Source organism: Propionibacterium sp. oral taxon 192 str. F0372, from assembly GCF_000413315.1.
Taxonomy (GTDB): domain Bacteria; phylum Actinomycetota; class Actinomycetes; order Propionibacteriales; family Propionibacteriaceae; genus Brooklawnia.
Genome location: NZ_KE340297.1, coordinates 1,111,449 through 1,167,833, shown reverse-complemented (window position 1 = coordinate 1,167,833; position 56,385 = coordinate 1,111,449). Strand labels below are relative to the sequence as shown.

Sequence of the window (56,385 nt, the reverse complement as noted above, 5' to 3'; positions counted from 1 at the left end):
TAAGTCCGGCCGGGGCCCAGTGCCACCGGTGCCGTCGCCTCAGGCGCGGGCGGTTCCGATCCCGGCCCTGATCCCGGCGATGATCCGGTCGAGTCCGTAGTCGAGCTCGTAGCCCTGCTCGTCATCGAGCGCCCCGACCGTGAGCACCTGCGCCATGGAGGTCAGGCCGTCGGCCTTGAGGCGGGTCAGGAGCCAGCCCACGGAGGCCTCGCTGCGTCCCTCGTGCGTCGCGGCCGCCAGAGAGCGCTTGAGGGAGGCGACAGTGCGCACGTGCCCGTCGACGAGCAACGCGGCGTTGAGCTGCTCCTGGAGATCAAGCCCTGCACCCGCGAGCACGCGGAGAACCGCCTCCATCCACCGCAGGCGGTGGGGCCCGGTCGGCATGCCCTGGACCGGGACGTCCAGGAGCCAGGGATGCGCGTCGTAGCGGATGTGAATGGCCGTCGCCCAGCACCGCAACCCGCTCTCCCAGTCCTCGGCGGGGCCCGAGAGGGCCGGCGGCGGCCCGAAGGCGACATCGACCATGGCGGCGACCACCTCGTCGCGCGAGCTGATGTGGCGGTACGCCGCCATGGTGCTCACACCCAGGCACTGGGCAAGCTTGCGCACGGTCACGCCGTCCAGGCCCTCGGCGTCGGCGAGCGCGACGCCCGCGCGCACGATCTTGCCGACACCCAGGCCCGCGCCCTCGTCCTGCTCGGCCGCACCCTCGGTGGCATCGACTTCCCACAGCCACCGCACCCACTTGGGCGGGACTCCCGAATCGGCGTGCACCACGTTCTCTCCTCATCACTGCCTCGGGGACCGGATTGCTTCGACCACGATACCTGCGTACAGTGTACTCATCACTGACGTGTACGCTGTACACACTGAGTCATGAGAGGACCGGAGCATGAAAAACGAGGACAGATCCCAGGAACGAGGCGCCGCACGGTCGCGCACCGTCGCCACCGCCGTGCTCATGGTGGCGACGTTCATGGACCTCATGGACTCGACGATCACCAACGTCGCACTGCCCACCATCGGCGCGGACCTCGGTGCCACACCGGAGCAGCTGGAGTGGACCGTCGCCGGCTACGTCATCGCCTTCGCGACCCTGCTCATCACGGGCGGCCGCCTGGGTGACATCTTCGGACACCGGCGCATCTTCGTCATCGGGCTCGTGGGCTTCACCCTCGCCTCCCTAGGGGCGGCGCTGTCGCAGACAGGCGACCTGCTCGTCGCGGCCCGCGTGCTCCAGGGAGGCTTCGCCGGGATCATGATGCCCCAGGTTCTCTCCAGCGTTCAGGTGATGTACGCGCCAGAGGAGCGCGCCCCCATCCTGGGCCTCATCGGGGCACTGAGCTCACTGGGGGCCGTGGGCGGGCTGATCCTCGGCGGCTGGCTCGTCACCGCGGACCTTCTCGGCATGAGCTGGCGCAGCGTCTTCCTCGTCAACGTGCCCGTCGGCGTCGTGCTCGTCGCCGCGGCGCTCCTCTTCGTTCCCAGGAGCAGGTCGGAGCACCCGCTCAGGCCCGATCTTCTCGGGGTGCTGCTGGGAGGCCTCGGTGTCTTCCTCGTCGTCTTCCCGCTCACCGACGGCCGCGCCGCTGGGTGGGCGTGGTGGATCTGGGCGATGCTCCTGGCAGCCCCCCTCGTCATCGCCGCCTTCACCTGGCAGCAGCGGCACATGCTCAAGGTGCACGGGTCCCCACTGCTGCCGCTACCGCTGTTTCGTGACCGGGGCTTCGCGAGCGGACAGCTCGTACAGGTGCTCTCCTCGATCGGCAACGGCGGGTTCGTGCTCATCGTGCTGTTCTACGTCCAGAGCGCGCTGGGCTTCACGGCGCTGGCGGCAGGGCTCACGCTCCTGCCCTTCGCACTGGGCTCCATGGTGACCGCGCCCCTGGCGATCCTCGCCACGAAGCGCCTGGGCAGGTGGGCCGTGCTGCTGGGCGGCATGGTGCAGGCGGCCGCACTGGCCTGGGTCCTGTGGACGATCTGGAGCGCCGGAGCATCCCTCACCGGCTGGAACCTCACCGTCCCGCTGGCGCTGACAGGCGCCGGGATGATGACCCTCATCATGCCGCTGACGACGATCACGCTGGAGTCGGTGCCCACCCAGGACGCCGGAGCGGCCTCTGGCACCCTCACCACCTTCGGCCAGATCGGCATGGTGCTTGGCATCGCCCTTGCCGGGGCGCTGTTCTTCGGGATCCTCCAGGGCTCGGGTGACGCTCATGACGCCGTCACGACCGCCCTGTGGGTGCCCGTGGCGGCCTACGCGCTCGCAGGTCTCGCCTCGCTGACGATGCCTGGTGCCGCTCAGCCGATCATGGGGAACAGCCCCCAGTAGGCCAGGGCCGTCAGGACAGCACGGCGCCCCAGACCGCGGCCGCCAGGGCGAGCCCGGTGACGATGCTTGCGAGCATGAGGTCGCCGGAGGCGTACCAGCGGGCCCGGCCGTGTGCCCGCCGTCGGCCTCAGCGCGTGCGGCGCGGGACCGTCAAGGCCGCCACGGTGAGCGCGACGAGGCCGAAGGCGAGCAGGAAGCCCACCCGGTGCACGAAGCCTGCGGAGACGTCCGTCTCGGTTGCCACCTGCGTCACAGCGTCCACCGCCCAGCTCATGGGCAGGGCGTCGCCGACGACCTCCAGCGGGCGAGGCATGCTCTCGCGCGGCACCAGCAGGCCGCACAGGAACAGCTGCGGGGCGATGACCACGGGCATGAACTGCACGGCCTGGAACTCGCTGCGCGCGAAGGCGGACACGAGCAGCCCCAGGCACACCCCGACGAAGCCGGTAACGAGGGCGAGCAGCAGCACCCAGCCCCAGCCGGCGGTGACCGTGACCTCCAGGCCCCACACGGCGACGGAGCACAGGACGAGGCTCTGGACCAGGGCGGTGCAGACGAAGGCCGTGGCGTAGCCGAAGAGGACGTCGGCGCGGTGCGTGGGCGTGGTCCACAGGCGCTCCAGGGTGCCGCTCACGCGCTCGCGCAGCATCGCCACGGAGGTCACGAGGAACAGGGTGGTCATTGGCAGGATCGCAATCATCGACACGGCGATGCGGTCGAAGAGGGGGCCGGCACCCGGCAGGTCGGTGTAGATGAAGTACAGGAGGGTGAGCAGCACCGAGGGCACGGCGACGATGAGGGCGACGGTGCGCCGGTCGGCGCGCAGCTGGGCGAGGATGCGGGCGGTGGCAGCGAGGTAGGTGCGCGGGGTCATGATGCGGCCTTGGTGAGTGTGTCGGTGCCGGTGATGATGGCGAGGAAGGCGGCATCGACGGTGGGCTTCCCCGTCTGGGTGAGGAGCTCGGCGGCGGTCGTGGTGGCGAGGAACCGGCCCTCGCGCATGAGCAGGACCTGGTCGCAGCGGAAGGCCTCGTCCATGACGTGGCTGGAGACGAGGATCGTGGTGCCGCCCTCCGCCATGGCCCGGAAGGTGCGCCACAGCTCCTCGCGGGTGACGGGGTCCAGGCCGACGGTGGGCTCGTCCATGACGAGCAGCTCGGGGTTGGCGACGAGCGCGCAGGCCAAGTTCACCCGGCTGGCCTCGCCGCCGGAGTAGCTGGACACGGGCCGGTCGATGACGTCGCCGAGCCCGACGTCGGCCACGACCTCCTCGACGTTACGGGCGCGCTCTCCCGCGATGCGGGCGAAGTAGGAGATGTTCTGGCGGCCGGTGAGGTCGCGGTAGACGGCCAGGCCTTGGGCCATGTAGCTCACACGTGCGCGCACGGCCGGGCTGCCGGGCCTCGACCCCAGGACGCTCACGCTCCCGCGGTAGCGCTGGACGCCGACGAGGGTGCGCATGAGGGTGGTCTTGCCGCAGCCCGAGGGGCCGAGCAGGCCGGTGACGCTGCCGGGGGTGAGGCTGAGGTCCAGGCCGTGGAGGATCTCCTTGCCACCGCGGGTCACGCGCAGGTCACGGACCTCGACGACTGGCGAGGCAGTGGGTTCACCACCTGAGGAGTGCTGGCTGGCGGCGGTGTGTGGTGCGGGACGGCGGTGCCCGAGGTCGTGGGGCCCGGGGCTGTTGGCGCTCGCCTGACGGTTTTTCATCATGTGATGAATTGTAGGGCGGCGAGGTGCCCTCGACAATCCCCTGCGGAGGCGATTCAGGCCTCGGGCTCCGGCCCCAGATCGCCCGTGAGGTAGCGCTGAACGGTCGGTCCGACGGCGCGGACCAGCACCTCTCGATCGGCGACGTGCACGGCGGACAGGCGCGCGACCCACCGGGCCACCCCCAGGCCGATGAGCTGGCTCGCGATGAGCTGGGTGCGCAGCTCGGGCCTGTCGGGGGCGAGGGAGGCTACCATCGGGGCGACGATCGCGCCGATGAACACCTCGCGGATTCCGGCGATGACGGACTCGTGACCGAGGGCGGCCCGCACGACCGCGGTGAAGCGCTCCTGGCCCATACGGTCCCAGGTGGTGAGGAAGATGCGCACGATGCTCTCCCCCCGGCTCGTGGGCTCGGCCCGGCGGACCTGCTCGATGAGGGAGGGGTCGAAGGTTATGCCGTCGATGTCGCCGACGACCGCCTGGGAGAACAGGATGGAGCGGTCGGCGAAATAGTGGTGGACGAGCGCCGGGTCGACCCCGGCCTCGCGGGCGATCCCGCGCAGGGAGGTGTTGTAGCCGTCGCGGGCGAAGGCGGCCCGTGCGGCGGCGAGAATCGCCTCACGGGCGTCGGGGCTGCCGGTCGGACGGCGCCCGCGCGGGCTCATGCGACACCTCCGACGCAGGTGCGGGCGGGGCGGAACGTGCCAACGGCGCGGGTGACGTCGGCACCGTCCGCGCAGCGGACACCGCTGGCGGTCACGGTCATCAGAACCTCCTGACATGCAGCCTCAGCCGACCGACGACGGCGCGGGCGCACGAGATGGATCATATCGCCGGGACGGATACCTCCAGGAGGGTTTCGTATTTTTCGATTTGAAGCTACAGTGATGTCATGGCACACACGGCTGCACGTGCGTCCTCAACGATCCTGCCGCCTGAGGACCTCGAACCCCTGCTGGACCTGTCCCGCTTCCTCGAACACGTCTCCGCCCCGTCGGTCCTCATCGGCCCGGACGATCAGACCGTCGGGCTGCCTGAGGAGGTCTACGAGGTCCTCATCAAGGTTGTCGACGCCATGTCACACGGCAGGGCCATCACTGTCGCTGCTGTCGATCAGATGCTGACAACACAAGAGGCCGCTGACCACCTGGGGATCAGTCGCCCAACCCTCGTCAAGCTCCTGGAGACTGGACGTATCCCCTTCGAGCGCCCGGCAGCGGGACGCCACCGCCGGGTACGCCTCGAAGACCTCGTTGAATACCAGAAGACCTCCGCCCAGGAGCGCAGTGACACACTCGACGAGATGACTCGCGAGGCGGTCGAGGCCGGCATGTACGAGGACACGACGGAGGACTACACGGCCATCCTGCGTCACCTGCGCACAAGCAGCGGATCATGATCAGGTTCTCGGCACTGCTCGAACCTGTGTCCTTGTTCCGCTGTCTGTCACGGACACTCTCCTGAGGGTCGCTGAAGGAGGGCTCTTTCGCCCGTTGTGGAGCCAAGCGATCCTCGACGAGATGACAAGGGCAATCACCACAGTGCACCCAGACCTGCCGACCGGAGCCGCGACGCGACGCGCGGCGGCCATGGAGCGCGCGTTTGCCGACGCCTCAGTGTCGGGCTGGGAGGAACTGGTACCAGCCATCCGCGTTCCCGACACAGGAGACCGGCACGTCGTCGCTGCGGCAGTCGTCGGGCGCGCAGACGTTATCGTCACGTCCAACCTCAAGGACTTCCCAGCCGATTCGCTCGCCCCCTACTGCATCGAGGTGCAGAGTCCCGACACTTTCCTGCTCTATCAGCTTGACCTGGCACCTTCCCGCGTCATGCGGGCACTTGATCGCCAGGCTGCGGCCATGCGGCACCCGCAGACAACCCTCGACGACGTTCTCGATCGTCTCATCACATGCGGAGCACCCACCTTTGCCCAGGCAGCATGAGCCCAAAAGTGGCGCCTGGCGATACAGGAGTAGGTCAAGTCCCAGTGCTCACTTCAGCTCACCTAAGGCGCCAGGGATTTCAGGAAGATCACTGCGTCAAAAGAGGCGCCAGCCCTCGGTATGCAGCTCGCCACAGTCGTTGCTGCCGACGCCAATGACCGAACCTTCGCTTCGAAGCCCTACCGTATGGGCCCCGCCCGTTGCGATGGTGACAACGTCCTTCCAAGCAGACACATCACACTGCCCGAAGTCTGATCTTCCTGCGGAGACAACCGTCCCCCAAGCGGTAAGGCCAACCGTGTGATAGCTGCCAGCGGCTGCACGGGTCGCCTCGCCGCCGTCGTCGCCCTGGGCTACGGCGCCACCCAGGGCGTCGCCCACAAGTCCAAGCGCCCCGAGGAGGTCGCCATCTACGAGGGCCCGGCCCCCGACTGGTTCACCCAGGGCGTCGAGGCGGCCCTGCTCGCACCGACCGCCTTCGGCAAGCAGTCCTTCACCCTCACCGGCAAGGACGGACAGGTGACGATCCGCTGCGCGGAGGGCGACTATGCCGACCAGGACCGAGGCATCGTCAAGTACCACTTCGAGGTCGGTGCAGGACCCGACAGCTTCACCTGGACGGACTGACCGCCTGCCTCTCCCGGCCCTGCTGTCCGTCGCCGTCACCGTCTCACCGGAGACCTGAGCGCCTGCGACAGCTGAGAGAAGTAGTTGTAGCGCTCCCACTCCACTCGGTCGCCGATGACGTAGAGACGGCGCTTGGCACGGCTCGCCGCGACGTTGACGAGGTTGACGGTCTCCGACGCCCACGCCTTCGCCCCGCGTCGATCGGGGTCTCCTCCCAGGACCAGGACGACGACGTCGGCCTCACGTCCCTGTGCCGTGTGGATCGTGCCTCCTTGAAGCCCCGGGAAGTCGCGTCTCACCTCCTCCAGTGCTCTCGCGACCGCACGGAACGGCGAGATCGCGATGATCTGCGACGGCTTCACACCGCGGTGCCCCAGCTCGACAATCAGCGTCCGCAGCCTGGCGATCTGCTGTTGCTGAAGATGGCTCCCGCGTTCGTCGGCAGGGACGTCGATCCACTCGCTCGGTGTCACACGCGCCCCGTCGGCACCGTCGAAGAGATCCGCAGGATCCGTGTGCGCCGCCACCCCGCTAATCATGATGCCGTCGTAGGCGATGGTGTTGCACAGCGTGAACATGGGGTCGTTGCAGCGCCGGTGCACGGTCAGCGGGGCACTGACCCACACCGGGCGTCCCTCCTGGTGCAGGGTCGTGCCGAAACGGGCAACCCGGTCGACGAGTGTCTGCACCGATGCCCGCGGTGGCAGCCACTGGCAGTCCACGGCGTAGTAGGCGGCGATATCCAGCATCGCCTTGCGTGGCATCGTCACCACGGGCTCGAGCTGGAGCGGGTCCCCGACAGCGACCACCCGCTTCGAGCGCCAGATCGCCCCAACGGCGTACTGGGGCGCCGCCTGCCCGGCTTCGTCAATGAGCAGCCACCCCAGGTCCTCCTGGCCAAGCCCGGCGAACATCCGGCCGTAGGACGCAAAGGTCGTCGACACGAGCGGCACGACGAGGAACAGCATCTGCCAGGCGGCACGAACCGCTTCACGAGGCAAGTTACGCGGGGCCTGACCACCGACGACGTCCATGGCCGCCCGCAGCCCCTCCAGCATCTGCCCGGCCGTACTGGCCAGAAAGTCCTCATGCAGGCGCAGCGCCGCGAGGAACAGCTGCGCCCGTGCTCCGTCGATCTCGGCGTCGAGCCACGGGGTGCGCATCTCGCGCTGTGCCGCGCTCCGTTCCTCGCTCGGCCAGGCGTCGCCCAGACGCCGTCGGTAGTCCGTCAGCTGCTCACCCAGCAGCGTGGTCTCCTCCTGCGCCCGCGCGTCGGCCTCCCGCAGTCCGTCCAGGGCGCGTTGCGCGTCGTCGATCTGGTGGAGCAGCGTGCGCACCTGTTCCTCGATCCGCAGCTGCTGCTCCTCCGCATCCCGCAAGTCACCCTCCACGGAAGCCAGGGCCGCCCGCCACTCACGGACCGAGCGCCCCAGCGACAGGAGGGTCTCGGCAACACCCGGGCGGGTACTCATGTGCCGGTCGCGGACCTGCGCGGCCAGGTCCCGTCTGGCACGGGCACCGTCACGCTCCTGCTCGCACCGGCGCAGCGCCGGCCCAAGCTCGTCCAGCGCAGCGCTCAACCTCCGCATCTCCTGGGCGGCACGCGCACGCTGGCCTGCTATCTCTTCCAACCGAGTCAGGCACCGACGGACGTCACGCCGGAAGACGATGAGCCTGGTGACGCGCTGTTCGGCCCGATGGAAGTCGGCCCGCGCCTGCGGCCAGCTGCGCGCGGGCGCCCCCTTCGCCCACGCCCAAAGACGAGACTGCATCCGCGGTGCTGTGCCAGGCACGCGCTTTTTCGACGGGGGACGGGTCTTGTCGAACCAGAACTCACTGCGGAAGGCGTCCCTGTGCTTCATATTGCCTAGGCGTGCCGCCACCAGTCCCCAGGCGGCGTCGTCCGTCGCGGTGTCGCCGTGCTCATCGTCACCGGCGTCGTCGGCATCCTGACGTGACTGCCTCGACCGTCGGATGAGTGCCGAGGCGATGTCCTTGAAGTAGTCCGCCTCCTGGCGCCAGCGCGCGTCAATCGCCCTGATGCCCGGGATCTCCGTGCTGATGTTCTCCACCGCCGCGTTGTTGGCCGACGCGACCACCATCTCGAAGCCCGTCAGCTCCTCACGCAGCCGACGCACGACGCGCTCGCGCGGGCCCGCCTTCCACCGCAGGGGCTCGCCGACGAAAGCGTCCTCGGCCCGGCTGAGGTCAGCCAGGCACCGGGCTCGCTCCACGACGTTTCCCGCGACGATGTCACGCAGCATCGTTGTCTTGCCCGTTCCCGGTGGACCGTTGACGCCCATGATGCCACCGGTCGGGGCGAGGTCGTGGAGGGCCTGGTTGACGGCGAACTGCTGACGGAGCGACAACGTGTGCTCCGGGGCAGAAGGCCACCTGCCAGCGGGAATCCGTTCAGCCACCACCGCGTCGTCGACGACGGCGTGCTCGGTCATGACATCGATACGCTCTCCCACGGGTGGTCGGGCGTCCTCGGACAGGTAGGAGGCCAGCGCCGTCGGGCACCGCCCGGCGGCCACGCTCGCACGTACGACGTTGATGTCCTCCAGGAAGTAGCTGTTGAGGAAGTCGGTACCCGAGGGTCCGTCTGGTCGTTCCCGCACCAGGACGGACTCAATAACGACGCGGCTGCTGGCCAGCCCAGCCACGCTGGCGACTTCCGCTCCCCGGAGGGCGGGGTCCCTGGGCAGCACCTTGAGCGCGCGGTCGATGCCCGACGCCTGGTGCGCGAGGCGGATGAGCTCTGACATGGTGGCTTGCGTGCAGCGGCCCGCGTTAGCTTCGTCGGCTTCGAGGGAGTCAGCAAGCTCGCCCACCCGCTCACGAAAGCCCCGGTCCGCCTCGCGGAACTCGGCGTCCCACTGCGGTCCCGGCCTCACCGACTCCTCGACGATCCTGGCGACCGACCACAGGCAGGAGGAGAGCACAGCAGACTCAGCGACGAGGCGGCCGGCACCGTCCACCTGCACACCCGCGCAGGCGCTGCACCCGCTCCCGCGCTCGTCGTAGGCGTCACGGTCAGCACGGAAGACCCGGTGCAGAGCCTGGTACGTGCTCTCCAGGTTGTACACGCCCAGGTAGACGGTGTGGCGCCACGTCTTTCCGTCCTTCTCCGTGTCCGGCGCAGGCCGCAGCCTCTCCCACGGCAGTGGCGTACCGGGCCTCCACTCGACGACCTGACTCTTGTCCTTCCGCCGGCGCCTCGTCGTCGCGGGTACCTTCTGCGGGGCGAACAACTCCAGCATCCACCAGTACTCCAGGACCCTCAGCCGGTGGCTGCTCACAACACTCGTCCTCATGACCCGAGTCTGCCCCAGCGGCCTGGGCCTAGTGAACAGGTCGGCCGGATCGTCATCAAACCTGCGCCCCCGGGCTCCGGCAGGCCTCACACCTGGGCGTCGTCCTCGCCCACGACGCCCAGGTCGATGTGCAGGCCCAGCGGAGCGCCGTCGGCGGCGCGGGTGATCATAAGCGGGTAGCAGCCGTCACCCCACCCGGAGGAGGCCATGATGATGTTCTCCCCCGCCCGGTCCAGGGGCATAACGATATTCGCCGCCCCCTCGCGGTAGTGCTCGGGCGAGTCCACGGGGACGCACCAGGGCTCGGGCTCGAAGTCGTCGTAGAGGTTGGCCCCGTCGGCCAGGACCGACATGGCGACGGCGGCCTCGGCGTCGACGAAGGCCACCATGCCCGAGTCCACGCCCAGGTACCCCGCACCCCGCAGCGGCTCGGCCGCTTTGACGGCGGTGGGCTCGCCGTCGGCCAGCACGAGGGACAGGTACGCGTTGCGCTCGTGGGAGCCGTCGTGTTTCCTGGAGACGTCGGCGATCGTCACCCTCACCGGGTAGTCGCCCGGCCCGATCTCGAAGACCGAAGCCTCACCGAGAGAGACGAAGGGGTCGCAGGCCTCGACACGCCCCGAGGGCACACGCAGCATCCCGAGGTCCAGGACGCTCAGGGGCACCATGTCCGTGGGGACGTACCTGTTGTCCTTCTCGAAGGGACTGGGGACCGGGCCGGTCACCAGGGCGTAGAAGCTCAGACCGTTGTCCGTCAGGTCGGTGCTCATACGCGCCATGCTAGGGGTCCTGCGCACCGAGCTACCGCCCTCAGCCCCACAGACCCGCCCGTTGGGCGAGGACAGCCAGGGCCACCGGCCCGGCGCTGGCCGTGCGCATGACGTGCGGACCCAGGCGCACCGTCGTGGCACCCGCCGCCTCCAGCGCACTGACCTCCTGCTCGCTGATGCCGCCCTCAGGGCCGACGACGACGCCGAGCACCGGCGGCTCACCCGCCTCCGCACCGACTTCCCGGGGGGCGCCCGCGTCCTCAGGCGCGCACGGCAGACTCACCTGGCTGATCGGCCGCGTGCCCTCCTCGTGCAGAACGAGCACTACTCCCCCGGCCTCGACGGTCCGGGCCACCCAGGTGCACAGCTGGGGCGTGGAGCGCGACTCCTCGACAGCGGGCACCCGGGCGCGTCGGGCCTGCTTGGCCGCCTCGTGGGCGGTCGCCCGCCACCGGGCGCGTCCCTTGGCGGCCTTCGGGCCGTTCCACACGGACACGCAGCGGCTCGCCTGCCACGGGATCACGAGGTCAGCCCCCACCTCCGTGGCCGTCTCCACCGCCTGCTCGTCGCGCCCGCCCTTGGCCAGCGCCTGGACCAGGGCCAGGCGCAGCGGCGCCGTTGCCTCCTCGACCCGCTCGGTCACGCGCACGCCCAGCCGGTCCTTGGCTCCCCCGGCCCCGGGCTGGGTCACCTCGCACACGAGCCTCAGCCCCTCGCCGTCGACCAGGTCCACCCGCTCACCGGCCCGCAGGCGCCTGACCGTCACCGCGTGCCGGGCCTCGGGACCGGTGAGGAGAAGGAGGTCACCGGCCCGGGCCGTGGTGGCGGACCCGGACGGCTCGATGGTGTCGGCCGTGAGAACGAAGACAGGTGCGGTCACGCGCCCCAGCCTACGGGCCGGGCCCGTGCCCGCCGGTGCTAGCGTCGCCTCCCATGAGCCCCCACTCCTCCGACGCCTTCGCCCACGAGTTCCAGGCCCTTGACTCCCTGAGGGTCGCCGAGGCCCTCGACCGGCGTCTGCAGGCAGCGGGCCGGGGCCGACGACGACACTCCCCGCTATTGGTGCACCCCGCGTAAGCGGGGATGACCCCACGAGCGGTTTTCCGGCCGATGCCAGCCAATTACACACCCGCCTGAATAATCATCCCCCGTACTGCACGCCCATGAGGATGCCTTGGATCAGCGGCGGATCACCCAGAAAGTGGGTCATGGCATGAGCAATGTAGGCCGGTGTCATGGAACGCCCACCATATACATAGAGCGCCGAAAGAATGGAGAACAGCACAAAACTAGAGACCCAGTAGCTAGGCCAGATGTGGTGTCCGATGACGCCGTGATAGGCGGCCATAATCCCCCCGCTTACCACGATCTGCAGGAGACGGTTCGTATCGCAGCGGGCAAGCCGGTCAAGGATGAGGCCGCGGACCATGATCTCCTCACCGAATGCCAGCACCAATCCCATGGCCATCATGAGGGGACGTTGCCAGGTGACCGCAAATGGATCGCCACCACGCATGTAACTGAGCCCCACCCAAGCCAGACCATAGACCACCGCGATGATCATGGCAGGCCATGGGGCACGTCGCCCCCACCCTAGTTCCCGGAAGCTTTCCCCAGCCAGCCGTTGACGCCACCAGGCGAAGGCAACGAGTCCTGAACAGGCTACGAAGAACATGACATCAAGAATGAGGGCTGCATTGATGCTTGTCCCCCAGGTGTCATAAATCCACTGAGCGCCAAGAAAGAAGCACCCCACACCGAGCACTGCCCACAGTACGCCGGTGATCAGGGCAATCTCACGCCAGGCAGCCGCACGGGTAAGGGAAGGGCGCGAGATATCCGCGGCCTGGGGACGGTGATGACCATGCGTCATTATGATGCAACTTTCTTACGTTCCGTAGCAATGATGAGACGTATCGTAGAGGACGGTTCCCCTGGTGTCATGCGATCGTGGAAGCAAACGAGGCGCAAGATGGTGTCATGCCAGAAGCCGAACACCCTCCGACTACCGTCAACCACGGCACAGTGGCCTTTCTGTGCGGGCTGTGCGAGACGGAGGAACTGCCCGGCACATTCCTCATTGAGGTGCTCGACGCACTGGGAATGAGCGCCTCGGGTGCGCGATCCCATCTAGCTCGTGCGGTGGGTGACGGTCGGCTGACCACCCGGCGAGTGGGCCGACGCACCTTCTACCGGTTGTCCGGGCTGTACCTGCGCCGGTACCGGGAAGTCAAGAGCAAATTCGACGCCCCACCCATATGGGCTGGGTGCTTCCACATCGTCATCTACGAGGTTCCCGAGACGAGACGGGCTGAGCGCGACGCCCTGCGCACGGCAGCCTTCGAGGAAGGCTGGGCATCGCCAAGACCCGGGGTCCTGTTGGGTATGCGTCCACCCGGGACATGGGCGCACAACCCATCCTGCTTCTCCGGCGTTCTGAAGGTCGACGTCGCAACAGCCCGTGACCTCGCGGCCAGCGCCTGGCCGTTGGCTGAGGCAGCCGAACAGATCCGTCGACTCGCCGCGCAGTTGAAGGGAGGCCAAACGCCCACCCTTACAGCCAGCAACGAATCCCGCACAGCACTGCTCAACCAGGTGGCCAGCGCACACACCCTCCTGCGTCAAGCCACCTACCTGTGGGGTTCATTGCCGAGTCTGCCCGACGAACTCTTGCCTGCGGATTACCCGCACGATCTCCTGGCGCAGATCACCGCCGAAATGAACGGCCCCATGATGGTGGCCGGTGCACAAGCAGCCCAGAAACTCTTGGCCCTGCACACTCATGCCCCGGCGCCTGCCAGGCTGACCGCCGGATCAACAGTAGGCAGCGATGACGGTGGACACCGCACAAAGCCGGTAGCACAATCAGGCAGCTGATTTCGCAGCCAAAACACGCGCCAAACATCGACATCCGGGACAACCACAAGCGGTTGGCAACCCCCAGGAGCGATTCACCACAAGGTCAAGCTCTGTTCCATACACCGTAGCGAGAGGCCCCTGAGACCCTACCCCGAAGACCTGGGACAACCCGCATCCGGACCATGATGGCCACCCCGCCTCCGATAATGGCATCATCCAGTAGTAGCTTAGGCATTCCTAAGCAATATTCGGGGCTGGCTTAACGTCGACCAGCCCTCGTCGGAAGGACTCTTCCATGACCACCGTGGCCAGGAACACCATCACCTCGCCGAGGATCCTCATCAACATAGGGGTGTTCACCGCCCTGTACTTCCTGTTCATGTTCGCTGGAGGCATGCTCGGCATCTTCCACCCAGCGATGATGTTCGTCGGCGGGTTGATCAGCGGCATTCTCAACGGCATCGTCTGCATGCTCATGGTTGCCAGAACCCGCGTCATGGGAGCCTTCACCGTCATGGGTGCGGTTGTCGCGACTCTCATGGTGGCCACCGGGCATTTCTGGGGTACCATCCTCATCGCCATCGCCTTAGGCTTCGCGGCGGACCTCATCATCCGCTCCGGGAACTACACGCGCACCATGACGAATGCCTTGGGCTACGCGGTTTTCTCCTTGTGGGGTATTAGCCCGTTCCTCCCGTTGTTCTTCAACTCCGGCGCTTATCTGGCCGACATCGGAAACCAGATGGGTGCAGAGTATGCCACCACTTTTGAGCGTATCTTCACTGCCCCGGTCGTCTGTGGATGGGTGCTGCTCAGCGCCATCCTCGCCTTCTGCTCGGCGCTGCTGGGCATGCGCATCCTACAGCGGCACTTCGAGCGCGCAGGCGTAGCCTGATTTCAGGAAGGCCAGGAAACCTTGACGACGAATATCTTGCTGACAAGCACTGATAGTCGCATCGTGGCGGATCCCCGGTCAAAATTCGTGCTCCTACTCGCGGTGAACGCCATCGCCATGGGGAATTCAAACGGCTGGCTGATCGCTGCAACGAGTGTCCTCGTGGGCTGTCTGCTCGTCGCCGACTTGCGTCCGGGGACAGCGCTGAGTTATGCCGCCTTGGTCGCGGCCAGCGCCGTCATTGCCGAGTTGCCCCATCACTTCGTCAACGGCCTAGTGGTTGGCCTGGGAGTCATCTTCCACTGGATCCTGCGGTTCACCGTCAGCCTGGCCATGGGTGGCTGGTTCATCCTCAGCACCCGTGTGGGTGATCTCGTGGCCGCCATGACCGCCGCACGACTACCACGCACTCTCATCATTCCCCTGGCTGTGCTCTTCCGTTTCCTGCCCATGGCCATCGACGAAGCCCGGGGAGTTATCGAGGCGATGGCCCTGCGCGGCTACCGGGGTTCCTACCTGTGGCGTCATCCGATCACTGCGATGGAGAAACTCGTCGTCCCGGTGCTGACAGCCTCCGCACGAACCGCCGACGAACTCTCCGCAGCTGCCCTCATCCGCGGCCTGGGCAGCACTCGGCGCCCCACGATCGTCGCCGACCTCCACTTCCGCTGGATCGACGCAGTATTCCTCACCTTGGCACTCGGCCTCGCCGGTGCCGCCATGACGCAGGCGGTCATGCGATGAGTGTCACAATCAACGATGTCAGCTGGACCTGGCCCAATGGGGAACAGGTCTTGGATGAGATCGCCCTGAACCCCGTCCCGGGAACACTCACCTTGGTGTGCGGAGCATCCGGTTCCGGCAAATCCACCCTCGTGAGGCTCATCAACGGCCTCATCCCCCACTTTCACGACGGGCAACTCACCGGAACTGTTCTCGTCGGGGACCAGGAAGTCGCCGATACCCCGGTCGATCAGATGGGGCGTCTGACCGCCACCGTCTTCCAGAACCCAGCTACCCAGTTCTTCACCACGACGGTTGCCGATGAACTCGCATTCGCCGGGCAGAACCATCAGGTGCCCGCCGATGAGATCCGCCGTCGCCGCACCGAGGCCTTGGAGACACTGGGCATTGAAGAACTGGCGGACCGCGACCTGCGCGGCCTATCCGGTGGGCAACTCCAGAAAGTCGCCTGCGCCCAAGCGCTGGCGCAGGATGCCCCGATCATCCTGCTCGACGAGCCGACCTCGAATCTCGATCCGGAGGCCATCGACGCGATCCGTGAGGCCATCGCACGTCTCAAGCAACTCGGCCGCACCTTGGTGGTGGCCGAGCACCGCATCTATTTCCTGCGGGATCTAGTTGACGAGGCGGTCATCATGGCCGACGGACGAATCACCTCGCGGATGAGTGGCGAGGAATTCTTCGCCATGGATGACGCCGAACGCCGCAACCTGGGGCTGCGTACCTTGGAAAGACCGGAATGGATGGGTCAGATCATCGATGTGCCGGCCTGTAGAACACACCAAGATCCCGCGCCGGAATCAAGCGGGGATGCCGACGGATCCGATGCCTCTGGACTTGTGGTGAGTGATCTCACCGTCGAGCGCGGTGGGCACACCATCCTGGATATCGACCGGCTGGTGTTTCCCCGCGGAACCATCACCGGGATCATCGGGGCCAACGGGATCGGGAAGACCACCCTGGCACGCACCATCTGCCGTCTCCAACGCGCCCGGCGCGGCATCCGGGTGACCGTCAATGGTCACGCTCTGGTGCGAGGCCAGGCCTTCTTGGTGATGCAAGACGTACACCGCCAGTTATTTGCCGAATCCGTGGCTGATGAGGCAAGCGAACCCCAATTGGCCAGACTTGACTTGGCTTCCCTCACATCTCGTCACCCACTGTCGCTGTCCGGCGGACAAAAGCAGCGGCTCGTCATCGCCACCGCCATCGACCAGGAAGCCCGCGTCCTCATCCTCGACGAACCGACCTCCGGGGTCGATCACCGCCACCTGCTGTCCATCGCCGCGGAACTGCGCACCCTGGCTGATGACGATCGAGTCGTCATCGTCGTCAGCCACGACGCCGAGTTCCTGAACGAATGCGCCGACCGCATCATCCGTTTGACCTGAGCCAGAAGTTTGACCTGAGCCAGAAGGGAGTATCCATGACCGACACTACGACCGGTGCCCCCGTCGGGGGAACGGAAACTTCAGAAAGCGCTTCCCAAGCGGTCACCGTCTCCGACCTCATCGCCCCCGCCAAGTCGAAGATGGTTCTCTCCGCCGTACTCACTGCCTGCGGCGCGCTGCTGGCAGTGGTGCCCTTCATCGCCCTGCACCGCATGGCGATGCTGTGGTTCGATGAGACCGATGTCCCCAGCTGGGCGGGCAGTCCGGTGTTCTGGGCGATCATCGCCGTTGCAGCCCTGGTGCTCTCCCAGATGTTTTATCTGGCGGGACTGGGGGTCAGTCACTTGGCGGAAGCCAAATTGCGCCATCAGCTGCGTGGACGTCTCGTCACGGCCCTGGGCCACCTTCCCCTAGGCCGGGTGTCAGTCATCCCGCACGGCGCCATCCGCAAGATGGTCTGCGATGACACGGCTTCCATCCACACCTTGGTGGCCCACGTGCCGGGGGATGGCACCAACGCGGTCGTCGGAGCCATCGCTGGGCTGGGTTACCTGCTGTGGGTTGACTGGCGCCTGGCCCTGGCGCTCCTCGGGGTGTGGGCTGTGGTCATCACCTTGGTGATGACCACCATTCCCCGCAATCTGAGCGAAAGCACCGAACGGTTCAGCCAGGCCCAAACCAGGATCGCTGCCGCAACGGTCGAGATGCTTGAGGGCATCAAGGAGATCAAGAATTTCCAGGCCACCGACGCAACCCGCACCCGTGTCGACGAGGCCCGAACCGCTTTTTCCCAGTCCTCCTATGACTGGCTGAGCGCATCGGGGAAGGCGATGGCCATCACGGGTGCTTTCCTGCGTCCCGCCGTCGTCGTCGCCACGGTGGCACCGCTCGCCGTCCTCTTCACCAGCCAAGGGTGGACCCCCTTGTCAGCAACGCTTCCGTTCTTCCTCCTGGCGCCCGGGCTACCTGAAGGGGTCAGCGTCATGGTCTTCATGATGCAGCACATCTACGAATCCCGGCAGGCGGCCCAAGACACCGCACGGCTGCTCTCCGAACCACCCATGCCCCAGGGCGAACACCACGACGACGAAGGCCCAGCCCCGGGACTCGTCGAACTCGACAAGGTCACCTTCTCCTACGAACCTGGGGTCCTGGTGCTGCGGGAGGTAAGCCTGACCGCACGCCCAGGCACGGTGACCGCACTCGTGGGCCCATCTGGCGGCGGGAAGTCGACCCTAGCGAGCCTGATCGCCCGTTTCTACGACGTCGATTCCGGTTCGGTGCGGGTCAGCGGGGTGGACGTGCGCGAGGCGCGGTTCGCCTGGCTGTACTCCCAGGTGGCAATCGTGCTGCAAGATGTCGACCTGTCCCATGCCACGGTGCACGACAACATCGCCTTGGGTAGACCGGGCGCGAGCCGCCAGGAGGTAGAGGATGCGGCCCGTGCGGCCTGCATCCACGAGCGGATCATGCGTCTCCCAGATGGTTACGACTGCGTCCTCGGCGATGAGGGCGGTCACCTGTCTGGCGGGGAACGCCAACGAGTCACTTTGGCCCGCGCCTACCTGCAGAACGCTCCGGTACTGGTTCTCGACGAGGCCACCGCCCATGCCGATCCCGCATCTGAGCGCGACATCCACCTAGCGCTGAGCAGGCTGGCTGCCGGGCGCACCGTCATCGTCATCGCCCACCGGTTGTCCACGATCCGCGGTGCCGACCAGATCCTGGTACTGGAGGACGGGCAGGTCACCGAACGGGGACGGCACGAGGAATTGGTGGCCGCCGGCGGACGGTATGCCGCAATGTGGTCGCGCCAGCTTGGCGCTACGGATGAGGAGTCAAAGGCCGACGCGGAAATGAAGGAGCACTGACCATGTGGAATCTGTTGACGCGCGTGGTGAATCCGCGCGAGATGAAGATCATCGTCGCTTGGTTCGTTACCTCCGCTGTGCTGCAGGGCCTGACCCTGGGGATCATGATCCCCTTCATGCGTGCTCTCTACTCGGGGGCTCCTTCGGTGACGGGATGGCTCATCGGCCTGCTGGCCGCCGGAATGGCCACCTTCGTCGTAGATATCACCGCCACCTACCGCTCCTACCGGGTCAGCGTCTACGAGGTGTGCGACACAATGATCAGCCGGGTCATTGAGCACGTCCTGAGTCTTCCCCTGGGCTGGTTCTCGGCGTCGCGTCAGGCCGGGGTTGTCAATGCCACCTCCAAGGAGATCAACACCTTGTCGCATGTGACCTCGATGGTCATCCCGAATCTGTGCAACGCCTTCATCGTGCCGCTCATCATGATCCTGGTCGTCGCCTTCATCGAGTGGCCGCTGGCACTCATCATGGCTGTGACCATCGTTCCCCTGTATCTCGTCTGGCGGCATATGGGGGCGACGACGACGCGAGCCAACGAGATGGAGGATGCGGCAGCCGCGGTGGCTGCTGGGCGGCTTATCGAGTTCGCTCGGCTCCAGCCGGTGCTGCGCGCATCGGGAGCGACCGAGACCGGGTGGGAACCGGTGAATGCTGCCCTGGACGCCGACGCGAAGGTGACCTTGGAGAGCCTGCGCACCAAGGGACGCCCCGGACAAGGGTTTAACATCGTGGTCAACACCGCCTTCGCTCTCGTCATGGGGGTCGGCCTGTCAGCGGTGAGCGGGCACCGGCTCGACGTCATCGCCTACTTGGCGATCATGGCCGTCACCGCCCGCATGATGGTGCCCCTGACGAAAGCGGCCCTGTACTCCGTCGAAGCCGATAACGCAGTCGTGGCCCTGCAATCCATGAACACGATCCTCGATGCGCAGCCGTTGCCCGCCCCTGCGCCCGGCCATGGGATGGTTCCGAAGCAGAGCACCATTCAGTTCCGCGGCGTGAACTTCTGCTATGAGCAGGGCCATGCAGTGCTCGCCGACGTCGATCTCACCGTCCCGCAGGGTCGGGTGACTGCGCTGGTCGGCCCATCTGGGGCGGGAAAGTCGACGATACTGCGGCTGGCCGCTCGCTTCTGGGATGCGGATTCGGGGACGGTGTCGATCGGCGGGGTCGATGTGCGGGAGATGACAACCTCCTCAATCATGGCGATGACCTCCATGGTGTTCCAGGAGGTGTATCTCTTCGATACCACCATCCGCGAGAACCTGCGCATTGCCCGGCCCGGTGCCACCGACGAGGAGTTGGCCGAGGCCGCCCGCAGGGCTCGCCTGGACGCGGTGATCGAAACCTTGCCACACGGCTGGGATACCCAGGTGGGACCAGCTGGGACGAGCCTGTCGGGCGGGGAGCGTCAAAGGGTCTCGATCGCCAGGGCGTTCCTGAAGGATGCCCCGGTCCTGCTGCTCGACGAGGTGACCTCGGCTCTCGATGGCGAGAATGAGACCGCGATCATTGAGGTTATCCGGGAGCTCTCTCAAGGCCGCACCGTGCTCATGTCTGCCCACCGCATCTCGACGATCCGGCACGCCGACCAAGTGATGTTCCTGGAACCCGGCCCGGCCGGTGCACAAATTGCCCAGACCGGAACCCCCACCGAACTGGCCGAGGCGGAAGGCCCCTACCGGGAGTTCATCCAGGCAGCTGAGGAGTCCTCCGCCTGGAATCTGACGGAGGTGGCGCAGGATTGAGTGGGTCAACGACCGGGTGCCGACCCGCGACGATGCCCTCGATAATCAACACCCTCCATTGACGAGCACCGGTCCATGAGGCGAAAGTTGGCTCATGCGGAGAAAAGCTGCGAAGAGCTCGACGGTGATCTTGGTTGCGGCTTGCCTGGCGGCCGCATTCACCGGGTGTTCTGCCCCTGACGTGGCTGATCGAGCGCCGGAACTGGTCGGGCCTCTTATCGAGCACCATGGGGGACGACTCGTGAGTGTGAAGATTCACCCGAAATGGGGGATGGCCATGATGTCGGATGGGGCTGGCGCTCAGATAGAACGCATCGGTTTCGGCCAGGACACCACGCCCGGAGCGCTCCCCGCTCACCCCATTGACGGGGTCAGGCTTCCCTCGATTGGCTCTGCCGATTTCGATGTCGACGGCTACGTGGCCAGGGTATCCGAGACCTCCGGGAGCTGCGGCATGGATGACTGGGAGGTGAAAGCCACAGCGCTCAGTTCTTCCGCTGTCGTGATCACCCAGGTGTGTGCTGGACAGCAAACAGCTTTCTCCCTCAATGGAACTCCCGTGAACTCGGTCGATGACGTCTGGTCCCCGGAAAGTTTCGCAACCGCGTGGAATGAACTACTCACGGTCAACCCAAGCGGCCAGGTCTTGGATCTGAATCTTTCCGCCGAAGAACTCACCGCAGAACTTCCGCCCGACGCTTCCGGTAGTTCCTGTCAAATGGCCTACAAGCGAGCCTTGGCCGGAGTTCCCCGCTTCGAGCTTCCCGTTATCTCTTCACAATGCCAGGACTCAGCTCAAGGGAATAAGATCGATCTGACCGCACATGATGCAAAAACGGTGTGGGAGCAGGTGGCCTCGCTCTCCCGGGAACACGGCATTGTCCTAGACGAGGAGACCTCGCTGCGCATCCACCGGGAAGGGGAGGGTGTAGCACGGCTTACTCTCAGCAGGTCGGCGCAGGCCGCAACGGTCGATGTGACTGCCCCAAGGTGATGGATTGTTGGCAAGAGTGAGAAGATGCCCACACTCAGTCCGAGTGAGGACTACATGCAAGCTCCAACACGCATTGATCCCAGCAGACTAAACCGCTAGCGAGCCAGCAAACCAACTCCGTGAACGCAACCCCGATTCGTCGTTACGCGACATTGTACGCTTCCTTGCGCTAGGACCCCCTAATCCGGTATCGGCAAGCCACCAATCACTGTACGGAAGCCGATACCAAACTAATCGGGTTCAACCGGGTACCACCCGAGGTATCCACTTAGTTCCAAACAACTATCTACTGCATATTCTTGCGCCGGCTACACATTCTTGCGACCACTGGTGAATTCGATTTCAGCTCATCGCAAGCACGAGAAGTATCTAGGTGAAAGTTGAAAAGAGAACCATTTATTGGTTAGGCTTGCCTAACCAAAGTTCACGCAATTCAAGGCGTGACACTCTGATCAAACTGCATTAAAGTTGCAAGCAACCCCAATCGGTAGGCGAGACTTACCGCACTCCGAATGGAGACACCCCAACGACACAACACGAACCAAGAAAATTTATTACCTTCCTTCTATTCTATTCCAGAGAATGATGAAAGGAGGTGTTTCCAACATGTCTGATGAAGAGGTGATCGAGGGCCAGTGGGTGGCCACCATTCGTTGATGAAAGTTGTGGTGGCGTCCCGTACGGGACGCCACCACCCGGAGGAAATGAATCATGAGCGGCACAGCACAACTGCCCGATGGTGGCATCTACATTGATGACCGGGATGAAGCTTCATTGGTCGTGTCGGGACGTACTGGTGGCTGGGATATCATCCACGATAAGCAGACTCGAGAATGGATCCGCAACGGTGGCACAGGTCCCTTATCACATGATCAGGCTGACCGGTTGCACGCACGAGGCCTCCTGACGCGCTCCGGGGCCACTCGCGGCACCTCTGCGACTGTGAGTTTAGGCGACCGTATTCTGGCACCGCGTCACCAGATGCGTCGCTACCCCGTACTATGCGTCTTCCACGTCCACAATTGGTGCAACCTGTCTTGTACCTACTGCTATACGATGGCCGACAAAGTGACACGCAACCGTCTCGGCGCCGATCTTATGATCAAGGCCGTCGACGAACTGGTATCCGGGGACTTGCCCACCACCTGCCTCGAGTTCCACGGCGGTGAGCCCACGATGGCACTCCACGACATCCGCCGGGTAGTCCTTCACGCCGAGGATGTTTACAGGAAAGCTGGCAAGAACGTGTCGTTTTCCATTCAAACCAACGGTTACCGGCTGTCCGACGAATGTTGTTCCTTTCTCGCCGAGCATGACTTCTCCGTGCGCGTCTCCCTTGACGGTGACCGCGCCACCCACAACAGTGCCCGGCTCAACCACGCAGGACGGGGCTCGTATGACGGTGTGGTCGCAGGGATCACTAAGCTCCGATCCTTTGGTATCGTCCCCCACGCCGTCGCCGTCCTCCACCGCGCTAATCGGGACAAGATCACTCAGATGTACGACGCGATGGTTGACCTTGGCGTGGCGTCGGTTCGCTTCCTACCTGTGTTCAAGGGTGGGGAGATGAAAGACGACTCCCTTTGGCTCAATGGCCGTGAATACTTCGAGGCGAAATGGGATCTTATTGAGCATATACTCGACCGAGCTGCTCGGGGGCTTCCTACACCAATATTGCCAAATCTCGTTTCCGGTGAACTGGGCGCACTTACATCGTTTCTACGTCGCTACATGTGTCTACGTCAGCCATGCGGCGCGGGCTCGAACATGGTGTGCATCGATGACAACGGCGACCTCTATCCCTGCGAGGAGATGGCGGGGATCTCTGAGTTCCGGATCGGAAACCTAAACCATGACACCATCCTAGATGCGTTCGCGACACCGATAGTTCAACACCTCCGCGGACGTATTACGGCCGCGATTGACGGTTGTCGCGACTGTCCTTGGCGGCAGTTTTGCGCTGGCGGTTGCTCGCATAAGAGCCATACCGAGTTCGGTGATCTCCGGCACGGATCGGAGCACTGTGCCTATTACCAACAGATCTTCCGGGCATTGCTTTGGTTGGAGCACGACCGACCCGGTAGCTGGCAGGTACTCGGCGCCCAGCCCGGCGACTTGTACGCTTCTCAAGAGGCCCGGCAATGGCACTGAGGTTGCTCTTCTTCGCCCGAGTAATCCTTTCGGTCTACCTCTTCCTGCCTTATTTGGTCGTGTACGGTCAACACGTCGGGCTGGACTTCGCGACGCTCATGCTGGTCGAGGCCATCTTCGCCATCCTTGTGGTGCTCATTGATCTCCCCACCGGTCATCTGGCAGATCGCATAGGCCCCAGACAGGCCCTCATATTCGGCGCCTGCTCCGAAGCTGTTGCATCACTCCTGCTTGGTCTCGTGCCACGGGCGGAGACCTTCTGGCTCACGCAGCCCTTCTTCGCCCTCGCAGCGGCACTTTGCGGTGGGGCCGATTCCGCGCTCACCGCGGGGCTCCTTGTCCGTGGCCATCGCGGTGACGAGTTCGAGGACGTAGAGCGGGCCTACTACCGCACCATCCTTGTGGTCGGCGCTGTTGGCATGGTGGCATCAGCACCGCTGGCGGCCTTGTCCCTGCAAGCGCCCTTCTTGGCGACGGGGGTTCTGCAGTTGGTGGCGGTCGGCCTGCTGCTATTCGTCCCCAATGTGCCAAGCCGGGCCACCTTGGACGACGCAAGCATTTCCTTGCGCCAGCAGTTTCATGGGCTCATCGCCGAGCTGCGAAGTTCAGGCCTTGCCCGCGACCTCGTAGCGATGATTCTCACTGGGACTGCATTCTCCGTTCTTCTCTACCTGCTGCCAATGTTTTACACGAACGCAGGTGCATCAATCCCGCAGTTGGGTCTAGTCGCAGCAGGCGTAGCTGTGATGAGTTCGCTATTCTCCCGCGTGGCGGGGAATAGACTGGGTCCTCACCTCGTACTCGCCACCGCCACAATCACCTCGTTGCTCCTCGACACGCATATTCTACCCGTCGTAATATTGGCCGCCGTTTTTATCCAGTTTGGGCAGACTGTGCTGATGCCGCTGTTCAAGACGCGAGTGCTGTCTGGCTTCCGTCACACGGGTGAATCGATGGCGCTCAGCATCGTCACAACCACCCGCAACGTGGGATTCGCGCTGATAGCACCCGCTCTCGGGACCCTAATGACGGCCTGGGGAATGACAGGACTCGGCTGGGCCTCCGCGCTTCTGTTCGCAACCGCAGCGGTCTTGCTATCCCGATCGGCTACCGCCACTGAAACCAGCAGCACCATCACGGAGTAGGAGATACCGACATGACTAACACTCCACCTGATCTCTTTGGGCTCGCATCCAAGACGGTGCTGGTTACAGGAGCAGCTGGAAGTGTCGGGCGCAGCTTGGCACCAGCCCTCACGGCCGTTGGCGCACGAGTCATAGGCGTGGACAGGAACAAGGCTCCCTTGGCTGAGTTGGTCGACGCTGGATCGTTGGCGGAAGCCCTCACGTCCGACCTGCTCAACCCCGAAGAGGTGGAAAAAATTGCCGTCCAGGCTGGACCAGTCGACGTGCTGATCAACAACGTCGGACTAGGCACCGCCCATCTGCTGCGGAATACCACTGATGAAGAATTGTCCACGGCGCTGGAGACGAACCTCTGGGTAGCCTTCCGGCTCACTCGAGCCCTCGCACCCGCGATGGCTCATCGAGGGTGGGGGCGCATAGTCAACGTTTCCACAGTCTTGGCCCTCCATCCCGTCCCAACAGTGTCGGCATACGCGGCGAGCAAAGCGGCCCTTATAGGATTCACGCGTGCGGTAGCCCTCGAGTTCGCGGGCCGAGGCGTATGCTGCAACGTACTTGCCCCCGGCTATATGGACGGAGCGAAGAACGCTGAATACTTCGACTCTGAGGTAGGCCATAGTTTCGTTGAGCGTTTCATGCCAACTGGCTCGGTACCACCACCCGATTCCTTAGTGGGACCGAGCCTATTTCTCTCCTCCGAGATGTCGAAATACGTTACAGGCCAAGTGCTGATCGTCGATCAAGGTTATAGTATCTGGTGAGCGCCTATACTTGGCCCACATCGCAGATGCTGGCCGTCAATCGATTCGGTCCCATTGAGGCTGAGATCCATCTCGTAGTACTTACTTGGCCCCACGCCAACGAGCCAACGGGATCGGCTGTCGAGGCAGCCGTGACACAACAGGGGGTGTCTGCGGCACTCGGGCGCGACGACGTTGCCGTGACCTTTCTCGGCCCCATCGACCCTCCTGCACCGGGTGCTACCCGGTTTGTGCTTCCCTGCGATCTGCTGACTTGGTGTCGCTATGCCCACATAGCCGGGCCAGCGAACCAAGTGGAATTCTCATATAACAGTAACAGTACTGGTGGATCCCCGGCTGCACGACGTGCGGACGCCTGCCTTGTCACGCTCATCGACCTCCGGCCGGATGCTGTGGTCTCGCTGCACGGTGATGTGGGGGGTACTGCGCCCTACCTCTACGCGCCAACACCGGAGCCCACACTAGAAGCATCCTTGCAGCCCTTCGGAGACCTGGAGAGCCTAGATGTCGACTGGACCGATGTCCTCGGACCACGTACGCTCCGCTATTTCCCATCATCCGCGATCGGACTCACAGGCTCGGAAGCCTTTGGAACGTGCGTCCCGAAGCACCTCCGCTGCCCGGTTGTAACCCTTGAGTTACCAATGTTTGATTGGTCAACTGCGCCGGAGGCTCGGCTGCCAATCCACGACGCCGTGGGCCGCTGGATAGCCGATGGCGGCGCCGAGGGCGGGGACCGGGCCGCACTCCTGGCTTACGTGGAACGGGCTCTAGCCGATCGCGCCGTGATGATGGTGCCCAGCGAGTCCACGGCCGCGATTGGCATTACCTTCTTGAACGCCATCGCCAACCAAGTTGGAACGACACGGCCAAGATCGGCGAACTGATCAGGGCTTTAACGCCGGAGACAATGTAACTGCCGAGACGAGATCGACAAGGTCGGCGGCTGAGCCTCACAGGCGAGGAACCCATCGTGATCATGCCAGTCAAGCGAGAGAAGGACAAGCTGAGACTTGGAAGAGATCTTGGTTTCTTTGCAGCTGAACTCAACCAGCCAGGGCAGTAACCATTGGCTCATCTTATGCCATGCTGAGCGAGCAGGGTCTCCGAAATTGCACCATTGTTTTACCGCACCACAAGCAACGTGACATTCTTTCCAATCAAGATCCGATGAGCCCGCCAAGCCGCCTTCGGTATTCATGGTTCTCACAAAGTACAGCTGCAACTCAACCGGGAGACCACCTCGGGCGGAAACCTGAACCGCCCAGGCACCCGGGCAAGGACGCAACAAAGAAGCCCCCGGCCCCTCCGGCGAATGTCCCGACGCTTCTGACATGGCGACAATGGAGAGATTTAAACCCTCGAGTGCATTTTCAGCGAAAACTAGCGTCTAAATTTTGGAATGGCACACAATTATGCACACAGTTCTATAGGAGGCCGCGTTCCGCGTACTTGCCAAGATGCCCTCGCCCACGAACGAAAGCATCGTATCTAGCTGCGACCTGCCCGTGTGCCCACGCTTGCCTTCTCCTCGTAGAAGCGAGCCGCATTCTGACCCGCCTGTCAACCTTCTGTCCTTCGCTTCCCTCACTGCTCATCGCAGATACGCCAACGGCCCATCCTATGCTGCTGCCCATGCCCTTCTCCTTTATTCGGCTTCGCCTTGATATCCCGATTGAAGTCGTTCGGAACCGGAGCAGGTGCTAGCGGATAAAGTGCGAACATGCTGGTGTGGCCTACAAGAAACCACAGCCTAACGGGCGGTAACCTGTGTATATCTACGCATCCATCAGGGATACGTTCCTCGAACACTCGGAGGAAAAATTGTGACCTACGGATCAGTCCGAGATCTTCCAACCATGCAAAAACTCTTCACCGAGTTGGAGACCTTCCGCATTTTTAGTTGGTTCGCGGGCCGACAGCAGCACCAAAAGGCTGCTCAACTACGTGCTGAATTAGATCGACTCGTAACTGTCGTCGACAATTTCTATGCACTCATGAACACAAAACACTGGATCTTTCATGACGACATGAATGTCGACGACATGGCAGAGATTGTAGCGAATTATTCGGGTAACCCTGATGATGCTGAGCAATCGCTGATCGCATGGTACAGAAAACCCGATCAACTTTCATCGCTGATCCTGCGTTTGTCCTGGCACCCAGCTTGGCGTGCACGGATGGATCTCTTGCGGACAGTGGAGCGAGATTACGCGGAGGGTCGGTACTACGCAGCTGTCCCAATCTTGCTGAGCCTGGCTGATGGGTTTATTAATGACATAGAACCGTCTAAAGGACGCAAGGGTCTTCACGCCAGAAATGAAAACGAAGTAGATGCCTGGGATAGTGTTGTGGGGCATCATCAGGGGTTAGCCCAGACGCTCCATCTGTATCAAAAATCCTTCAGTAAGCTAGATGAGACTGAAGTTCATGAGGTGTATCGGAACGGGATCCTTCACGGCATGCTTCCGAACTACGACAACGTCATTGTGGCCACAAAGTGTTGGAATCTACTCTTTGCGGTAAACGACTTCGCAAAGGCGGAGAAACAGCGGAAAGATGCGGAAATGACCCCGCCACCACCTAGATTCCAGGACCTGTTGACGCAAGTACATAAGACATACCGCTTCAAGAAGGCTGTAGAATCTTTCAAGCCATACGAAATCACAAATACTGACCCCGACTTCGAGAAAGATCTAGTCTATCAGGCATGCAAGGAACTCTTGACTGCGCTTACAAAGCGGCGCTGGGGGCTAGTCCCACCACTGCTTTCCAAAATATCGGGGCCACCTAGCCCGAAGTCCATCAAAGAAAACTACAAGTCTAGTTTTCTAATAAATTTCCGCATCATACGCATAAATCACATCGCAGCGAGCATATGTGAATGCGAAATCGAATTGACAATCAAAGATCAAGACTACAGACCAACAATGCGCTGGATTTATGAAAGAAGCAACGGCGAGCTGAGTATCCCGGATTTCCATGATGGTCAATGGCGCTCTATTTTTTGGGGAGCGTCTACTCTCGTAGTAAATCCTGTCACTGCAGAAGACTAGCAATGGTTTGACACCCGCGCTCGTCCAAATGCACCTGTCGTTCGTCAGGACGAGCCCCGGCTTGTCTGCCTCATCTCACGCACAGCATGCGCCTCTCCCCTGGGTGTCCAGACTGTTCTCCTATAACCACCTGCGGCAGACTTAGCAGTCGTTGTCAGTCCACCACTCACGCCCCAGCGCTTTCCGCAGAGACGAGCGGCTTCCTGTGGCTGCTCCTCCTTCAAGAAATGGGATGAGCGCGACCCAAAACTTTTCTTGAGAGAGTCGGTGCTCAGATCGAGGCTGTAGACCTCACTATCGACAGCGAGGAGCACACTTGTCGCATTCTTCTCGCTCATCTCATCCCATCAGGAAGCCGAGGACGAAGTACGCGGATTATCCAAACACGAGCTTCTTCATCACAGGGTCACGGAATTTTTTCAGCGTGATGCGGAAATACTCCTCTACTTCTTCACATCTAATGCTCGTGATTGGCACGGGGCAAAATATGGTTAGCGGTAGAGACAAAGCTACGTTCCATACTGGAGCCGCATGCTCCAACGTGCCCCTTTCCGTCCGATCCACCCACAAAAATACTATTCGACAGTAAATCATTCCTGCGAATTGTGTAAATGCATGCAGCACGGTAAGCAGCACTTCCTCCACGTCACCTGTCACCGCGTGATATTGCAACGCAGGGCTTCCTCATCACCTGTACCGTTGCTCCTTGCAGAAAAAGCGCACAGGGCATGAGCATCATCGTCTCGCTCGCGCGCCGCGCCTGCTGACCGTTTATCCTTGTTATTTGGCACAGCGCGCCCTTGCAGTCCGCGCATCAATCCCCATACACACAATCGCGGCCAGTCAATGGGCGCATGATCACTCTAAAATGACTGTGGGGCAGCGAATTGACTTTCGCTGCCCCACAGTCATCCCACGGCGGTGACGGAGGGATTTGAACCCTCGGTGGCTTTCACCACACTCGCTTTCGAGGCGAGCTCATTCGGCCGCTCTGACACGTCACCGCGGATAAGCTTACGGGACCAGATGCCCCCGGCACAAACGCACGGGTCTGCAGGTGACCCCGCGAGACAGTCGTCCCATCATTCAGCGACGGGCGGCGAAGAAGTCCTTCAGTCGACGCTCGGCCTCAGTGGCCATGATCCCACTGGTGACTTCGACGCGGTGCAGCAGGCGCGGATCGCGCAGCAGATCGAACAGTGAGGCCACGGCCCCAGCCTTAGGGTCGAAGGCACCGAACACCACCCGTTCGATGCGTGCGGCGGTAATCGCCCCGGCGCACATCACGCAGGGCTCCAGGCTCACCACCAAGGTGCAGCCGGGCAGCCGCCAACCATCACCCAGCACCTGCACGGCCCGGCGCATCGCAACAATCTCGGCGTGGGCGCAGACATCGCAACTCGCCTCCCGCTCGTTACCGCCGACACCGATGACCTCGCCTACGGGATCAAGGACGACCGCACCCACCGGCACCTCGCCGCGCTCTCCCGCAAGATCGGCCTGCACCAGCGCCCGGCGCATCACCTCATCCCAGCGACTCAATCCACCACCCGGTCAAAGGCTTTGTCGAAGTGGATTGCCTCCATCACTTGGTGCACCAGTTGATCAGAATCTTCATCCATGTCGTCGACGATCTGCTCCAAATCGAATTCACTCAGTCCCTGATCGACGAGGATCGTCAAGTCACCGATTGCCTCCGAATCCTCGTCGTCGGGATCGGGCAGCTCCAAGCCGAGATAGTCGACGACGTCACGAGCGATTGGCCAGTCATTGGCCGCCTGCGAGTCGTTGAGCAGCACCTGCACCTGCCGCCCGCGCACCCGGCACAGCACGAAGAACTCCCCATCAATAGACACCGCACCCAGGGCACCGGCGTCACCGGGCAGCCTGCGCAGCCGATCGATCAACTCCTCGAGGTCATTGGCGGCAGCCAAGCCGAGATCCAAAGCAATCGGGGTACCGTCCTCGCGGTACAGGGCAACGACGAAATCGACGTCCTCCTCGGTGGCGTCTTCATAGTCGTCGTAGTCATCCTCTTCGTCAACGACATCGTCATCAAGGTCATCGTAATCGTCAGGGATGATCCCGCCGTCGAGATCGGATTCATCCCCGAGGTCATCGAGGGCGGTCACGTCGGTGTCGTCCTCACGGTACAGGTCGTCATCGTCGTCCATGGCCTGCTCCTCATCTCAGCTACTCGTCCATACCTCAGCTACTCGTCCATCGTGGCAGATTCCACCTCATCTCGACACCCACACTCCCAAGAAAACGGACACCAGTTGAATGACCTAGGCCCCGTTGTGCCAAGGTTGGACCGTGGAGTTGAAGATTCTTGATCATCCGCTGGTTGACCACAAGCTAGCCCACTTGCGCGCGAAGGACACCACCTCGCCCACCTTCCGGGCTCTGGCCGACGAACTGGTGACGCTGCTGGCCTACGAGGCCACCCGTCATGTCCGCGTCTGCCCTATCCAGGTGGAGACTCCCATCACCACGATGACCGGTGTCGAGCTGGCAAACCCCAAACCGCTGGTAGTTCCGATCCTTCGTGCTGGCCTGGGAATGTTGGGTGGTATGACGCGACTGATGCCGACCGCCGAGGTTGGTTTCGTCGGCATGGTCCGTGACGAGGAGACCCTCCAGCCGATGACCTACGCCGAGCGGCTGCCGCACGACCTATCGAGGCGCCAGTGCTTCGTTCTTGATCCGATGCTCGCCACCGGGGGATCGCTTGGAGGCTGCGTCGAATTCCTCGCCAGGCGCGGGGCCGATGACGTCACTTGCCTGTGCATCCTCGCCGCCCCCGAGGGCGTGGAGAACTTCCGAAAGCTCGTCTCCGAGCTGGAGATCAACACCACCTTGGTGGTGGCCGCCATTGATGAGTGTCTCAACGAACACGGTTACATCGTTCCGGGTCTGGGAGATGCCGGGGACCGCCTCTACGGGGCGGTTGACTGAGCCTGAGCGTGGCTCCTGCTTGATCCCTAGCAGATAACGCGACCGAACACACCCCGGGAGCGCATCGCCCACAATCACAGCAGAGCACAAGCAAAAGGTGGGGCACCGATCGGATTGGTGCCCCACCTTTTCGCTACATCACTTTGGATGCTGCATCACTGGGATGCCTTCCTGCCGGAAGGCACCTCCTCGACCGTCTCGACAGGCAGAATGTCCAGCCCATCCTCGCCTGGCTCGCCGACCCATTCCTTGGCAGTACGCGGCACCTCGCCCATCGCCGCCTGCGGATCGCTCAAGGTCGCCAGCATCTGGCGCACATTGGCAAGCTGGGCGGTGATCGAATCACGTCGGGCAGTCGCCGCAGCAACCTCACGCTCGGCATTCTGCCGGGAGCGCTCGGCCCTCGACTTGGCCTCGACGATCATCGAGTTGGCCTGGTTCTCGGCGTCGCGAACCAGCTGATCAGCCTGCTGGTTGGCAAGCCGCAGGGTCTCGTCGGCCTCGGTGTTGGCGGCGATGACCCGCTCCTCGGCGACCTCGATCTCCTGACGCTTCTTGGAGATAGTGGCGTCGAGTTCCTCGACCGCCTCGGCACGTCGCGCAGCCATCGATTGTTCGAAATCGGCTGCTGCCTGTGCTGCCTTGGCGCGCTGGGCCTCATAGATGCCTTCGGCCTCCTCGCGGCGAGTCGCGGCGTCGGCCTTGGCTTGTTCGAGAATCTCCTCGGCCTCCTCGGTGGCCACCTGCATGGTGTGCTCGGCCTCCGCGTTGGCCTTCTTCACCGTCTTCTCGGCCTTGGCCTTCGCATCGGCGGCGATGTTACTGGCCTTCTCCTTGGCCTCCTCCAACAGTTTGGCGGCCTCCTCACGCGACTGCTCAACGATGTCATCGGCCTCGTCCGAGGCAAGATTCAGGATCTCTGCGACGCGAGCTCCGAGATCGTCGAAGGTCGGGGACTTAGGCTGGGCCTGGCGCGCCTCAGCAAGCGTCTCCTCCAGCATGTCGATCCGACCCATCAGGTCGGCGATCTGCTTGTCCTTCTGTGCTCCCTCGCCGGAGCTGTTAGCCGCATCATCGACGATCCTGGCGAGCTCGGCTTTGGCGCGTGCCAACTGGTCGTCCCGCTGGGCTATGGCTCGATTCACCTCGTCGGGGTCGTATCCCCGGCGGACGACACGGAAATCAACTGGGCTCATGGACCCTCCTCACTCTGGCGGGGTGGACCATCCTCCCGCTCACACGTCAGGCCAATCTTTGCACCACAGCGTGTCGCTCCAGAAGGGGGCCTGCCTGTTGCATTAACGCTCAGTAGTAGTACGGGAACCTGCTCCAATCCGGATCGCGCTTTCCAAGGAAGGAGTCACGGCCTTCAATGGCCTCGTCAGTGCCGTATGCGAGCCGCGTCGCCTCGCCCGCGAACAGTTGCTGACCCATCAGACCATCATCGGCAAGGTTAAAGGCATATTTCAGCATCCGTTGCGCGGTGGGCGACTTGCCACAGATCCGCTTCGCCCAGTCGAGCCCGAGGTCTTCCAACTCCTCGTGGGCGACGACCTTGTTCACCATACCCATCCGGTAGGCGTCGTCGGCGGTGTAGATGTCGCCGAGGAAGAAGATCTCCCTAGCAAATTTTTGCCCCACCTGCCGAGCCAGGTAGACCGATCCGTAGCCACCATCGAAGGAGGCCACGTCGGCGTCGGTCTGCTTGAAGCGGGCGTGTTCCCGGGATGCGATAGTCAGGTCGCAGACAACATGCAGCGAATGCCCGCCGCCCGCGGCCCACCCGTTGACCATGGCAATGACCACCTTGGGCATGAAGCGAATGAGCCGTTGTACCTCCAGGATGTGCAGCCGTCCCGCTCTGGCGCGATCAACGGTGGAAGCATCCTCACCTTGCGCATACTGATACCCCGACTTACCACGGATCCGCTGGTCACCACCCGATGAGAAAGCCCATCCTCCGTCCTTGGGTGACGGCCCATTCCCGGTGACCAGCACGCATCCCACGTCGGCAGACTGCCGAGCATGCTCCAGGGCCAGCAGCAACTCGTCGACGGTATGCGGACGGAAGGCATTGCGCACCTCGGGACGGTCGAAAGCGATGCGCACCGCGGGTACATCCTTGGCCCGGTGGTAGGTGATGTCGGTGAACTCGAAGCCGGGGACCTCATCCCACAGCCCGGCCTTGAAGGGATTCATGGTCATGAGAGCAATCTATCGATACCCCGAGCGCCAGGACCAGCGTCATCAGCCAGCCCGGCCGTGCTGGTGACGCTGGGCCCAGGGCAGACCAAAAATTATCTCCGAAGCGAATGACACACCTGATCCCTGGCACCCTCGACAACCCGGAATTGGTGTACGGCTCTATGCATTCCTGCCCCAAAGCCAACCCGAAGCCGGGACTGTTGCCACATGATGTTCGAAGTGCCTTGCCGGGCACATCTGAAACGGAATAAAATTCCACATCAGATCAGGAAATAAAACCAGAAGCCATCGAAAAACCTTTTCAGCGCCATCCAAAACATATTCCAGTCATCGGCACTGACTGTGATGGTTAGAAAATCAACATGCAACACCATCAAATCATCATCCGATTCCCGGAGATGGCCGACATCGCTTCACTGCTGGATCCACCCCACTGGTTGCCCCCCCCTGTATCCCGGTCAGGGTTTTGATGGTCTCACGCGAGGCCACCAAAACGCGCCATTTGATCCAGAATGCGTCTCAAGTCCTGGCGAACACACCTTGTCGAATCCCCTCACGATCGCAGCGCGATCCACCATCGTGGCACACAGCACCAACAACTCCATCCCCACAGTCACTGCCACCAAGACCCAGTGATGACCCCTAGGGTAGTTCAGTGATAACCCCTAGGGCGACCCGGTGACGACCCCCCTGGAGCGCCCCTGTGATGACCCGCGTGACGTCACCCTGAGCAATGTCAAATAGTTTTCCTATGGTACGCTGCCAGGCAGTGTCATAGGGGTCGCAGCAACAGTGATTGTTGTTGCGCACTGGAAATGAGTGAAAGAGGAAAGATATGCGGGCCCTGACCTGTGCGTGGCGCTTCGTGATACGCAAGAAGCTGAAGACATTGATAATGTTCGGCATTATACTATGTTTATCTACAGTAATGCTGAGCATGGTTGCGGTGAAGGGCTCCACGGATGAGGCTGCGGCGCAGGCAGGTCAACAACTCAAAGCCGGTTTCACTCTTGAGAATAACCGGAAGAACAATCCCGGAACTCCGCGGGGTGGTGGTGTCGTCAAACCCGGCGACATAGACGCTATCCAGGCCGTACCCGGGGTAACCGACCACTTCCGCCGCATGTCGCTGACTGCCGATCTAGTGGGAGCGAATGCACTAAAACTACCCAATTCTCAGCAAGACTACGACGCCCAGAAAGAAAAACTCTTCGGGAACTTGGTAACTGGTTATGGAGAGAATAATACCGAGCTAGACGTAAATTTTCGTTCCGGCAGCCTGAAACTGACTCAGGGGCGTCACATCAACGAATCTGATGTCAACAAGGCGATCATTCATGAAGACCTTGCCAAAGCGAATGGTTTGCAGATCGGAGACAAACTCAAGCTGAAGGCGAACCCGCACGACGCTGACAATGTTAATCAGTCTACCGAAGAAGTGGAGCCCGAGATCGTCGGGTTGTTCTCGGGCGAGAACATCAAACCTGCCCGGGTGCGCGCCGAGCTAGTGCAGAATTCCGTCTACACTGACGTAACCACTGCGAAACAGATTGCCAAATTCGAAGAAGGCAAAGAGATCTACACGGACGCTACCTTTTTCGTGGAATCCGCCGGAAAACTCGACGAGGTTATGAAGCAGGCCAGCCAGCTGGGGATTGACTGGAAAAATTTCCAGCTTTCTAAGAATGATCAGATCCTCGCGGGTGTCACGGGCACGGTTCAGAGTATCTACAAGCTCGTCGACACGATGGTCGTGGCCACCGTCATCTTCGGCGTGTTGGTTATCTCCCTAGTGCTGTGGCTGTGGGCAAGGGAGAGACGACGCGAAACCGGCATCCTCTTGGCGGTAGGAACTTCGAAACCCGGTATCGTGATCCAGCACATCCTGGAATTGGTGCTGATAGCGATCCCGGCCTTCGGGGTGGCGTGGTTCGCAGCCCAGGGGGCGGCCCAGTTTATCGGCAATCAGCTAGTTTCTCAGGCCGCTAAGTCGGCGTCAAAGGAGATGGCCGACCAGCTCGGCAGCGGCCTTGCTGCCGACAATGAATCAGCCCTGTCCGGCAAGACCCTTGACCATGTCCAAGTGATGCTGGATTCCGGGCAATGGGCCTTGGTGTGTGGGATCTCGCTGGCGCTGGTCTGCGTCGCGGTGCTGATCGCATCCATCCCGATCCTGCGGGCCAAGCCCAAGGCCCTACTCACCCAGCTTTCTTGAGGCGTCTGCGATGTTACTGGTGAAACGCGCTTGGCTGTCAGTCAGCAGGCGGGCGGGGAAGAGCGTGGTGCTGCTGCTCATCATGACGGTGATCTTCACCGCCCTGATGGCGGAAGCTAGTGTCCGCGGGTCGATGCAGGCCCTACGGGAAAGCGTCAGCCGTGGGGTACCCGCAGGATTCGTTGTGCGTTCCGGCAGCGGGGAACTGAGTCTCGCCGACGCGCAGTCCGTCGGCGGGGTGCAGGGTGTCACCGCACACAACTACGTGCGAGGTCTCACCGCCATACCGTCGAGCCTTGAGCTCGTCGAGATGCCGGCCAGCGGTGTGGAACTCTCCGGTGACGTGGCACCCGAGGCGGGGGTGAGTGGGGTGACCCGCAGCGATCTGATCCAAGGGTTCGCAGCTAAGCAGTACGACCTCGTCGAGGGGCGCCACATCACCGATGGCGACCATAACTCCGTGATCATGCATCAGGAGCTGGCCACGAAGAACGGCCTCAAGGTCGGAGATCAGGTCACGCTGGACCGTGACGGAAAATCCGTGACCATGACCATCATCGGCCTGTTTACCGGGACCAGCCGGAAAGCATCGCTGCCCTCAGAGATGGCGGAGAACACCTTCTTCACCGACCTGGCCTCCAGCGGTGAACTCGCTGCTGGACAGGAGCTCACCGAGGCCCAGTACCTGGTCACGAGCGCCGACGACCTGAACGCGACAATCGCCCGGGCCAAGGAGCTGCCGCTGCCTTGGGACACGCTCCAAGTGGAGGACAACGCCAAGTCCTTCGCGGGGGTGCTCTCCGGGATCGCCACCGTCGAGGGGCTGCTCAACCTGATGCTGGCCGGGATGAGTCTCGCGAGCATCGCAATCTTGGTATTTGTGCTGGTGTTCTGGGTGCGAGGCCGGGTCCACGAGATCGGGATCCTGCTGTCGGTGGGCACAACCAAGGGAAGACTGCTCGCGCAATTCCTGATCGAGCTGAGCATGATCGCACTCGCTGCAGGTGCCCTAGCGGTTCTCGCATCCGGTCAGGTCTCCCACATGCTCGGCGACTTCGTCGTCGGGCAGGCCACGGGGACAGAGGATGGCCAGTCAGGTGCGAACATCCCGCCCCCCAGTTTTGCCGCAGCCTCGGCGTTCGACCTCGGACGCGCCTGGCTACTCGGCTGCGCCGTCGTCCTGATGTCGGCGGTAGTCGCAATGATCCCGATGCTGCGGCTCAAGCCGAAGCAAATTCTCTCCAAGATGAGTTAGGAATTCACCAATGAGCGTTCTCGCATTGGAAAAGGTTAGCTACGCCTACGATAAGAAGTCACGAAAGCTTCTCGAAAAAGTCACCACAGAATTCGAAGAGGGCACGTTCTACGCGATCCTTGGCGGCTCCGGGGCAGGTAAATCAACTCTGCTTGGTTTACTTGCGGGGTTGGACATCCCCACCAGCGGAAAGATTCTCTGCAACGGCACTGACATCTCGGAGCAGGGGCTTCCACGACACCGCAAGCGCAACGTGGCACTGGTGTTCCAGAACTACAACCTGATCGATTACCTGACCCCCTTGGAAAATCTTCGCCTGGTAAACCATGGTGCCGATGCCGGGGTGCTGGAGAAGATGGGCCTGGAGAAGGAGGAGATCAACCGCAATGTCATGAAACTCTCGGGCGGGCAGCAACAACGAGTCGCGATCGGCCGGGCGCTAGTTTCCGACGCTCCCGTTATCCTTGCCGACGAGCCGACGGGCAATCTTGACGAGGAAACAGCCCAAGACATCATCGACATCCTCAAGGCGGCTGCACACGACGAGAAGAAATGCGTGATCGTCGTCACGCACAGCAAGCAGGTGGCCAACGCTGCCGACGTCGTGCTGCGGCTCAGGGGCCGGAAACTCGTGGCCTGATGCCGGTGGCTCCGCGGTGGTTTCCGGCATCCTCCAACCGCGGAGCCACTCTCATTCCCCAGCTGTGGCGCCATTGCGGCAGGGCAACGGGCAACTCAGAAGCGACGGGATCCAACGGCACTAGCGCGACAACAGTGGGGTCACCGCCCCGGAGATCACCGTCGCGGTGCCCTTGGCCCCCAGAGCGAGTTCCTGGGCCCGGGGATCATTGAATACCAGTAGCGATCCCACCGGGGCTCCGTCGTCGACGAAAACCTCAACGCTGGAGTTGTCCACGTAGACGTGCAACCGCACTCTGCCGTCGACGACGCGGTGGGCTACCTCGCGCCGCAGGGCAAACTGCGCCGTCGCACCGTCGCGCCCTGGGACGGTCGCCAGGCCACCGCTGGTGCGGTCGAGGTAGAAGATACCCTCGGCAGGCATTACCCCCACTCGCACCTCCTGCAACACGCCGTCGATCTGGCCACGGCACAGGCTCAGCCAGGCGTCGCTGGCTCCGGAGACATCCAACGTCAGATCCAGTTCCACGACGCGACCCGTGCCCAGCACGGTCGTCGTGTCCGTGGCGGACAGCCCATCAATGCCAGTTGCCCGGCCTCGCAAGCCATCCATTTCCTTCACAGGTTTTTGCAGCAGGAGCCGCACTCCATCCCGGGTGGTCAGCGTCAACTCGCGCGGGATGCTCATCTGGTTCTTCCAGCCTTCGGTAGGCATCGAGTAGGGGTAAGCCCAGTTGCCCATCCACCCCAGCCAGATGCGACGTCCCTCGACCTTCTCGAAACTCTGGGCCGCGTAGAAGTCCTGGCCAGCGTCGGTGAAACGGACCCGGTCATCCTCGGGGAAGAAGGTGGAGCCATCGAAATCACCGATGAAGTACTGGGCCGTCGAACCATGGGTCTCGGTGTTGTCGCCGATCGACATAGTCAGCACCCAACGGGTCTCCCCGGTGGAGATGTCGTCGATGGGGAACAAGTCGGGGCATTCCCACACTGCGGCGTGGGAGCCCTTCCCTTCCCCGAAATTGCTGGCGTGCGCCCAAGAACGCAGATCACCGGAGCGGTACACGGCGATGCGGTCTCCCAGGGAGACCACCATCACCCACGACTTGGTCGGCTCGTGCCAGAAGACCTTCGGGTCACGGAAGTCCTTGCGACCCTCGTTGGGAATGACAGGATTTCCCTCATAGCGTTTCCATGAGCGCCCGCGGTCGGTGCTGTAGGCCAGGGACTGCGCCTCCCCACCCTCGGTTGATGTGTAAATTGCCACCATTCCTCCGCCCGGAACCAGCCCGGAAGTGTTGGCGCCATCGTCGACACAACTGCCGGACATCGCCAAGCCAAGGGCATCGTGTTCGAGGGCCGTGCCCAACCGCTTCCAGCGCACCATGTCGGGACTGACTGCGTGCGCCCACGTGCCGTCCTGTTGGTGGAACAGGTGATATTCACCCTGGTGGAAGATCAAACCGTTGGGATCCGCCAGGTTTCCGCTGGCGGGGGTGTAGTGGTACACCGGCCGGAACGGGTCGCTGTGAGCGACTGGGCCACTGGGAGCCTGGGATGCCGGAGCCGAGGAACGGGGCTCTGAAGCGGTGGGGGTGGAGGATGGAGGAGAGGCCTTGGCGTCGTTCTGGCCATGAGTGCCGAAAACAAACGCTCCAGCCGTCGTCCCGATACCAAATAGCAAGGCGCGACGACCGTACTTTCCACTGATCATATCCCGAATATTTACCTCATCACCGGTTCACCCGCCCCGTCCCACAGGCGGTAGTGCGGGTGGGATTGATGGCGCCCGGATGTGAGCGGAACGCTACCACTAGGCGTTGAGCACCGATATCTTCGAAAAACTCGGATTCGGCACAGGTATCGACACACTCAAGAACAACAACCTCATCTAACCCACAACACCATGTGCTATCCCATCCCATCGTGACTGTGTTAGGCCTGGTCGCTCGTGATGTGTGCTCTCGTCTAGGCTCGTGGGCACACCAACCATGGAGGATCCATGCGTCGCTGCGCCGTCATCGGCTCGCCCATTGAGCACTCGATGTCCCCCCTGCTGCACCGCACTGCCTACCGGCAGCTGGGCATCGCCGACGAGTTCAGCTACGACCGCTTCGAAGTGACCCCTAGCACCCTGGACACTTTCCTGGCCGGACTCGGCGATGAGTGGATCGGGTTGTCGGTGACGGCACCCAACAAACAAGCACTGTTAGCCCACGGAATGTGCGACGATGTCGCAACCACGCTGCGCTCAGGCAATACCATCATCTTCGGCCACGACGGCCAACCGAATCAGGTGCACAATACCGACGTCACCGGCCTACTAGGCGCCCTCACCAAGAAGAACATCACCTGTCTGGAGCACCTGGCATTGGTCGGGGCCGGGGCGACGGCCCGGTCGGCACTGTGGGCAGCGGCCCAACTGGGCCTTGACGAAGTAATGGTGCTGGCCCGCGACGAGCAGCGCGCCCGGGCCTCGCTCACTGGCTTGGCCGCAGCCCTGAACGTCACCATCCACCATGCCCCGCTGTCCGGCCCCATCGCCCTACCCGCCGGATGGGAGCGCGCCGACCTGCTGGTTTCCACGATCCCCGCCACCCTGCCCGATGCCTTGGTGAGCCAACTGGTCGGGCTCAGCGACGCGGTCTTCGAGGTGGTTTACAACAACTACCCATCGGCCTTTGACCGCGCAGCGATCGCAGCCGGCATCCCACACCTGGACGGATTTGATCTGCTCGTCGGTCAGGCCATTGACCAGATCAGACTGATGACCGGGCGCGATGCGGATGCGGAGCCGCTCCTTGAGTTATGCCGGGCAGAGGCACTGCGACATAGTTGAGGCCCCTGCCACCGCATTGTGCACCGACCCCGGCAAAATGGTGGCGAGCCACAATTGAGGTGACAGCAGATGGAAAAATAACACCGGGCCCCATGTTTTCGTAGCGCCAGTGATTTTGCGCGCTCGGAGGGACTCGAACCCCCAACCTTCTGATCCGTAGTCAGATGCTCTATCCATTAAGCTACGAGCGCAGTGCCTTCAGGCTGGGAAGAATCCTACGCGCTGGCTCAGGCTGATGCCAAATCACCTTCCACCACGAACCGGCTGGCCCACCGAATCCCGGCAGCCCCTCGCGAAGGATGGCATTGCCAACCCGATCCACCGGCCCAGGGGGAAAGCTATGCCAAGGATGCAGGGCGCATCACCGCGAGCACCCGGCCAAGTGGACCGGCACGCCCCGAAGGGCGGAGGTGGCGGGATTTGAACCCGCGATGGGGTTGAGCCCCAAACCCGCTTAGCAGGCGGGCGCCATAGACCTGACTAGGCGACACCTCCAGGCGTTCTGCGCGCTGAAGCACACAGTGACCCGCTCAGGGTATCGGCTGGGACGGTCAACTGCAAAGCAGCAGCGTCAACCCACCATGCGGGGATTCCCCGGCCTACTCCTGGACCCACACAAAGCGGCGATACCGGGGTCCAGCATTACCCGGCCATCCACCAAGTCACCGAGTGATGGGGGCTTGGTGGGTGAAACCAACCGACTGCCGGATGAGGTGGGATCGCGCTGCAAGACGTAGAGTTTGACCGTCCATGCATGGGGCTTTGGGAGGAAGAAACTTGTCATCGCCGTCCGACGGATACCGTCACGCCCGTCGTTGTCTCGACGACAATGACGTCGCGCTCTCCCGCCCCACCGCGGGAAGCCCGTTGCATTCTGCTCCGGCGAGCAACTTCACCGGCTCGCCTGCCATGGCCCCCGGAAACCGCGGCGGTGCAGCTTTTGGCTCGATTCCCGATTCGGCGGCCTCGCCAGAGGAACTGGGCGCCGCCTGGCAGAACTACCGTTCCCGGCGCTTCCGCTCCACCTTGGGGCGCACCGTACTGTCCGCAATTGCACCGGGGACCGGGTTTGTCGGCACCCGGCTGGACAAGCTGGGCAAGGTGATGGTCGTCGTACTGATCGCTATCGCGGCCCTCGGCGCCTTTTTCGTCTTCGGCAACCCAATATCCGCCGCGGGTGCTGCGCTGCGCGCCGGAACCATGCTGGCGATCGCCGTTGGCCTACTGCTGGTCATGGGCGTGTGGATTGCCATGATGCTTGGCACCTATCTGGTTTCCCGCCCCAAACGAATCACCCAACGCCAGCGGGCCGCAGGGGCTGGGCTCGTCAGTTTCCTCGCCTTGGCTATCGCCCTTCCGATGTCGGTGGCTTCGGCGTATGCCTACCAGACCGCACAGTTGTCCGGGTCGATCTTCCGTAACGACAAGGAATCACAGACCCGCCCGACCCTGGGTTCTGATCCTTGGGCAAAGATCGACCGGGTCAATATCCTGCTGCTCGGTGGAGATTCCGGCGAGGGCCGTGAAGAGGAACTTGGGATCCGTACCGACACGATGATGCTGGCATCCATCGACACCCACACTGGGGCCACCCTCATCACCCAACTACCACGTGCGCTTCAGCACCCGGAGTTCCCCCGAGGTAGCGACCTCGCCAAGGTGTACCCCTATGGCTTCGACGACGGAGCGGAATCCTTCATCTCCTCGGTGTGGCACGTCGTACCCATCGAACATCCAGAGCTGTTCCAAAACACCGACTACCCCGGCGCCGATGCCCTCAAGTACGCGGTCGAGGGTACCACCGGGCTGAAGGTCGACTATTTCGCGATGGTCAATATCGACGGGCTCGTCCAGCTTATCGACGCCATGGGTGGGGTCGTCGTCAATGTCAACCACCCCATTGCCAAGGGTGGTTCCACCGAGTACGGCTGTGGCCAGGACGGGTGGATCCCTGAGGGACCGGATCAGAAACTCAATGGCGTTGATGCGATGTGGTACGCCCGCTCCAGGTGTAACTCTGTCAACACCGACTACGACCGGATGGTCCGTCAGTCCTGCTTGGTCAATGCCGTGATCCACCAGGCCGATCCGGCGAAGATGCTCACCCGCTACGAGGACATCGCCAAGGCCGCCGGGAACCTAGTCTCCACCGACATCCCGCAGAACGACCTGTCGGCGATCGTGGATCTTGCCGGTCGCGTGAAACAGGGCAATAACACCCAGCGGCTCGCTTTCATTCACGGGCAGAACGGTTTCGATGCATCGGCCCCCGATTTCGAGTTGATGCATCAGCAGGTCTCCGACGCCATCGCCGCAATGAGCCCCGAGAAGGCTCCGCAGGCTCCCGCATCGAACCAAGCTCCCGCCCCAGAACCAACCAGCCAGCAGGCTCCAGAACCAACCACCGAGCAACCACCAGCCGAGGAACCGACTCAGCCCGCAGCCACCGACACCACAGGGGCCAGCGAAACCGAGTCGACGACGGTTGCCGAGCAGGTGACCGATGCCTGCGCCTACCGTCACGAGGAGCCCTCCGACACGGTGCTGGTGCCTGCGACGGTTCCGGTCTACACCCCATCCTCGCCGTCCACCGATCCGCGTTCCAACACCGGGCGTTAAACCAGCGGCTTAGCCGTGAAAGACGCGTAGACGGTTGGCGATGTCTTTGGTGACGGCCATCATGCGCTCATCGGCGACACCGCCCGGGGCTTGGATGTAGACCCGTTTGACCGGCCCGGAGGCGATGACCAAGCGTGATCCGTCGGGGGTGGAGTGCACGGAATCGACATCGGCCCACTGGCCCTCGCGACGATATCCGGGGCCCGACACCAAAAATCCGTCGCTGTCGAGGGTGACGTGCAGCGTGCGCGAGGAAACGAAGGATCGCGCGATAAGGGCCAGGAACAATCCGGCCAGGACAAGCGCCGCCCCAGCGATCCAGATGGGCACCAGGTCCCGGTTCCATCCCAGAACCAGCCCGACAACGCCGATCACCAGGGCGAGGCAAGCCAGCACCCAAGCCCGCACGGGAGCCTCGGGACGCAGAGCATGGTAAGTGGTGCGTGCACTCGTCATCATCCCGGCTCCTTCCCCATTGGGCGCAAGGGCGGCGAGAGTGGGATTCGAACCCACGGAGGTTTCCCTCGGCCGCTTTCAAGGCGGCTGCACTAGTCCACTATGCGATCTCGCCAGAGGCGTGCACCATGTTATCCCACCCACGACCCCACGGGCTGTCTCTCCGGCAGGTGTGGTGGCGAAGTTAGCCACACAGGCCTGCATCATGTCCGCAGCATGGCAGGCTGGGATCATGCACGCGATCACCCTTAAAGATTTCGGCGGCCCGGAGATGATGATTTGGGCCGAGATTCCCGCCCCCACCCCCGGAGCCGGGGAGGTGCTGATCCGCACCATCGCGGTCGGGCTGAACCGGGCCGACCTGCTGCAGCGCGCCGGCCATTACCCGCCGCCCCCCGGAACCTCCGAGTTGCTGGGTCTTGAATGCTCCGGCGTCGTCGAGGCGCTTGGGGACGGGGTCGAGGGCATTGAGGTGGGCCAGCAGGTCGTCGCCCTGCTGGCCGGTGGCGCCTATGCGGAATACGTCGTCGCCCCTGCGGGCCAGGTGGCGCCAATACCCGCCGGGATCGATCCAGTGAGCGCTGCCGGGGTTATCGAGGTGGCTGCCACCGTGCTGTCGAACCTTGATCTAACCCATCTGACAGGTGGTGAGACCTTCTTGGTGCATGGCGGGGCCGGGGGCATTGGCAGCTTCGCTATCCAGTACGCCAAGGTTCTGGGTGCGCGGGTGGCCACCACCGCATCGGCTAGCAAGCTCGACCATTGCCGCGCTATGGGCGCCGACCTAGTATTCAACTACGACTCTGACTGGGTATCCCAGCTCAAGCAGGCAACTGACGGCCACGGTGCCGACGTCATCCTGGATATCATCGGGGCCAAATACTTGGACCAAAACATCTCCGCGCTAGCTGCCGACGGACGTCTCGTGATCATCGGGATGCAGAAGGGCACTAAGGCAGAGTTGAACATCGCCAAGCTGCTCAATAAGCGCGGCACCATATCGGCCACCTCCCTGCGCTACCGGCCCGACGCTCAGAAGGCCGAGATCACCAAGGCCGTCGTTCATCGGGTGTGGCCGATGCTTACCGACGGGGTGATCAGGCTCTCCCCCGAGACCAGAATCCCGCTCACCGAGGCCGCGCGGGCCCACGAATTGCTCGCATCTGGTTCCAACATCGGAAAGGTAATCCTCACTCTATGATCCGCCGAAGGTGCCAGCACCCCGTAACGCACCCGGATGTTCTGGGACAGGGGACTGCGCCATTGCAGCGGATGCATAACGTTGAATCATGGCATCGGACATGACACCACTGACACGCCGCCGCCTGCTGACCATTCCGTCCCTCGCCGCGCTGACTGGTGCCCTGGGTGCCTGCGACGCCCTACCCCTCATGGAGGCCCGCGCCATCCCTTACCAAGTAGAGGTCGAGCACAGGAATGTCGAACTGCCGCAAATCCCTGACCTGAGTGCGGCAGTGACGGCCTGCGCCGCGCTGGGGGAACGCATGGTGCGCCACCAAGTAGCCGAGGGCGGACTCAATGCAATGGCCTGCCCGGTAGGCCTATCTTTGGGGCTGGCACTGTTGTTCGCCGGGGCCACGACGCCAACCATTGATGTCGACCGGGTTCTGGGGACGGCCGCCGACGACGGATCGGTAGCCGACGGCACGATCCGCGATCTAACGTGGTCAGGGGTGATGACCTCGCTGCAGGAGATGGAGGCCAGCGAGCGAGCACTCAAGGATTTCGACCCGGAGAAACTTCCCGACACCCCGATGCTGCACATCGCCAACCGGGTGCTGCTGCTCGTCGAGAACCGGGTCACCCTGCCCTACCTGGAAGCTGCGAACCGCTGGTATTCGGCCACCATCGAGCACTGCGACCGCAGATCCGCGAAGAAGGTACTGGATGCCTGGAGTCGGCACCACACCGGCGGCCTGATCAAGAAATCTGGCATCCTCGTCGAGGAGGACACGGTGGCAGTACTGCAGAATACGCTACTGCTGGCCGCCGCCTGGCAAACCCCGTTCAGCGGGGATGCCACCACCGACGAGGAGTTCACCCGCTCCGACGGTACGAAGACGCAGGTCCCGATGATGAGCGAAGGCTTGTGGGTGCCCCAGGCCCAGGCGAACGGCTGGCGGGCAATCCGTCTGCCCTATGCCTCCCACTCGCAGGATCCCCGGCTCGTCGTTGACATCATCCTTCCCGATGCCGGAACCGATCCCAGCGAACTGCCTGAGGGCAGCTGGGCTGCGGCCTCCACAGCCCTCAATTCGGCCCCCTCCACCGAGATCACTCTCACCATGCCACGCTTCGACTTGAGCACTGGCCCCGTCGACATGGCCTCCGTGCTGATGGAGATGGGTCTTGACATCACTGCCCCACTCCCCCACATCGGCGATGACCTGCAGATCGGACAAGCGGTCCAGCAGGTGCGGCTCATGGTGGCCGAGAAAGGCACGGTCGCTGCGGCGCTTACCGAGATCGAGATCCAAGAGACCGCGGGTCCGGTGGAGAAAGATATGTTCACCGTCGACCATCCTTTTGTGCTAAGAATCGTCGACCGCACCACGGGATTGGGCGTCATTGAGGGGCTGATCGGCGATCCGGGGGCGACCAGCTGATTCGGATGAGCCGCCGGGCGACGACGCCCGATGGCGGGGATACCCGGCGGTTCCGGGAGTCGGATGACTGACTCGCGCCGGTGAGCGGGACCCAGTGCCTGGGCCTAATGACCCGAGCATTGAGGATGCAGGGGGCTCTGACGGGCGAACCAGCCCAACCCATTGGCATAAATATTCCATCACAGGAATAGTCTTTTGGTTATACTGTTTCACGTGTCCAAGGTTCTGACTTCACTTCCCGTCGGCGAACGCGTCGGCATCGCCTTTTCCGGGGGGCTCGATACCTCGGTCGCCGTCGCGTGGATGCGCGAGAAAGGCGCGGTTCCCTGCACCTACACCGCCCACATCGGCCAGTACGACGAGCCCGACATCGCCTCGGTGCCCGGACGCGCCCTGCAGTACGGGGCAGAAGTCTCCCGGCTGGTCGACTGCCGCGAGGCCCTGGTGGAGCAGGGCCTGGTCGCCCTGCAGTGCGGCGCCTTCAACGTGCGCTGCGCGGGCAAGGCCTATTTCAACACCACCCCCATCGGGCGAGCGGTCACTGGCACCATGCTCGTCCAGGCGATGGCAGCCGACGACGTCTCCATATGGGGCGATGGGTCCACCTACAAGGGCAATGACATCGAGCGGTTCTACCGCTACGGCCTGATGGCCAACCCTTCGCTGCGCATCTACAAGCCGTGGCTTGATGAGGATTTCGTCTCCGAACTCGGCGGACGCGCCGAGATGAGCCAATGGCTCACCGAACACAACCTGCCCTACCGCGACTCCAAGGAGAAGGCCTACTCCACCGATGCCAATATCTGGGGTGCCACCCACGAAGCCAAAACCCTGGAGGAACTCGATGTCTCAATGGAGAGCGTCGAGCCGATCATGGGGGTCAAGTTCTGGGATCCAACGGTGCGCATCGACACCGAAGACGTCACCATCCGCTTTGATCAAGGCTGGCCGGTAGCCATCAATGGGGAACGCTTCGACGACAAGGTGGCCCTGGTACTGCGGGCCAACGAGATCGGCGGGCGTCACGGTCTGGGGATGAGCGACCAAATCGAAAACCGGATCATTGAGGCCAAATCACGTGGCATCTACGAAGCTCCCGGAATGGCGCTGCTGTACGTCGCCTATGAACGGTTACTCAACGCGATCCACAACGAGGGGACGCTATCGAACTACCACACCGAGGGCCTGCGGCTTGGACGCCTGCTCTACGAGGGCCGGTGGTTCGATCCGCAGTCGATGATGATCCGCGAATCCCTGCAGCGCTGGGTGGCTGGCGTGGTCACCGGCGAGGTGACCCTGCGGCTGCGGCGCGGCGACGACTACACGATCCTTAACACCGTCGGCGAAAACCTCACCTACCAGCCGGAGCGGTTGTCAATGGAACGGGTCGAGGATTCCGCATTCGGGCCGATGGATCGCATCGGGCAGCTCACCATGCGCAACTTGGACATTGCCGATTCACGTTCCAAGCTGGAGCAGTACGTCCAACTCGGCCAGCTGACCGGCTCGGCCTCCACACTGATCGGCGAATTGGAGACCGGAGCCCACCAGGACATCGCAGCGGGCTCCCCCACCTCGGATGCCGAAGCCGCCCTGGATCGGGCAGCTATGGAGTCCGGCACCGACTGAGTCGCACGATCCACTCCGGGTGCCCACCCAGGACCATGACGAGGACTAGGGTCGGTCCATGGACACAGCGATCGATCTGCTCTCCTCTTGGATGAACGACGCCCGTTCCGCCGTCTTTTTCGGCGGGGCGGGTGTTTCCACGGCATCGGGCATCCCCGACTTCCGTTCCGCGGCGGGACTGTATGTCACCGCTGCCGGCAACGGGAGGGAACCTGAGTACCTGCTTTCCCATGAGTGCCTCATCGCGGAACCAGCCGAGTTCTTTACCTTCCACCGAACCCATCTGGTGCATCCCGAGGCCAAGCCGAACCGCGCCCACCTTGCCCTGGCACGATTGGAAGATTCCGGGCACCTGGCGGCCGTCGTCACCCAGAACATTGACGGCCTACACCAGGCCGCGGGGTCAAGAACCGTCCACGAGTTGCATGGTTCGGTGGAGCGCAACCACTGCGTGCAATGCGGTCGCGCGATAGACCTTGCAGACATCCCCGACGAGCCGGTCATCCCGGTCTGTCCCGATTGCGGTGGGATGGTCCGCCCCGACGTCGTGTTGTACGGGGAGGGGCTTGACGAGCAGGTCATCGATGCCTCAATCCGGGCGATTCAGCAGGCAGATGTGCTCATCGTCGGTGGCACCTCGCTCAATGTGTACCCGGCGGCCGGGTTGATTCGTTACTACCGGGGTCATCGACTAGTACTCATCAATCTCACCGAAACCCCGGCTGACAAGGGAGCAGACTTGGTGATTCATTCCCCGATCGATGAGGTACTGGACACGGTTGTGCAACGAAACTGCGACACAACCCCGAGGTAACCCCGAATCTGACCCCATGGCGGCATATGCATGAGCATGTGCGCACATGCCCGAGAGCGCTCGGCTTCCCTGGGCATGCGTTCTCAATTCCACGGTGACAATGAGTTTCACCGCAGGCACGCAATTCGCGACGGATACACTGATGGATACACTTGAGTATCCATACTTAGTTCCAGTGAGTACACGAACGTATCGAAACTCGGGTATTCGAGCGGTGTTGTGGCTCATCAAGGCACGGAAGGATTGTTCATACAAGGGGCCGCTTCGGCTTGGACGGAATCGAGAGGAGCAAGGACATGACTGGTGCGAACAGCACGGCTCAGCAGACACCTGCGTGCATCAGCGATGCCGAACTCTTCATGGACGAGTTGCTTGAGGATCCGTCGCTTGCCCAGACCCGGGAGGAGCGCCGCAGGCTGCAGTTGCTGACGGCCAAGGCCGAGCAGAACTGCCTTCATTGCCCCCTGCTGGAGCAGTGTCTCTATGATGCTGTCGTCAAGCACGAGGTGGCCGGGTATTGTGCTGGCACCACCCAGCGTCAGCGTCAGCTCATCCGCCACCGCCTGAACTGGCGGGTAGAGGGGGAGAATTTAGACATCTTCGCAGGGGTGCACTCCGGACACCAGATCGATCACGACGAGGTGCTTCGTCTTCGCCAGGCGAATCCCACCGATTCCCTCGAGTCGATTGCTCTTCGTCTGGGCTGTTCCTTGTCGACCGTCAAGCGTCATCTCCGCAAGGAGCGTCGTGGCGAGAGCATCGGCCGCGTCAAGCTGGCCCCGGTTTCCCCGAGCGTCGAACAGGTGATGGCTGCCTATCAGGACGTGATGGGCGTCCGGGAACAGGGGCGGCGAGCCGCCTGACAACTAAAAAGACCTACCTGATCGCCGAGCGAACCCCGAACGCGATGACCGCGATCAGGTACCCCGCCGCTGGTCTGCACCCCGTGACCTGGCGGCATCCCGACCCGGGAGCTACGACCCCGTGTAGCTCCCGGGTCGCAGCTTTTCATCCGGATTTATTCACTGCATCATCCCGGTACCGTTGGCCTCAGCGATGTGAACGCGCCGCACCAACCTGGGAAGGAGAAACCTCATGCCAGGTCGTCCTGCCGACGCCGATGTCTTCGACCACAAGCGATCCCGCGACGGGGAGCACATCGGATACATCGAGATGACCACCGACGGGGGTTTCGTCCCTTACGACAGGTTGTGGCGACGATGTGGTGATCCCGGCAGCATTGATGTCGCAGAGGCTCGCCTCGATGAGACCGGGCTGCGTTTCCTGGCCAATTCCTGGACACTGCACACCTCCGATGGCTCGGTCAAGGTGCGGATCGCCGAGGTCCACCGTGATCACGCGGTGGTCTCGCCGGTCCTTGATGACTTCGGCACCGAGACCGCGGGGACCGTTGACCTCACTCAACGTTGGACGATCGCACTGCCCTGCGAGGATCTCATCGAGAACTGAGCATCACAGCCGCACCACCTCACCCAGCGATGGCACCACGGCCGTGATCCCCAGTTCCTCACGGATGCGCTGTGCCAGGGCCCGGGCTGAATCCGGCTCACCGTGGACACAGTGCACCACCGTCGGGGTCGGCGACATCCCCCGCAACCAGTCGATCAGATCGCTGGCATCGGCGTGGACGCTGAACTCCCGGTCCTGCAGGATCTCGGCGCGTACCGGGACGTATCTGCCGTACATCTTCAGCTCGGTGGCCCCGTCCACCAGGGCCCTTCCCCGGGTGCCGGGAGCCTGGAAACCGGTGAACACCACCCCGTTGCGCTCGTCGCCGAGCATGTGGGCCAAGTGGTGAACGACCCGCCCGCCGGTGGCCATGCCGGAGGAGGAGATGATGATCGACGGGCGATCAGGGCAGTTCAGTGCCATGGAGGCCTCCATGGACCGGGCCTCACGTAAGGTGGGCAGGTTGATGAATTCACGGCCCTTGAAACGCGGGTCGATCTCGGCAGCCATCGCCGGATCACGGTAGACGTCGAGAGCGGCTAGGCCCATCGGAGAATTGACCCAGATCGGGATGTCTGCGGGGATACGACCCGCTTCGATCATCTCCTGCAAGGTGAGCAGCAACACCTCGGTGCGGTCCACCGCGAAAGCGGGGATCAGCACATTGCCTCCCCGGCCGATGACCCGGTTCACCAGATCGGCGAATTCCTGGTGCGGGATCTCCGGTTCCGGGTGCTCCCGGTCGCCGTAAGTGGATTCGATGAGCACCGTCGGCGCGCCCTGGGGTACTTCCCGATCCACCAGCACCGGGTGTTCCAGGCGACCCAGATCGCCGGAGAAAACCACGGCGTTGCCAGTGGTGGTATCCCGGAAGCGGATCGAGGTGGCCCCGAGAATATGACCGGCTCGCCACATCCGCATCACGAGTCCATCTCCCAGATCGACATCGGTGTGCACGTTCACCTCGCGAAATAGTGGGAGGACCCGCTCCACATCGGCGATGGTGTACAGCGGGCGCGGGTTAGCGTGCTTGGAATAGCCGCCCTTGCGTGCGTCGCGGGCCTCCATCTCCTGCAGGTGGGCGGCGTCGCGCAGCACGATCCCGGCCAGCCGGATGGTTCCGGCCGTCGCCAGGATCTGCCCGGAAAAACCCTGCGCCACCAGGACGGGGAGGTATCCGACGTGGTCCATGTGCGCGTGGGTGAGCACAATCGTGTGGATCGAGGAGGGGTTGGTGGGGAAGGGCTGCCAATTCATCTCGCGCAGCTTCTTCTGGCCCTGGAACATCCCTGCGTCGACAAGAATGCGCCGGTTGCCTCGGTGGGTCAGCAGATATTTCGACCCGGTGACGGTTTGCGCGCCACCCAGGAAGGTCAGTGTCAGTGATGTGCCCATGCTCCAGCATCCCGCGTTCGGCGAGATTTCGTGGCAGGCACGGGCACATCGGTGTGAACGACCCGCATGGTGAACGGACCCGCATGCCTGCATACGCAGGAGCGCGGGAATACCGGTCAGCAGTACGTGCCAGCCACCGGCACGGTAACGGTGATCTCCACCCCGGATCGGGTGAGCACCTCCAGTGAGGCCTTCTGGTTGTCGGTGGTGACCAGCCCCTGGTGACCGCCCCCAGCATCGGAGACCTTCTCGTCAGACGCGAAATCATTTTCCCGGAACACCCGGTTCACCTCGTCGATCAGTGGCTGATCCCAGGCGGGGATTCCTGGGGTATCCCACGCGCCTCTGACCCAGGCCTCGCACCTGCCCACGGTGGAATGGGTGTGCACCTCACCGGGTTCCACGACAGGAGTCATCTCTAAGTGCTGTGCCATGACCGAGGCAACCGAACCGATCACCGGCACATATCTGGTGGCAACCTCATCGGGGCTGAGACTGGAATGGGTGCAGGAACTCAGCACCAGCGCACAGCTCAGCGCCACAAGTGCAGGGGCACATCGAGCCACAGCCTCATCCCCCTCCACCCACGCCACTCAAGGGTTGCACCGTCGACGTCACGACCGATGCGGCAGACGAGTTGCCCCCAAGGGCTTCCGGTCACCTCGGGTTGGCTGAAGCCCAAGCACGTGAAGTTCTCGGCCAGTAGTTCTGCGATCACCGTGGAATCCGCGAGCCGCAGGACGGTTCCCTCGGCTGTAACGTCGTAGATCCGCAGCACCAGTTGCTTGCCGTCCTCGCTGGTCACCTGGCGATCGGGCAGAGGTTCACGCCACCTCGTGCCGGGGAAACGATCCTCGAATTCCCGGCACACGGCCTCGACAGCCCGTCTCAATTCACTCGTGTTCATGGCACCGTCCTAGAACTCTGCATGACCACTTTGCGGAACTCCTCCTCGGTGAGATGCACTTCGCCGGGGTATTCCACTCCCCCCGATGTGCCGCCGCCGGGACCCCACGTGTTGACCAGAATGATCCTGCCCTGGCCATCGAATCCCTTCACCCAGTAGGAGTGCCTAGGGACGATCCGCTTGTCGAAGGGCTGCTCCGCGGGATTGACATCCCACGGGGCTCCCGCATTGGTGCCGACGGCGACTGCCTGCGGAGGTTGAGCGGACAGGCCTTGACGGATCTCATCGAAACTGTGCGGCTTCATCAGGGTGAAGTCGGCCATGTGCCCGGTGATAGCCAGCATGGCTGAAGAGGGCACCCCGCCGGTCCGCGAGAAGACCGATCCGAGCGCAGATTTCTTGTATGCAGCCTCGTAAATGGACAGCACGTTGAGTTCCCCGTTCGGCCCGCGCACCCGATCCGGATCGTCGCTGATCTCCTTCGGATCGACGATGATCTCCCGCTTGATGGTTCCGAGAACGGCATTCTCGTAGATCGTGACCTTGTAGGTCCCGGTTTCCGGGTCCCAGACAACGTTCTTCCGAATGAATTCCGGGTCGGTGCTGGCGATGGCGGCGACGGAGCTGAGAAAGAAACAATCGCCATTCTTCCCCTGCTCGGAATTCGCTGCCTGATCGGCCAATGCTTCGTCGCTGAGATCGACGGGACCGGTGTCCGGGCGTGGGGCGAAGGGCGGGGGCATCTGACGAATCTTGTAGAGGGCCAGGGCCGCTTCTTCATCGGCCTTGGTGGCTTTATCCAGGATCTGGAAATAGGTGTGTTGCAGATTCGTGCGTTTCTCGTATTGTTCGGGCCATTTGTTCTCCGGAAGATTGCCCAGTGCGCGAGTTATGCTGACTTTCCCACGATCATCCGCGACGATGCAGGGATTATCCCGGCCGGTTGCGTCCGCTGTTTCGAGTTCCTTCTTGCAGCCGTCGATGGTGTCGGCGCATCTGGTCAGTACGGGTCCCATGGCCTTGATGTCATCGGCCTCGGCCTTCGTGGCCTCCATAGAAGCATCAATGAGTGCTTGAGCAAGTGCCGATTTCGGGTCGAGCCATGCGCTGATGAGTTTCGTGCGTTGTTCCCGGATCTCATCGAGTCTGCTCAGCAGATCTTCGGAGGCCTTGTCCGCCTCGCTGGATGAATTCTTCAGGCGTTCGGTGTCGTAGTTGCGCAGTTGGGAACGGGTGAGCATCACCGTCTCCCCTCAGGGATCTCGCTGGCGAGGCTCGCGTTGCTCTCCTCCACATCCATGAGGTCACGACCGGTGGTGACCAGATCGACACCGATCTGGTCGAGATCAGTAGCCAGCTTCGTGATCTGCTTGGCGGAATCCTCCCCCACGGCTGCCAGAGCCACATCGACTCGGAAACCCGGGCTCGGGGAACCGATGATGGCCTGCATCGCCTGGGCGGTGGGTGTCACCGCATCGGCGATCCCACAGATCACCTTACCGATGCTCATCACGGCTTCGCCGTCTCGCTCAATGTCTGCCACGCTGCCCCCTGAGTGCCACCAGTTTATCAACACAGCGAGTCAGCAGGAGCTGGCGGGAAAATCTGGTTGATGGCACAGGTGATGATGCCTCTCTTCCGCGGGTCTGCGCCCGCACGGACTGCCGATTATGAGAATCCATGCTCACAAGCAGAATTGATTGTCACGCGCTATTAAAATTGATCATGCTGGCACATTAAGCGGCTGGCATGGCGGATTGAATACAGTTGTGTATCGAGCACTTTCGGGGTTAGCGTGGAGATACGGGTCATCGGAGTTGATGGCGGAAATCCTCGTCCGGGAGGTGATCATGGTGTTGCCGGTTTCGGTGTTGTTGAATGCGAATCCTCAGGCATGGGTGAGCTTGGAGGAAACGCTGGCTCATTTGGCCAAGGACATGGATGAGGCTGCCGAGGGTCTTTATGCTCGCGGGACCGGGGCGTTGCCCGATGCGTGGGCCGATGCGGTGGGCGAGCTGGCGAAGGCCGAGTTCATTGCGTTGGCTGCCAGTTTTGAGATTGTCGGTATCCAGTTGCGGAGTGCTTGTTCGGTGTTATCGGGGATGGCGGTGACAATGATCACCTGTCGCCGGGAGACCGAGCAGTGGATGGATGCCGCGTCGTGGAAGCAGTGCACGGTGGCCGATGACGGGACGATCACTCCGCCGGACGATGCACCGGAGTCGGTGGCTGAGTGGGCATCCACCGCGACTCATGCGCTGCGCAGCGCGTTGACGCGGGCCACCAAGGCCGATGCTGCAGCCGCCGAGGTACTCAGGAACTGGCGGCTGGTGACGCTGGACGTCAATCGTAGGGATGGTATTGATGTCGGGGGAGATGTCAAAGAGCATCTCAGAGGCACTTTGCCATTGGGGACCGGTGGCGCATTGGATGCATTGAAGGCTGGAGTTCCGGCCGCTGAGTCCGATGAGTTCGAGCGCAGGTGGTGGGCTGGGTTGACCAATGCCGAGCGTTCCCAGTTAATGAAGGCGCTGCCGTTGACAGTGGCGGGCTTGTCCAGTCTTCCTCCTGAAATGCGGGAGAAGATCAGGGGCGAGGGCGGCTATGACCGGGTGAAGATGCTGCACTACGCGAGTGACCACTGGGCGGATGAGAAGGGGGATTGGAAGGGTCTGGACAATTGCACCAATTTCGTGTCCCACACCTTGGAGGCCGGTGGCCTGTCGCAGAAGGGATGGACGCCGTGGGGTGCCGAATCGTGGGGGCACACGGTGGTGTCAGGGGTTGATCTTCCCTTGGTCCATTACAAGGGTCAGTACTCTGACACCTGGGGTGGCGCTGATCAACAGCATGACTTTTTCGCCACTCACGGCTCCGAATCCGTCGGGGTGGCGGGGGCCGAGCCCGGGGATGCGATCTACTGGACGCACACGACCGAGAGCCCAGGGCATTCGGTGGGTGAGGAGCATCATGCGGCGGTGGTGAGTGCGGTGCTGCCGAACGGGGATGTGTTGTACACCCAGCATTCCGACGGCGCCCAGCACCTGTCACTGAATGGGCGGCTGCCCCGCTCGGACATGGGCGGTGACCAGGAGATTCAGGTGCTTCGGATCCGCAAGACGTGGTGAGTGGCGAGAGCCAGTGTTTGAAGGGAGTACGTTGTGACGATTGACATGAACTGGGCCGAGGTGTCCAAGGTGGCCGATGGCACCAGGGAGCTCACCTTTCAGGCTGTGTCTCGGGTCAACGCGGCATTGTCGGAATGCGCGACTGCCGCTGCGGCCAATGCTGGGACCGCGTGTGGTGCGGCGATCACCGGGTGCGAGCAGGGATGGGCCGATGAGCTTGCCGATCTCACTCGTCGCGCCATGATTGCTGCTGATGCGCTTGATGATTCGGCGTTAACGATCCAGCAGTCCGAGGAACAAAACACCAAAGCCGCCAACGCCCTCCGAGGACTCCTCCGATGAAACAAACCCTCACCCTACTGATAACCAGTGTCCTTCTGCTCACAGGCTGCAGCAAACACGTCAACCCACCACCAGCCGACGCAGACTCCATCGAAACACTCCGCACCTTCCTCGACGCCGTCATCGCCGACGACGAAAAAACCGGACAACACATCGCCGGACCCTGCTGGCACAAAGTCAAAAAATGGTTCAACCTGAACGACGACCGCATCATCAAATACGAAATACCGAAAGCTGCAACACCAAGATCGATGGCGCCACCCGAAGCCCGATTTGATGGCATCGGATTCGACTATTGGGACACTTCCGGTAAATATCATGACCGCATGGTTGCTCTTTTTGAACGCGAAAACGATAAATCGCCATGGCAGATCTGTGAAATTTCTCACGAATTCGCACCATGATTGCTGCTGATGCGCTTGATGATTCGGCGTTAACGATCCAGCAGGCCGAGGAACAAAACACCAGAGCCGCCAACGCCCTCCGAGGACTCCTCCAATGAAACAAACCCTCACCCTACTGATAACCAGTATCTTTCTGCTCACCGGCTGCGGCAAACACGTC

General features: G+C 62.7%; 53 protein-coding genes and 4 tRNA genes (1 of these 57 cut by a window edge). 33 read left to right on the top strand and 24 right to left on the bottom strand.

The features are described from left to right. Positions 1-3: the 3' end of a helix-turn-helix transcriptional regulator gene (locus HMPREF1531_RS14135; protein ID WP_016668929.1), read on the top strand. Its footprint begins 135 nt before the window's first position; only the last 3 of its 138 coding nucleotides appear in the window; the start codon falls outside the window, past its left edge; the stop codon is at positions 1-3. 36 nt (positions 4-39) lie between these two features. Here HMPREF1531_RS14135 and HMPREF1531_RS05485 read toward each other — a convergent pair whose 3' ends face one another. Then, positions 40-777 carry a TetR/AcrR family transcriptional regulator gene (locus HMPREF1531_RS05485; RefSeq protein ID WP_016668928.1) on the bottom strand — a complete coding sequence of 246 codons (738 nt, stop codon included), beginning with the start codon at positions 775-777 and terminating at the stop codon, positions 40-42. Between the two features lie 115 nt (positions 778-892). Here HMPREF1531_RS05485 and HMPREF1531_RS05480 point away from each other — a divergent pair, with 115 nt between their 5' ends. Beyond that, complete coding sequence (locus HMPREF1531_RS05480; protein WP_016668927.1) at positions 893-2,335, top strand: MFS transporter; 1,443 nt, start codon at positions 893-895, stop codon at positions 2,333-2,335. 127 nt (positions 2,336-2,462) lie between these two features. Here the strand turns inward: HMPREF1531_RS05480 and HMPREF1531_RS05475 are convergent, their stop codons facing one another. Genes HMPREF1531_RS05475 through HMPREF1531_RS05465 form a run of 3 tightly spaced genes read right to left on the bottom strand, consistent with a single transcriptional unit; the run spans position 2,463 to position 4,713 of the window. Then, positions 2,463-3,209: an ABC transporter permease gene (locus HMPREF1531_RS05475; protein WP_016668926.1), complete on the bottom strand. Its 747-nt coding sequence runs from the start codon at positions 3,207-3,209 to the stop codon at positions 2,463-2,465. Then, positions 3,206-4,048, bottom strand: coding sequence for an ABC transporter ATP-binding protein (locus tag HMPREF1531_RS14305; RefSeq protein ID WP_016668925.1), 843 nt, complete (start codon positions 4,046-4,048; stop codon positions 3,206-3,208). The genes HMPREF1531_RS05475 and HMPREF1531_RS14305 overlap by 4 nt, the downstream gene beginning before the upstream one ends. Positions 4,049-4,101: 53 nt before the next feature. Beyond that, positions 4,102-4,713 carry a TetR/AcrR family transcriptional regulator gene (locus tag HMPREF1531_RS05465; RefSeq protein WP_016668924.1) on the bottom strand — a complete coding sequence of 204 codons (612 nt, stop codon included), beginning with the start codon at positions 4,711-4,713 and terminating at the stop codon, positions 4,102-4,104. Between the two features lie 227 nt (positions 4,714-4,940). On the opposite strand from HMPREF1531_RS05465, the gene HMPREF1531_RS05460 reads away from it, so the two are divergent. Further along, entirely contained in the window at positions 4,941-5,447 is a 507-nt protein-coding gene (locus tag HMPREF1531_RS05460; protein ID WP_016668922.1) for a helix-turn-helix domain-containing protein, read from the top strand. A 40-nt stretch (positions 5,448-5,487) separates the two neighbouring features. Beyond that, positions 5,488-5,991, top strand: coding sequence for a PIN domain-containing protein (locus HMPREF1531_RS05455; protein ID WP_051123335.1), 504 nt, complete (start codon positions 5,488-5,490; stop codon positions 5,989-5,991). A gap of 96 nt (positions 5,992-6,087) precedes the next feature. Here HMPREF1531_RS05455 and HMPREF1531_RS14410 read toward each other — a convergent pair whose 3' ends face one another. Next, positions 6,088-6,372 carry a hypothetical protein gene (locus HMPREF1531_RS14410; RefSeq protein WP_442852399.1) on the bottom strand — a complete coding sequence of 95 codons (285 nt, stop codon included), beginning with the start codon at positions 6,370-6,372 and terminating at the stop codon, positions 6,088-6,090. Here HMPREF1531_RS14410 and HMPREF1531_RS13870 point away from each other — a divergent pair. Beyond that, positions 6,292-6,618, top strand: coding sequence for a nitroreductase family protein (locus HMPREF1531_RS13870; RefSeq protein WP_016668920.1), 327 nt, complete (start codon positions 6,292-6,294; stop codon positions 6,616-6,618). The genes HMPREF1531_RS14410 and HMPREF1531_RS13870 overlap by 81 nt on opposite strands. Positions 6,619-6,653: 35 nt before the next feature. On the opposite strand, the gene HMPREF1531_RS05445 is transcribed toward HMPREF1531_RS13870, so the two are convergent. The 3 genes from HMPREF1531_RS05445 to HMPREF1531_RS05435 all read right to left on the bottom strand — a co-directional run bounded on the left by HMPREF1531_RS05445 (position 6,654) and on the right by HMPREF1531_RS05435 (position 11,585). Beyond that, the gene (locus HMPREF1531_RS05445) at positions 6,654-9,935 is read right to left on the bottom strand and encodes a DEAD/DEAH box helicase (protein WP_036898452.1); all 3,282 of its coding nucleotides are present in this window, start codon (positions 9,933-9,935) and stop codon (positions 6,654-6,656) included. An 86-nt stretch (positions 9,936-10,021) separates the two neighbouring features. Continuing rightward, positions 10,022-10,705: a DUF4241 domain-containing protein gene (locus HMPREF1531_RS05440; protein WP_198010996.1), complete on the bottom strand. Its 684-nt coding sequence runs from the start codon at positions 10,703-10,705 to the stop codon at positions 10,022-10,024. A gap of 40 nt (positions 10,706-10,745) precedes the next feature. Further along, complete coding sequence (locus HMPREF1531_RS05435) at positions 10,746-11,585, bottom strand: 16S rRNA (uracil(1498)-N(3))-methyltransferase (protein ID WP_016668917.1); 840 nt, start codon at positions 11,583-11,585, stop codon at positions 10,746-10,748. A 53-nt stretch (positions 11,586-11,638) separates the two neighbouring features. Here HMPREF1531_RS05435 and HMPREF1531_RS14125 point away from each other — a divergent pair, with 53 nt between their 5' ends. Next, a complete protein-coding gene (locus tag HMPREF1531_RS14125; protein ID WP_232210227.1) occupies positions 11,639-11,782 on the top strand; it encodes a hypothetical protein in 144 nt (47 codons plus the stop codon). Between the two features lie 64 nt (positions 11,783-11,846). On the opposite strand, the gene HMPREF1531_RS05430 is transcribed toward HMPREF1531_RS14125, so the two are convergent. Further along, entirely contained in the window at positions 11,847-12,578 is a 732-nt protein-coding gene (locus tag HMPREF1531_RS05430) for a CPBP family intramembrane glutamic endopeptidase (protein WP_016668916.1), read from the bottom strand. Between the two features lie 107 nt (positions 12,579-12,685). Here HMPREF1531_RS05430 and HMPREF1531_RS05425 point away from each other — a divergent pair, with 107 nt between their 5' ends. The 12 genes from HMPREF1531_RS05425 (at position 12,686) to HMPREF1531_RS05370 (ending at position 28,323) form a co-directional block, all read left to right on the top strand. Then, entirely contained in the window at positions 12,686-13,582 is an 897-nt protein-coding gene (locus HMPREF1531_RS05425; protein WP_016668915.1) for a hypothetical protein, read from the top strand. Positions 13,583-13,859: 277 nt separating this feature from the next. Next, positions 13,860-14,459, top strand: a complete 600-nt coding sequence (locus tag HMPREF1531_RS05420; protein ID WP_016668914.1) for an MptD family putative ECF transporter S component — start codon at positions 13,860-13,862, stop codon at positions 14,457-14,459. A gap of 63 nt (positions 14,460-14,522) precedes the next feature. Beyond that, positions 14,523-15,203: an energy-coupling factor transporter transmembrane component T gene (locus tag HMPREF1531_RS05415; RefSeq protein ID WP_156860185.1), complete on the top strand. Its 681-nt coding sequence runs from the start codon at positions 14,523-14,525 to the stop codon at positions 15,201-15,203. Beyond that, positions 15,200-16,594, top strand: coding sequence for an ABC transporter ATP-binding protein (locus HMPREF1531_RS05410; protein ID WP_016668912.1), 1,395 nt, complete (start codon positions 15,200-15,202; stop codon positions 16,592-16,594). The genes HMPREF1531_RS05415 and HMPREF1531_RS05410 overlap by 4 nt, the downstream gene beginning before the upstream one ends. 35 nt (positions 16,595-16,629) lie before the next feature. Then, complete coding sequence (locus HMPREF1531_RS05405; RefSeq protein WP_016668911.1) at positions 16,630-18,465, top strand: ABC transporter ATP-binding protein; 1,836 nt, start codon at positions 16,630-16,632, stop codon at positions 18,463-18,465. 2 nt (positions 18,466-18,467) lie between these two features. Then, positions 18,468-20,216 (top strand): ABC transporter ATP-binding protein, encoded by a 1,749-nt coding sequence (locus tag HMPREF1531_RS05400; RefSeq protein ID WP_016668910.1) that lies wholly within the window; start codon positions 18,468-18,470, stop codon positions 20,214-20,216. 241 nt (positions 20,217-20,457) lie between these two features. After that, positions 20,458-21,210, top strand: a complete 753-nt coding sequence (locus tag HMPREF1531_RS05395) for a hypothetical protein (RefSeq protein ID WP_156860184.1) — start codon at positions 20,458-20,460, stop codon at positions 21,208-21,210. A 711-nt stretch (positions 21,211-21,921) separates the two neighbouring features. Further along, positions 21,922-23,361 (top strand): radical SAM/SPASM domain-containing protein, encoded by a 1,440-nt coding sequence (locus HMPREF1531_RS05390; RefSeq protein ID WP_016668908.1) that lies wholly within the window; start codon positions 21,922-21,924, stop codon positions 23,359-23,361. Further along, the gene (locus tag HMPREF1531_RS05385; RefSeq protein ID WP_016668907.1) at positions 23,352-24,506 is read left to right on the top strand and encodes an MFS transporter; all 1,155 of its coding nucleotides are present in this window, start codon (positions 23,352-23,354) and stop codon (positions 24,504-24,506) included. Before HMPREF1531_RS05390 ends, HMPREF1531_RS05385 begins: the two co-directional genes overlap by 10 nt. Positions 24,507-24,517: 11 nt before the next feature. Then, positions 24,518-25,267 (top strand): SDR family NAD(P)-dependent oxidoreductase, encoded by a 750-nt coding sequence (locus HMPREF1531_RS05380; protein ID WP_016668906.1) that lies wholly within the window; start codon positions 24,518-24,520, stop codon positions 25,265-25,267. Between the two features lie 644 nt (positions 25,268-25,911). Continuing rightward, positions 25,912-26,154 (top strand): hypothetical protein, encoded by a 243-nt coding sequence (locus HMPREF1531_RS13595; RefSeq protein WP_156860183.1) that lies wholly within the window; start codon positions 25,912-25,914, stop codon positions 26,152-26,154. Between the two features lie 939 nt (positions 26,155-27,093). Beyond that, positions 27,094-28,323: a hypothetical protein gene (locus HMPREF1531_RS05370; protein WP_016668903.1), complete on the top strand. Its 1,230-nt coding sequence runs from the start codon at positions 27,094-27,096 to the stop codon at positions 28,321-28,323. 919 nt (positions 28,324-29,242) lie between these two features. On the opposite strand, the gene HMPREF1531_RS05360 is transcribed toward HMPREF1531_RS05370, so the two are convergent. The 3 genes from HMPREF1531_RS05360 to HMPREF1531_RS05350 form a co-directional block, all read right to left on the bottom strand. Continuing rightward, a tRNA-Ser gene (locus tag HMPREF1531_RS05360) sits at positions 29,243-29,327 on the bottom strand. Between the two features lie 82 nt (positions 29,328-29,409). Further along, on the bottom strand, positions 29,410-29,844 hold the full coding sequence (locus HMPREF1531_RS05355) for a nucleoside deaminase (protein WP_016668902.1): 435 nt from the start codon (positions 29,842-29,844) through the stop codon (positions 29,410-29,412). Between the two features lie 17 nt (positions 29,845-29,861). Next, positions 29,862-30,497 (bottom strand): tRNA adenosine deaminase-associated protein, encoded by a 636-nt coding sequence (locus HMPREF1531_RS05350; RefSeq protein ID WP_016668901.1) that lies wholly within the window; start codon positions 30,495-30,497, stop codon positions 29,862-29,864. Positions 30,498-30,639: 142 nt separating this feature from the next. Here HMPREF1531_RS05350 and upp point away from each other — a divergent pair, with 142 nt between their 5' ends. After that, on the top strand, positions 30,640-31,281 hold the full coding sequence (upp, locus tag HMPREF1531_RS05345; protein WP_016668900.1) for a uracil phosphoribosyltransferase: 642 nt from the start codon (positions 30,640-30,642) through the stop codon (positions 31,279-31,281). 155 nt (positions 31,282-31,436) lie between these two features. On the opposite strand, the gene HMPREF1531_RS05340 is transcribed toward upp, so the two are convergent. After that, entirely contained in the window at positions 31,437-32,477 is a 1,041-nt protein-coding gene (locus HMPREF1531_RS05340) for a hypothetical protein (protein ID WP_016668899.1), read from the bottom strand. 109 nt (positions 32,478-32,586) lie between these two features. Continuing rightward, on the bottom strand, positions 32,587-33,486 hold the full coding sequence (locus HMPREF1531_RS05335; RefSeq protein WP_016668898.1) for a 1,4-dihydroxy-2-naphthoyl-CoA synthase: 900 nt from the start codon (positions 33,484-33,486) through the stop codon (positions 32,587-32,589). Between the two features lie 835 nt (positions 33,487-34,321). On the opposite strand from HMPREF1531_RS05335, the gene HMPREF1531_RS05330 reads away from it, so the two are divergent. The 3 genes from HMPREF1531_RS05330 to HMPREF1531_RS05320 are packed head-to-tail and all read left to right on the top strand — an operon-like array spanning position 34,322 to position 37,596. Then, entirely contained in the window at positions 34,322-35,701 is a 1,380-nt protein-coding gene (locus HMPREF1531_RS05330; RefSeq protein ID WP_016668896.1) for an ABC transporter permease, read from the top strand. Positions 35,702-35,711: 10 nt separating this feature from the next. Further along, positions 35,712-36,956, top strand: a complete 1,245-nt coding sequence (locus tag HMPREF1531_RS05325; protein WP_016668895.1) for an ABC transporter permease — start codon at positions 35,712-35,714, stop codon at positions 36,954-36,956. Between the two features lie 10 nt (positions 36,957-36,966). After that, on the top strand, positions 36,967-37,596 hold the full coding sequence (locus HMPREF1531_RS05320; RefSeq protein WP_016668894.1) for an ABC transporter ATP-binding protein: 630 nt from the start codon (positions 36,967-36,969) through the stop codon (positions 37,594-37,596). A gap of 120 nt (positions 37,597-37,716) precedes the next feature. On the opposite strand, the gene HMPREF1531_RS05315 is transcribed toward HMPREF1531_RS05320, so the two are convergent. Then, the gene (locus HMPREF1531_RS05315; protein WP_016668893.1) at positions 37,717-39,309 is read right to left on the bottom strand and encodes a glycoside hydrolase family 32 protein; all 1,593 of its coding nucleotides are present in this window, start codon (positions 39,307-39,309) and stop codon (positions 37,717-37,719) included. 288 nt (positions 39,310-39,597) lie between these two features. Here HMPREF1531_RS05315 and HMPREF1531_RS05310 point away from each other — a divergent pair, with 288 nt between their 5' ends. Further along, positions 39,598-40,434, top strand: coding sequence for a shikimate dehydrogenase family protein (locus HMPREF1531_RS05310; RefSeq protein ID WP_016668892.1), 837 nt, complete (start codon positions 39,598-39,600; stop codon positions 40,432-40,434). Positions 40,435-40,552: 118 nt separating this feature from the next. Here HMPREF1531_RS05310 and HMPREF1531_RS05305 read toward each other — a convergent pair. Both HMPREF1531_RS05305 and HMPREF1531_RS05300 read right to left on the bottom strand, forming a co-directional pair. Beyond that, positions 40,553-40,625: transfer RNA gene (locus HMPREF1531_RS05305), tRNA-Arg, on the bottom strand. A gap of 214 nt (positions 40,626-40,839) precedes the next feature. Next, positions 40,840-40,929, bottom strand: a tRNA-Ser gene (locus HMPREF1531_RS05300). 282 nt (positions 40,930-41,211) lie between these two features. On the opposite strand from HMPREF1531_RS05300, the gene HMPREF1531_RS05295 reads away from it, so the two are divergent. Further along, a complete protein-coding gene (locus tag HMPREF1531_RS05295; RefSeq protein WP_051123334.1) occupies positions 41,212-43,053 on the top strand; it encodes an LCP family glycopolymer transferase in 1,842 nt (613 codons plus the stop codon). A gap of 9 nt (positions 43,054-43,062) precedes the next feature. Here the strand turns inward: HMPREF1531_RS05295 and HMPREF1531_RS05290 are convergent, their stop codons facing one another. Further along, positions 43,063-43,512: a hypothetical protein gene (locus HMPREF1531_RS05290; RefSeq protein ID WP_016668890.1), complete on the bottom strand. Its 450-nt coding sequence runs from the start codon at positions 43,510-43,512 to the stop codon at positions 43,063-43,065. Positions 43,513-43,541: 29 nt separating this feature from the next. Continuing rightward, a tRNA-Ser gene (locus HMPREF1531_RS05285) sits at positions 43,542-43,624 on the bottom strand. A 117-nt stretch (positions 43,625-43,741) separates the two neighbouring features. Between HMPREF1531_RS05285 and HMPREF1531_RS05280 the strand changes: the two genes are divergently transcribed. The 6 genes from HMPREF1531_RS05280 (at position 43,742) to HMPREF1531_RS05255 (ending at position 50,049) form a co-directional block, all read left to right on the top strand. Further along, positions 43,742-44,710, top strand: a complete 969-nt coding sequence (locus tag HMPREF1531_RS05280; protein ID WP_036898439.1) for an NAD(P)H-quinone oxidoreductase — start codon at positions 43,742-43,744, stop codon at positions 44,708-44,710. Positions 44,711-44,798: 88 nt separating this feature from the next. Continuing rightward, entirely contained in the window at positions 44,799-46,136 is a 1,338-nt protein-coding gene (locus HMPREF1531_RS05275; protein WP_016668888.1) for a serpin family protein, read from the top strand. Between the two features lie 204 nt (positions 46,137-46,340). After that, complete coding sequence (argG, locus tag HMPREF1531_RS05270; RefSeq protein ID WP_198011065.1) at positions 46,341-47,765, top strand: argininosuccinate synthase; 1,425 nt, start codon at positions 46,341-46,343, stop codon at positions 47,763-47,765. A 58-nt stretch (positions 47,766-47,823) separates the two neighbouring features. Further along, positions 47,824-48,579 (top strand): NAD-dependent protein deacylase, encoded by a 756-nt coding sequence (locus tag HMPREF1531_RS05265; protein WP_016668886.1) that lies wholly within the window; start codon positions 47,824-47,826, stop codon positions 48,577-48,579. Positions 48,580-48,875: 296 nt separating this feature from the next. Then, entirely contained in the window at positions 48,876-49,442 is a 567-nt protein-coding gene (locus tag HMPREF1531_RS05260; protein ID WP_016668885.1) for a WhiB family transcriptional regulator, read from the top strand. Positions 49,443-49,674: 232 nt separating this feature from the next. Then, positions 49,675-50,049: a hypothetical protein gene (locus tag HMPREF1531_RS05255; RefSeq protein WP_016668884.1), complete on the top strand. Its 375-nt coding sequence runs from the start codon at positions 49,675-49,677 to the stop codon at positions 50,047-50,049. Positions 50,050-50,052: 3 nt separating this feature from the next. On the opposite strand, the gene HMPREF1531_RS05250 is transcribed toward HMPREF1531_RS05255, so the two are convergent. The 5 genes from HMPREF1531_RS05250 to HMPREF1531_RS05230 all read right to left on the bottom strand — a co-directional run bounded on the left by HMPREF1531_RS05250 (position 50,053) and on the right by HMPREF1531_RS05230 (position 53,894). After that, on the bottom strand, positions 50,053-51,444 hold the full coding sequence (locus HMPREF1531_RS05250) for an MBL fold metallo-hydrolase RNA specificity domain-containing protein (RefSeq protein ID WP_016668883.1): 1,392 nt from the start codon (positions 51,442-51,444) through the stop codon (positions 50,053-50,055). Between the two features lie 116 nt (positions 51,445-51,560). Beyond that, positions 51,561-52,010: a hypothetical protein gene (locus HMPREF1531_RS05245; RefSeq protein ID WP_156860181.1), complete on the bottom strand. Its 450-nt coding sequence runs from the start codon at positions 52,008-52,010 to the stop codon at positions 51,561-51,563. Continuing rightward, positions 51,977-52,351: a hypothetical protein gene (locus HMPREF1531_RS05240; protein ID WP_016668881.1), complete on the bottom strand. Its 375-nt coding sequence runs from the start codon at positions 52,349-52,351 to the stop codon at positions 51,977-51,979. Before HMPREF1531_RS05240 ends, HMPREF1531_RS05245 begins: the two co-directional genes overlap by 34 nt. After that, positions 52,348-53,592, bottom strand: a complete 1,245-nt coding sequence (locus tag HMPREF1531_RS05235) for a C2 family cysteine protease (RefSeq protein ID WP_016668880.1) — start codon at positions 53,590-53,592, stop codon at positions 52,348-52,350. Before HMPREF1531_RS05235 ends, HMPREF1531_RS05240 begins: the two co-directional genes overlap by 4 nt. Continuing rightward, positions 53,592-53,894, bottom strand: a complete 303-nt coding sequence (locus tag HMPREF1531_RS05230; RefSeq protein WP_016668879.1) for a hypothetical protein — start codon at positions 53,892-53,894, stop codon at positions 53,592-53,594. The genes HMPREF1531_RS05235 and HMPREF1531_RS05230 overlap by 1 nt, the downstream gene beginning before the upstream one ends. 277 nt (positions 53,895-54,171) lie before the next feature. On the opposite strand from HMPREF1531_RS05230, the gene HMPREF1531_RS05225 reads away from it, so the two are divergent. From HMPREF1531_RS05225 to HMPREF1531_RS05215, 3 genes are read left to right on the top strand one after another with little or no spacing between them, the layout of a single operon-like run. Then, positions 54,172-55,479 carry an amidase domain-containing protein gene (locus tag HMPREF1531_RS05225; protein ID WP_036897294.1) on the top strand — a complete coding sequence of 436 codons (1,308 nt, stop codon included), beginning with the start codon at positions 54,172-54,174 and terminating at the stop codon, positions 55,477-55,479. Between the two features lie 33 nt (positions 55,480-55,512). Next, on the top strand, positions 55,513-55,821 hold the full coding sequence (locus HMPREF1531_RS05220; protein WP_016668877.1) for a hypothetical protein: 309 nt from the start codon (positions 55,513-55,515) through the stop codon (positions 55,819-55,821). Beyond that, positions 55,818-56,225 (top strand): hypothetical protein, encoded by a 408-nt coding sequence (locus tag HMPREF1531_RS05215; protein ID WP_016668876.1) that lies wholly within the window; start codon positions 55,818-55,820, stop codon positions 56,223-56,225. The genes HMPREF1531_RS05220 and HMPREF1531_RS05215 overlap by 4 nt, the downstream gene beginning before the upstream one ends. The last annotated feature ends 160 nt before the right edge of the window (positions 56,226-56,385 follow it).

Excerpts from the sequence above, each read along its gene's own strand:
- HMPREF1531_RS05480 (WP_016668927.1), top strand. The coding sequence starts at position 893 with ATGAAAAACGAGGACAGATCCCAGGAACGAGGCGCCGCACGGTCGCGC.
- HMPREF1531_RS05475 (WP_016668926.1), bottom strand. The coding sequence starts at position 3,209 with ATGACCCCGCGCACCTACCTCGCTGCCACCGCCCGCATCCTCGCCCAG.
- HMPREF1531_RS14305 (WP_016668925.1), bottom strand. The coding sequence starts at position 4,048 with ATGATGAAAAACCGTCAGGCGAGCGCCAACAGCCCCGGGCCCCACGAC.
- HMPREF1531_RS05465 (WP_016668924.1), bottom strand. The coding sequence starts at position 4,713 with ATGAGCCCGCGCGGGCGCCGTCCGACCGGCAGCCCCGACGCCCGTGAG.
- HMPREF1531_RS05460 (WP_016668922.1), top strand. The coding sequence starts at position 4,941 with ATGGCACACACGGCTGCACGTGCGTCCTCAACGATCCTGCCGCCTGAG.
- HMPREF1531_RS05445 (WP_036898452.1), bottom strand. The coding sequence starts at position 9,935 with ATGAGGACGAGTGTTGTGAGCAGCCACCGGCTGAGGGTCCTGGAGTAC.
- HMPREF1531_RS05440 (WP_198010996.1), bottom strand. The coding sequence starts at position 10,705 with ATGAGCACCGACCTGACGGACAACGGTCTGAGCTTCTACGCCCTGGTG.
- HMPREF1531_RS14125 (WP_232210227.1), top strand. The coding sequence starts at position 11,639 with ATGAGCCCCCACTCCTCCGACGCCTTCGCCCACGAGTTCCAGGCCCTT.
- HMPREF1531_RS05430 (WP_016668916.1), bottom strand. The coding sequence starts at position 12,578 with ATGACGCATGGTCATCACCGTCCCCAGGCCGCGGATATCTCGCGCCCT.
- HMPREF1531_RS05425 (WP_016668915.1), top strand. The coding sequence starts at position 12,686 with ATGCCAGAAGCCGAACACCCTCCGACTACCGTCAACCACGGCACAGTG.
- HMPREF1531_RS05420 (WP_016668914.1), top strand. The coding sequence starts at position 13,860 with ATGACCACCGTGGCCAGGAACACCATCACCTCGCCGAGGATCCTCATC.
- HMPREF1531_RS05410 (WP_016668912.1), top strand. The coding sequence starts at position 15,200 with ATGAGTGTCACAATCAACGATGTCAGCTGGACCTGGCCCAATGGGGAA.
- HMPREF1531_RS05405 (WP_016668911.1), top strand. The coding sequence starts at position 16,630 with ATGACCGACACTACGACCGGTGCCCCCGTCGGGGGAACGGAAACTTCA.
- HMPREF1531_RS05400 (WP_016668910.1), top strand. The coding sequence starts at position 18,468 with ATGTGGAATCTGTTGACGCGCGTGGTGAATCCGCGCGAGATGAAGATC.
- HMPREF1531_RS05390 (WP_016668908.1), top strand. The coding sequence starts at position 21,922 with ATGAGCGGCACAGCACAACTGCCCGATGGTGGCATCTACATTGATGAC.
- HMPREF1531_RS05385 (WP_016668907.1), top strand. The coding sequence starts at position 23,352 with ATGGCACTGAGGTTGCTCTTCTTCGCCCGAGTAATCCTTTCGGTCTAC.
- HMPREF1531_RS05380 (WP_016668906.1), top strand. The coding sequence starts at position 24,518 with ATGACTAACACTCCACCTGATCTCTTTGGGCTCGCATCCAAGACGGTG.
- HMPREF1531_RS13595 (WP_156860183.1), top strand. The coding sequence starts at position 25,912 with ATGTTTGATTGGTCAACTGCGCCGGAGGCTCGGCTGCCAATCCACGAC.
- HMPREF1531_RS05355 (WP_016668902.1), bottom strand. The coding sequence starts at position 29,844 with ATGCGCCGGGCGCTGGTGCAGGCCGATCTTGCGGGAGAGCGCGGCGAG.
- HMPREF1531_RS05350 (WP_016668901.1), bottom strand. The coding sequence starts at position 30,497 with ATGGACGACGATGACGACCTGTACCGTGAGGACGACACCGACGTGACC.
- HMPREF1531_RS05340 (WP_016668899.1), bottom strand. The coding sequence starts at position 32,477 with ATGAGCCCAGTTGATTTCCGTGTCGTCCGCCGGGGATACGACCCCGAC.
- HMPREF1531_RS05335 (WP_016668898.1), bottom strand. The coding sequence starts at position 33,486 with ATGACCATGAATCCCTTCAAGGCCGGGCTGTGGGATGAGGTCCCCGGC.
- HMPREF1531_RS05330 (WP_016668896.1), top strand. The coding sequence starts at position 34,322 with ATGCGGGCCCTGACCTGTGCGTGGCGCTTCGTGATACGCAAGAAGCTG.
- HMPREF1531_RS05325 (WP_016668895.1), top strand. The coding sequence starts at position 35,712 with ATGTTACTGGTGAAACGCGCTTGGCTGTCAGTCAGCAGGCGGGCGGGG.
- HMPREF1531_RS05320 (WP_016668894.1), top strand. The coding sequence starts at position 36,967 with ATGAGCGTTCTCGCATTGGAAAAGGTTAGCTACGCCTACGATAAGAAG.
- HMPREF1531_RS05315 (WP_016668893.1), bottom strand. The coding sequence starts at position 39,309 with ATGATCAGTGGAAAGTACGGTCGTCGCGCCTTGCTATTTGGTATCGGG.
- HMPREF1531_RS05310 (WP_016668892.1), top strand. The coding sequence starts at position 39,598 with ATGCGTCGCTGCGCCGTCATCGGCTCGCCCATTGAGCACTCGATGTCC.
- HMPREF1531_RS05290 (WP_016668890.1), bottom strand. The coding sequence starts at position 43,512 with ATGATGACGAGTGCACGCACCACTTACCATGCTCTGCGTCCCGAGGCT.
- HMPREF1531_RS05280 (WP_036898439.1), top strand. The coding sequence starts at position 43,742 with ATGCACGCGATCACCCTTAAAGATTTCGGCGGCCCGGAGATGATGATT.
- HMPREF1531_RS05275 (WP_016668888.1), top strand. The coding sequence starts at position 44,799 with ATGGCATCGGACATGACACCACTGACACGCCGCCGCCTGCTGACCATT.
- HMPREF1531_RS05265 (WP_016668886.1), top strand. The coding sequence starts at position 47,824 with ATGGACACAGCGATCGATCTGCTCTCCTCTTGGATGAACGACGCCCGT.
- HMPREF1531_RS05260 (WP_016668885.1), top strand. The coding sequence starts at position 48,876 with ATGACTGGTGCGAACAGCACGGCTCAGCAGACACCTGCGTGCATCAGC.
- HMPREF1531_RS05255 (WP_016668884.1), top strand. The coding sequence starts at position 49,675 with ATGCCAGGTCGTCCTGCCGACGCCGATGTCTTCGACCACAAGCGATCC.
- HMPREF1531_RS05250 (WP_016668883.1), bottom strand. The coding sequence starts at position 51,444 with ATGGGCACATCACTGACACTGACCTTCCTGGGTGGCGCGCAAACCGTC.
- HMPREF1531_RS05240 (WP_016668881.1), bottom strand. The coding sequence starts at position 52,351 with ATGAACACGAGTGAATTGAGACGGGCTGTCGAGGCCGTGTGCCGGGAA.
- HMPREF1531_RS05235 (WP_016668880.1), bottom strand. The coding sequence starts at position 53,592 with ATGCTCACCCGTTCCCAACTGCGCAACTACGACACCGAACGCCTGAAG.
- HMPREF1531_RS05225 (WP_036897294.1), top strand. The coding sequence starts at position 54,172 with ATGGCGGAAATCCTCGTCCGGGAGGTGATCATGGTGTTGCCGGTTTCG.
- HMPREF1531_RS05215 (WP_016668876.1), top strand. The coding sequence starts at position 55,818 with ATGAAACAAACCCTCACCCTACTGATAACCAGTGTCCTTCTGCTCACA.